Raw genomic sequence first — 57,671 nt, 5'->3', positions numbered from 1 at the left:
GCTATGCTTTGGGCCAAATTCAAGATGAAAATTTATTTCCTTTACCTGATTTAGTCTTATTAAATCCTCCACGCGCAGGTCTTGATCCTCTCACGATGAAACATTTACTTCGTCTCAATGCTCCCAAAATCCTCTATATTTCTGGCAATCCTCAGGCCCATGTAGCTAATATTGCTGAGCTATCGCAGAATGGTTATACAGTAAAATATATTCAACCTTATGACCAATTTCCTCAAACTATCCATGTCGACAGTTTGATTCTCCTAGAAAAAACTCCATCAAACATATAGGCTCTTCTTGAAATTTACGATTTGTAAGGCCGATACTTGCTCCCGTGCAAGAGTAGGGCGCATAGAGACTGCCCATGGGGCGATAGAAACGCCTGTTTTTATGCCTGTAGGTACTCGGGCAGCTGTTAAAACCTTGACTAATCAGCATCTGTTAGATATGAAAGCTCAAATTATCTTGGGTAATACTTATCATCTGATGCTTCGTCCAGGGGTAGAGATCTTGGCTAAAGCTGGTGGCTTGCATGCTTTTATGAATTGGCAAGGCCCTCTACTTACTGATTCAGGAGGATTTCAAGTTTTTTCTTTGTCTGCTCTTAACAAAGTCACCGATAAAGGAGTCCATTTTCAATCGCATATTGATGGCTCGCGTCACTTTTTGGGACCCGATGAGAGCATGTTCATTCAAAAAACTATAGGCTCTGACATTGTGATGGCGTTTGATGAATGTACACCTTATCCTTGTGAAAAAAAAACTGTGGAAAAAAGCTTAGAAAGAACCCATCGTTGGGCGGAGCGTTGTAGAAATTATGACTTGCAACCTCATCAAAATCTTTTCGGAATCGTACAAGGCGGAGTGCATGCTGATTTGCGTCAGCAGTCTGCTCAGTTTTTAGCTAATCTAGATTTTCAAGGATATGCTATCGGCGGCCTTTCTGTCGGCGAGCCTGCTTCGATTATGTATGAGGTACTCGATCACACCGTGCCCTTCATGCCGGTAGAAAAACCACGCTATTTGATGGGAGTAGGAACGCCGCGTAATCTAGTGGAGAGTGTAATGCGGGGAGTCGATATGTTCGATTGTGTGATGCCTACGCGAAATGCACGCAATGGCACGGCTTTTACTTGGGCCGGAAAAGTGCAGATAAAAGCTGCTCGTTATGCTGAAGATTTCTCGCCTCTCGATCCTTCTACCCCCTCCTATACTTCTCAGTTCTCTAAAGCTTACTTACGTCATCTCCTCAATGTGGATGAAATGACCGGCCTAACATTAGTTACGTTACAAAATCTAGCCTTTTATCTAGATTTTATGCAAAAATTAAGGGAAGCAATAAAAAATGATACTCTAGCCGATTTTTATCAAAAAGTTTGTGCGTTGTATCCGCATTAAAAGGATGAAATATGATTATGAAAATGACTTGCTTTTCTACACTTGGCTTTACTATGTTGAATAATACGATAGCTTTTGCGCAAGAAAACACTAATCTTGAAATTGTTCCTCGCGATCAAGGAATGACTCAAACTTTTGTAATGATTGCGATCGCTCTGATTTTCTTCTATTTGATCTTATGGAGGCCTGAACAAAAACGTCGTAAAGCCATAGAAGAGCAGCGTAATGCCTTAAAAAAAGGTGATCGAGTAACCGCTATGGGAATTGTCGGAACGATCGTGCGTATAGAAGACAATACTGTTATACTCAAAATGTATGATGGCTCAAAGATCGAGATGCTTAAAGCAGCTATTACTGATGTAGTAGCAGCCACAGAGGAAGAAGCTAAAAAAGCTGATAAAGAAGAGCGAAAAGTTGAGGAAAAAAGCTCTTAAGGAAGATAGTTATGCCACTTGATGATGATTATTCTCACAAAAGGCAAGAGATGGTAAGGACACAGCTTCTTGCCCGAGGAATTACTGATCCAGCTACCTTGGAAGCTATGCGGCATGTCCCTCGTCACTTATTTGTTCCTGCTTCTATGCAAGAAGATGCCTATGAAGATAGGCCTTTACCTATAGGGGAGGGGCAAACTATTAGCCAGCCTTTCATAGTGGCTTTAATGAATCAACTAGCTGAAATTACACCTGATTCAATTGTATTAGATATTGGCACTGGCTCAGGGTATGCAGCAGCTGTAGCTGCTTATACAGCGCAAGAAGTCTACACTGTTGAATTTTTGCCTAACTTAGCGCATGCGGCTCAAGAATGCTTTAAGCAGCTAGCCTATCTTTCTATCCATTGCAAGGTGGCAGATGGCTCCTTAGGCTGGCCTGAACATGCCCCTTATGATGCTATCATTGTGGCAGCAGGTGCTCCTGCTATTCCTCAAACTCTTATCAAACAACTAAAGATTGGCGGTCGCCTGATTATTCCTGTGGGCGATAGTTTTAGCCAACTTTTACTGCGCCTGCGTAAAACCTCTGAGGAAACATACGCTCAAGAGACCTTTGAACCTGTCCGTTTTGTTCCTTTAATAGGTAAAGAAGGGTGGGAAAGTTAGGAGAAAAATGGCCAGCAAACTAAGGCAAATAATGAAAGGTTATTTCATCTTACGCCATCAAGGGCGCGTTTGGCTAGCTTTGATAGGGAATTTTTTCTTGTTAGTTGTTGCCTTCCTATTCTCGATGCCACTTTCAGCAAAAGTTGTAGAAACGCATCGTTTTGCTGATATCCTGCAAGAGGTAGATCCACATTCTATAATTTTTTTTGACATTGATGATACTCTGATTAATACGACGAGTATATTGGGCAATACCCCATGGTGGAGTTATTTTGTATCTAAAATGTCTACTGCTAATTTGTCTAAGGAGGAAGCTCGTTTAGAAGTTAATAAAATCATTCAAAAGATTATGCTTCAAGTTCCGATGAGGCTGATAGATCCTTCTGCTGCTGAAATTATCAAAAAACTTCAGCAACAGGGAATTCTTACTTTTGCTTTAACAGCTCGTTGTTTAAATCCTGATTACATGCAAGAGGCTGACCTTTGTGCCTATAAACATCTAAAAAGTGTGGGCATTGATTTTTCTCTTAATCGACTGCCAAAATTGATTGATTCTAACTCCTACAAATGCTTTTCTCAAGGCATTATTTTTACCGATTATCAAGATAAAGGCCCCTTCTTAAAAAACTTTTTAAACCATCATTCTCTTCGCCCTAGTAAAGTTATATTTATCGACGATAGTCCCCGCCATATGAAGTCTGTAGAAAGTATGGTGGAAGCTATGGGTATACCATTTTGCGGTTTTAGATACAGCCAACTAGATCATTTCCATAAACAATTTGATCCTTTACTAGCAAACATTCAACTAGAAGCCTTTCTTCAAAATGATCGCCTACTATCAGATGAGGAAGCATTAAAAATAGCTCAAGCAGAACCTGACAAAAATCCAGACTATTTTATTAATGAGCTTATAAGGAAGTGGCAAAATTAAAACTTTTAACACGCTTACCTAATTTTTTATACAAGTTTTACATCTATCTTCTGCCCGGCAGCTTTTCACCACATCGGCTTCCTTGCCCTATTTTAGCGCATCGCTTTTGACCTTCTCTTTTGGATAGCCTTGACTTACCCATGCTTTTTCTACTGATTCCCAGCAATTATGCTCGAGGAGTTGCCTTAAGCCTTCCTTATCAGAGATAAGGCCTCCTAAGCTTTTTACAACCATGATAATCGGCTCGGTCTAAAGATCCACAAGGTAGGAGAAGATAAGATAAAAATTGAAAAAGGAATAAGACAAACTGCTCAAGCTTCTATAAAAGATAAGTGTCTCTCTTTTTTTCTTAAAATAAAAATTGCTTAATAAAGAAGAAAAAGATTAATTTTCTGGCAAAAAGGTAGGGACTAGTTCCTTAAAAAAGCAGGCTACATCTGCCCCATAAGGTAATAGCTTACCATACAATCTTAAGGAGCTTTTATATGATGCCGTCAGATTCTATCTCTAGCACCCCAATAACTTTTCGTACTACAGTTTCAGAGAATATAGAAGATCCCGTCTCAGGAGAGCTGATGACTCGGGCGGTTACTTTGTTTCCTTGTGGCCATACCTTTAACGAAGATACCGTCATCCAATGCTTAGCACGCAATAAACTTTGTCCTCTAGATAGAACGCTTATTGAAAGGCATGCACCTAACTACACGGTCAGGCACCTGGCCGAAACGGCTGAGTCTCATCCATTAGAAGAAATTAAACGTGAGCCTAGTGAGGAAGCTGTAGGATATTTCTTACGCGGCAAAGAACTTGTTGAAAAAGGAGAGCATGCCACTGCTATAGAAGCTTTACTACAAGCTTTGCAATTAACTCCTACGTATGAAAAAGCCCAAGCCTATCTTGAATTTTGCCTTAAACGCTCCTCAGAAGCTTCTTTATCTTTACAGTCCCTTCCTCTTGCTTTTTCTGATAAAGGTAAAGAAAAAAGCCTTCCTTCTGCAGATTCTTCTAAAGAGCTCTATACTGAGCTCTTATTCAATCTTTTAGAAGAACCTTCCATTCAAAAGCATTCAACCTTAAAGAAAATGCTAGAGAATCAATTGGAAGAGTTGATGAGCCAGGACAGCGAAGAACTGACCGAGAAAGATAAGCTAAGCTATAAATGGACGGAAAAATTATTAGGAGAAAATAAAAAGATTAGACAATTTGTCCTCAAAAAATTGCGCCAAATCCACCAAAGTTCTTCCTCCCTTGCCCCAACCGCTCCTCAATCTTCTATTTCTACTGCTTCTTCAACCTCCTCTAAAGAAATCCCACCTCTTTCTCCTCTATCCATCACACCTATTTCTATGACCTCGCTTTACAATGCAATCATTCAAGTTCATTTTCCTGAAGGGAATCGGGATTTTATAGAACAAGCGCGTATTTTGGATAAGATTTATGAAATTGAGCCTAATCTTAATCTTTCGGTTGAAGAAAAAGTGCCCTATATCTTTCAAAAGCTCTTTACCTTAGCCGTCTCTCTTTCTCCCTTAGAATTTGAAGAGAACTCAAGAGAAAGCAGGGTCTTTACTCTTTCTAATTACTCCTCCTATCTATTGAATATTAACCGCCTTTTAATCTGGCAGAAGCTACCAGGAGGAACCGAGTATTTAAACCAACCGCAGATTCAAGCTTTACCTTTAAAGAAAAAAGGAGAGCTGTTAATGCAGTGGATACAAGAGTATGGTAATGGTATCACTTTCCTGTGGCTTGATGGGTTAGACTTGACCTTTTTACCGCCAGAACTCTGGCAGCTGTCTGAGCTGCAGACGCTTGGCTTAAGCAGCAACCAGCTAGCCACTATTCCTGCCGAAATTGGGCAGCTGTCTGAGCTGCGATGGCTTGAATTAAACGGCAACCAGCTAACCACTATCCCTGCGGAAATTGGGCAGCTGTCTGAGCTGCAAATACTTTACTTAAGGAACAACCAGCTAACCTCTATTCCTGCGGAAATTGGGCAGCTTTCTCAGCTGCACGAGCTTACCTTAAGCAGCAACCAACTTACCGTTATTCCTGCGGAAATGGGGCAGCTTACTAAGCTGCAAGTTCTTAGCTTAAACAACAACCAGTTAACTGCTATCCCTGCCGAAATTGGGCAGCTTTCTAAGCTGAAAAGCCTTTGGTTAGATGGCAACCGGCTCACCAACCTTCCTGCGGAAATTGGGCAGCTCTCTCAGCTGCGGATGCTTTACTTAAGAGACAACCAGCTAGCCACTATTCCTGCCGAAATTGGGCAGCTTTCTCAGCTGCAAGAGCTTCTTTTAAGTGGCAACCAACTTATCGTTATTCCTGCAGAAATCGGGCAGCTTTCTCAGCTGCAAGAACTTCGTTTAAATGGCAACCAACTTATCGTTATTCCTGCGGAAATCGGGCAGCTTTCTCAGCTGCACACCCTTTTGTTAAGGAACAACCAGCTAACCACTATTCCTGCGAAAATCGGGCAGCTTTCTCAGCTGAAAACGCTTAACTTAAACCATAACCAGCTCAACAGTTTGCCTATGGAAATCGGACAATTGCCTGAACTGCAAAGTCTTGACTTAAGTTTCAACCAGCTAACCGCTCTTCCTGCAAAAATTGGGCAATTGTCTCAGATGCGAGTGCTTGACTTAAACAACAACCAGCTTACCTCCCTTCCTGCAGAAATTGGTCAACTGTCTCAGCTACAATGGCTTTACTTAAGCAACAACCAGTTAACTGCTATTCCTGCGGAAATTCGGCGGCTTCCTCAACTTATTGAGCTTAGGGTTGAGAAAATTCGCTTTATAGGATATAAATGCAGCCCCTGGTAGTTCATCATAATTTGATGGACGCGATTGGACCGACGATCGCTACAAATATGACATCATAGGTTTTCAAGTGGCTTAAGCTTTGGGACTATAAGGAGAGGAGGAATAGAGTATTAACTTTCATAGGGCTCCTAAGCTTTTTACAACCATGATAATCGGCTCGGTCTAAACTCACCAACGTATGAGAAGATAAGATAAAAATTGAAAAAGGAATAAGGCAAACTGCTCAAGCTTCTATAAAAGATAAGCGCCCCTTCCTTTTTTTCTTAAAATAAAAATTGCTTAATAAAGAAGAAAAAGAGTAGTTTTCTGGCAAAAGGTAAGGATTAGTTCTTTAAAAAGCAGGCTACAGCTGGCCTCATAAGGTAATAGCTTACCATAAAATCTTAAGGAGCTTTTATATGATGCCGTCAGATTCTACTTCTAGCATCCCAATAACTTTTCGTACTACAGTCTCAGAAAATATAGAAGATCCCGTCTCAGGAGAGCTGATGACTCGGGCGGTTACTTTGTTTCCCTGTGGCCATACCTTTAACGAAGATACCCTCATCCAATGCTTAGCACGCAATAAACTTTGCCCTCTAGATAGAACGCTTATTGAAAGGCATGCACCTAACTACACGGTCAGGCACCTGGCTGAAACAGCTGAATCCCATCCATTAGAAGAAATTAAGCATGAGCCTAGTGAGGAAGCTGTAAACCATTTCTTACGCGGTAAAGAGCTTGCTGAAAAAGGAGAGCATGCCACTGCCATAGAAGCTTTGCTACAAGCTCTGCAATTAACTCCTACGTATGAAAAAGCCCAAGCCTATCTTGAATTTTGCCTTAAACGCTCTTCCGAAGCTTCTTCATCTTTACAGTCCCTTCCTCTCGTTTTTTCTGATAAAGGTAAAGAAAAAAAACTTCCTTCTGCAGATTCTTATAAAGAGCGCTACACTGAGCTCTTATTCAATCTTTTAGAAGAACCTTCTATCCAAGAGCATTCAACCTTAAAGAAAATGCTAGAGAATCAATTGGAAGAGTTGATGAACCAGGACAGTGAAGAACTGACCGAGAAAGATAAGACCAGCTATAAATGGACGGAAAAATTATTAGGAGAGAATAAAAAGATTAGGCAATTTGCTCTCGAAAAATTGCACCAAATTCATCAAAGTTCTTCCTCTCTTGCCCCAACCGCTCCTCAGTCTTCTATTTCCACCTCTTCTTCAACCTCGTCTAAAGAAATTCAAACTCTTTCTCCTCTATCCATCACGCCTATTTCTATGGCCTCTCTTTACAACGCAATCCTCCAAGTTCATTTTCCTGAAGGAAATGGGGATTTTATAAAACAAGCGGGTATTTTAGATAAGATTTATGAAATTGAGCCTACTCTTCCTATTGAAGAAAAAGTTCCCTATATCTTTCAAAAGCTCTTTACCTTAGCCGTCTCTCTTTCTCCTACAGAATTTGAAGGAAATGCTAAAGAAAGCAAGGCCTTCACTCTTTCTAATTACTCCTCCTATCTGCTGAATATTAACCGCCTCTTACTTTGGCAAAATTTACCAGATGGAACAGAATATTTAGATCAACCACAGATTCAAGCTTTACCTTTAAAGAAAAAAGGACCGCTGTTAACACGATGGATAGAAGAGTACGGTAAAACTATTACTTACTTATATTTTTCAGGCTTATATTTTTCAGGGTTAACCTTTTTGCCGCCAGAAATCGGGCAGCTTACTAAGCTTGACACGCTTTGCTTAAGCAGCAACCAGCTAACTGCTCTTCCTGCAGAGATCGGGCAGCTTTCTCAGCTGACAACGCTTGACTTAAGTTGCAACCAGCTAACCGCTCTTCCTGTAGAAATCGGGCAGCTTACTAAGCTTGACACGCTTTGCTTAGGCGGCAACCAGCTAACTGCTCTACCTGCAGAGACCGGGCAGCTTGCTAAGCTGGAAATGCTTAACTTATGCCATAACCATCTCACCAGTTTGCCTCCAGAAATCGGACAATTGTCTGAACTGCAAACGCTTATCTTAAGTTACAACCAGCTAACCGCTCTACCTGCAGAAATCGGGCAATTGTCTCAGCTGAAATGGCTTGACTTAAGTTGCAACCGGCTAACCGCTCTTCCTGCAAAAATTGGGCAGCTTTCTCAGCTGGTAATGCTTGACTTAAGCAACAACCAGCTAGCTTACCTCCATGTGGAAATTGGGCAGCTTTCTCAGTTGGAAATACTTGACTTAAGGGGCAACCAGCTAACTGCTATTCCTGCGGAGATTCGGCGGCTTCCTCAACTTATTGAGCTTAGGGTTGAGGAAAATCGCTTTTTAGGAAATAAATGCTACCTCTGTTAGTTCATCATAATTTGATAGACGCGATTGGACTGAAAATGGCTGCGGATATGATAATCTATGCTTTTTAAGTAAGTTATGACTGTAAAGTGAGTAGGAAGAGAAAGTGAACCTTTGTAGGCCTCCTAAGCTTTTTACAACTATGATAATCGGCTCGGTCTAAACTCACCAACGTATGGGAAGATAAGCTAAAAATTGAGAAAGGAATAAGAGAGATCGCTAAAGCTTCTATAGAAGATAGATGACCCTTCCTTTTTTCTTAAAATAAAAATTGCTTAATAAAAAAGAAAAAGAGTAATTTTCTGGTAAAAAGGTAAGGGCTAGTTCCTTAAAAAGCAGGCTACATCTGTCCCATAAGGTAATAGCTTACCATAAAATCTTAAGGAGCTTTTATATGATGCCGTCCGATCCTACTTCTAGCACCCCAATAACTTTTCGTACTACAGTTTCAGAGAATATAGAAGATCCCGTCTCAGGAGAGCTGATGACTCGGGCGGTTACTTTGTTTCCTTGTGGCCATACCTTTAACGAAGATACCGTCATCCAATGCTTAGCACGCAATAAACTCTGTCCTCTAGATAGAACGCTTATTGAAAGGCATGCACCTAACTACACGGTCAGGCACCTGGCTGAAACGGCTGAATCTCATCCATTAGAAGAAATTAAGCATGAGCCTAGTGAGGAAGCTGTAGGACATTTCTTACGTGGTAAAGAGCTTGCTGAAAAAGGAGACCATGCAGCTGCTATAGAAGCTTTACTACAAGCTTTGCAATTAACTCCTACGTATGAAAAGGCCCAAGCCTATCTTGAATTTTGCCTTAAACGCTCCTCAGAGGCTTCTTCATCTTTACAGTCCCTTCCTCTCGCTTTTTCTGATAAAGAAAAAGGCAAAGAAAAAAGCCTTCCTTCTGCAGACTCTTATAAAGAGCGCTACACTGAGCTCTTATTCAATCTTTTAGAAGAACCTTCCATTCAAGAGCATTCAACCTTAAAGAAAATGCTAGAGAATCAATTGGAAGAGTTGATGAGCCAAGACAGTGAAGAACTGAACCAGAAAGATAAGCTAAGTTATAAATGGACGGAAAAATTATTAGGAGAAAATAAAAAGATTAGACAATTTGCCCTCAAAAAATTGCGCCAAATCCACCAAAGTTCTTCCTCCCTTGCCCCAACCGCTCCTCAATCTTCTATTTCTACTGCTTCTTCAACCTCCTCTAAAGAAATCCCACCTCTTTCTCCTCTATCTGTAACACCTCTTTCCATGGCCTCTCTTTACAACGCAATCATCCAAGTTCATTTTCCTAAAGGGAATGGGGATTTTATAAAACAAGCGCGCATTTTAGATAAGATTTATAAAATTAAGCCTAATCTTTCTATTGAAGAAAAAGTTCCCTACATCTTTCAAAAACTTTTTAACTTGGCCGCTTCTCTTTCTCCTTCAGAATTTGAAGGAAATGCTAAGGAAAGCAAGGCTTTTACCCTTTCTAATTATTCCTCCTATCTGCTAAATATTAATCGCCTCTTACTATGGCAAAAGTTACCAGGAGGAACAGAATATTTAAACCAACCCCAGATTCAAGCTTTACCTTTAAAGAAAAAAGGAGAGCTGCTAACGCAGTGGATAGAAGGGCATGGTAAAAATATCGTTACCCTGAACCTAAATGATTTAGGCTTGACCTTTTTACCGCCAGAACTCTGGCAGCTTACTAAGCTGGAAGAGCTTTGCTTAAACGGCAGCCAGCTAACTCACCTCCCTGCGAAAATTGGTCAGCTTTCTCAGCTGAAATTCCTTCACTTAAGGTGGAACCAGCTAACCGATATTCCTGCGGAAATCGGGCAGCTTTCTCAGCTACGATGGCTTTGCTTAAACGGCAACCAGCTAACCGATATTCCTGAGGAAATCGGGCAGCTTTCTCAGCTGCGATGGCTTTACTTAAGTCAAAACCAGCTTGCCAGCCTTCCTGCAGCCATCGGGCAGCTTTCTCAGCTCGAAACGCTTGACTTAAGTTACAACCAGCTAACCGCTATTCCTGCGGAAATCCGGCGGCTTCCTCAACTTATTGAGGTTAGGATTGAGGAAAATCGCTTTTTAGGAAATAAATGCTACCTCTGGTAGTTCACCATAAACTGATAGATGCGAGTAGACCGAATATAGCTGCCGATATCACCCTCTAGGTTTTCAAGTGGCTTAAGCGTTGGGATTATAAGGGGTAGGAAGAGAAAGTGAACCTTTGTAGGCCTCCTAAGCTTTTTACAACCATGATAATCAGCTCGGTCTAAACTCACCAACGTATGGGAAGATAAGATAAAATTGAAAAATGAATAAGACAAACTGCTCAAGCTTCTATAAAAGATAAGTGTCTCTCCTTTTTTTCTTAAAATAAAAATTGCTTAATAAAGAAGAAAAAGATTAATTTTCTGGCAAAAAGGTAGGGACTAGTTCCTTAAAAAAGCAGGCTACATCTGCCCCATAAGGTAATAGCTTACCATACAATCTTAAGGAGCTTTTATATGATGCCGTCAGATTCTATCTCTAGCACCCCAATAACTTTTCGTACTACAGTTTCAGAGAATATAGAAGATCCCGTCTCAGGAGAGCTGATGACTCGGGCGGTTACTTTGTTTCCTTGTGGCCATACCTTTAACGAAGATACCGTCATCCAATGCTTAGCACGCAATAAACTTTGTCCTCTAGATAGAACGCTTATTGAAAGGCATGCACCTAACTACACGGTCAGGCACCTGGCCGAAACGGCTGAGTCTCATCCATTAGAAGAAATTAAACGTGAGCCTAGTGAGGAAGCTGTAGGACATTTCTTACGTGGTAAAGAACTTGCTGAGAAAGGAGACCATGCAACTGCCATAGAAGCTTTACTACAAGCTTTGCAATTAACTCCTACGTATGAAAAAGCCCAAGCCTATCTTGAATTTTGCCTTAAACGCTCTTCAGAGGCTTCTTCATCTTTACAGTCCCTTCCTCTCGCTTTTTCTGATAAAGAAAAAGGCAAAGAAAAAAGCCTTCCTTCTGCAGACTCTTATAAAGAGCGCTACGCTGAGCTCTTATTCAATCTTTTAGAAGAACCTTCCATTCAAAAGCATTCAACCTTAAAGAAAATGCTAGAGAATCAATTGGAAGAGTTAATGAGCCAGGACAGCGAAGAACTGACCGAGAAAGATAAGCTAAGCTATAAATGGACGGAAAAATTATTAGGAGAAAATAAAAAGATTAGACAATTTGCCCTCAAAAAATTGCGCCAAATCCACCAAAGTTCTTCCTCCCTTGCCCCAACCGCTCCTCAATCTTCTATTTCTACTGCTTCTTCAACCTCCTCTAAAGAAATCCCACCTCTTTCTCCTCTATCCATCGCACCTATTTCTATGGCCTCTCTTTACAACGCAATCCTCCAAGTTCATTTTCCTGAAGGGAATCGGGATTTTATAGAACAAGCGCGTATTTTGGATAAGATTTATGAAATTGAGCCTAATCTTAATCTTTCGGTTGAAGAAAAAGTGCCCTATATCTTTCAAAAGCTCTTTACCTTAGCCGTCTCTCTTTCTCCTACAGAATTTGAAGGAAATGCTAAGGAAAGCAGGGTCTTTACCCTTTCTAATTACTCCTCCTATCTATTAAATATTAACCGCCTCTTACTCTGGCAAAAGCTACCAAGAGGAACAGAGTTCTTAAACCAACCACATATTAAAGCTCTACCTTTAAAGAAAAAAGGAGAGCTGTTAGCGCAGTGGATAGAAGAGCATGGTAAGGATATCGCTTTCCTGCATCTAAATAGGTTAGGCTTGACCTCTTTACCACCAGAACTCTGTCAGCTTACTAAGCTGCAAGTTCTTAGCTTAAACAACAACCAGCTAACCGCTCTTCCTGCGGAGATTGGGCAGCTTACTAAGCTGCAAATTCTTAGCTTAAGCTGCAACCAGCTAATCTCTATTCCTGATGAAATAAGACAGCTTACTAAGCTGGAAATGCTTGACTTAGGATACAACCATCTAACCTCTATTCCTGCGGAAATCGGTCAGCTTACTAAGCTGGAAATCCTTTTGTTAGCCGACAACCATCTAACCTCTATTCCTACGGAAATCGGGCAGCTTACTAAGATGGAAAACATTGACTTAAGTTGCAACCAGCTCACCGTTATTCCTGCGGAAATCCGGCAGCTTACTAAGCTGAGAAGCCTTGTCTTAAACAACAACCAGCTCACCGTTATTCCTGCGGAAATCCGGCAGCTTCCTCAACTTCGTAGGCTTACAACTTGGGGAAATCGCTTTTAAGGGGTGTCTCTTAAAGTGAATAAAGGTGTTTTCTTAAGAAAGAGCCGTGGCAAGCATAAGATAATTTTTAGGCTGGAAAATAAGCTGCTTATTAAAGATTATTTTCATGCTTACCCCTCTTTCTAGACAAACTTTTTTCTAAGAACTAAATGATACCTCTGGTAGTTCACTATAAACTGATAGAGGTGATTAGACCGAAAATGGCTGCGGATATGACACCCTAGGTTTTTTAAGTAAGTTAGGATTTGTAAGGTGATAGGAAGAGAAAGCGAGCCTTTGTAGGCCTCCTAAGCTTTCTACAACCATGATAATCAATTCGGTCTAAACTCACCAACGTATGAGAAGATAAGATAAAAATTGAAAAAGGAATAAGACAAACTGCTCAAGCTTTTATAAAACGTAGACGACTCTCCCTTTTTTATTAAAATAAAAATTGCTTAATAAAGAAGAAAAAGAGTAGTTTTCTGGCAAAAGGTAAGGATTAGTTCTTTAAAAAGCAGGCTACAGCTGGCCTCATAAGGTAATAGCTTACCATAAAATCTTAAGGAGCTTTTATATGATGCCGTCAGATTCTACTTCTAGCATCCCAATAACTTTTCGTACTACAGTCTCAGAAAATATAGAAGATCCCGTCTCAGGAGAGCTGATGACTCGGGCGGTTACTTTGTTTCCTTGTGGCCATATCTTTAACGAAGATACCGTCATCCAATGCTTAGCACGCAATAAACTCTGCCCTCTAGATAGAACGCTTATTGAAAGGCATGCACCTAACTACACAGTCAGGCACCTGGCTGAAACAGCTGAATCCCATCCATTAGAAGAAATTAAGCATGAGCCTAGTGAGGAAGCTGTAAACCATTTCTTACGTGGTAAAGAGCTTGCTGAAAAAGGAGAGCATGCCACTGCCATAGAAGCTTTACTACAAGCTTTGCAATTAACTCCTACGTATGAAAAAGCCCAGGCTTATCTTGAATTTTGCCTTAAACGCTCCTCAGAGGCTTCTTCATCTTTACAGTCCCTTCCTCTCGCTTTTTCTGATAAAGAAAAAGGCAAAGAAAAAAGCCTTCCTTCTGCAGACTCTTATAAAGAGCGCTACATTGAACTCTTATTCAGTCTTTTAGAAGAACCTTCCATTCAAAAGCATTCAACCTTAAAGAAAATGCTAGAGAATCAATTGGAAGAGTTGATGAACCAGGACAGTGAAGAACTGACCCAGAAAGATAAGCTAAGCTATAAATGGACGGAAAAATTACTAGGAGAGAATAAAAAGATTAGGCAATTTGCTGTCGAAAAATTGCGCCAAATCTACCAAAGTTCTTCCTCTCTCATTCCAACCGCTCCTCAATCTTCTATTTCCACCTCTTCTTCGTCTATAACCTCGATTAATGAAATTCCACCTCTTTCCATGACCTCGCTTTACAATGCAATCATCCAAGTTCATTTTCCTGAAGGGAATAGGGATTTTATAGAACAAGCCCGTATTTTGGATAAGATTTATGAAATTGAGCCTAATCTTAATCTTTCGGTTGAAGAAAAAATACCCTATATCTTTCAAAAGCTCTTTACCTTAGCCGCTTCCCTTTCTCCATTAGGATGTGAAAAGGACTCAAAAGAAAGCAAGGCTTTTACCCTTTCTAATTATTCCTCTTATCTGCTCAATATTAATCGCCTCTTACTATGGCAAAAGTTACCAGGTGGAACAGAATATTTAGATCAACCACAGATAAAAGCTTTACCTTTAAAGAAAAAAGGAGAGTTGTTAACACGGTGGATAGAAGAGAACGGCAAAACTATTACTTACTTAATTTTAAGTTCTTTAGGATTAAACTTTTTGCCGCCAGGACAGCTTACTAAGCTGGAAACGCTTGACTTAAGCTTCAACCAGTTAACTGCTATTCCAGAGGAGATCGGGCAGCTTTCTCAGTTGCAACAGCTTTACTTATTCCACAACCAGCTAACCGTTATTCCTGCGGAAATCTGGCAGCTTTCTCAGCTGAAAACACTTCACTTAAGCGACAACCAACTTACCGCTATTCCTGCAGGCATCGGACAACTTTCTCAGCTGAAAGCGCTTTACTTAAGCAACAACCAGCTAACCGCTATTCCTAAGGAGATGTGGCTGCTTACTAGGTTACAAGGGCTTAATTTAAGCCGCAACCAGCTCACCAGCCTTCCTGCAGAGATAGGGCAGCTGTCTAAGCTGCAGGTCCTTTCGTTGTTCGGTAACCAGCTAACCGCTATTCCTGCTGAAATTGGGCAGCTTACTAGGTTACAAGAGCTTAATTTAAGCCGCAACCAGCTAACCGCTATTCCTAAGGAGATGTGGCTGCTTACTAGGTTACAAAGGCTTAATTTAAGCAACAGCCATCTAACAGTTATTCCTGCGGCAATCTGGCAGCTTTCTCAGCTGAGGTGGCTTGACTTAAGCAGCAACCAGCTAACCGCTATTCCTGCGGCAATCGGGCAGCTTACTAAGCTGGAATGCCTTGACTTAAACAACAACCAGCTAACCGCTATTCCTGCGGAAATCGGGCAGCTTCCTCAACTTCGTGTTCTTAGAACTGAGAGAAATCGTTTTTAAAGGGTGTCTCTTAAAGTGAATAAAGGTGTTTTTTTAAAAAAGAGCCGTGGCAAGCATAAAATATTTTTAAACTGGAAAATAGGCTGCTTATTAAAAATTATTTTCATGCTTACCCCTCTTTTTAGGTAAACTTTTTTCTAAGAACTAAATGCGCCCTTTTGTAGTTTATCGATAGATGCAATTAGACCGAAAATGGCTGCGGATATGATACTCTAAGCTTTCAAGTGGCTTAAGCGTTGGGACGATAAGGAGAGGAGGAAGAGAAAGCGAGCCTTTGTAGACCTCCTAAGCTTTCTACAACCATGATAATCAGTTCGGTCTAAACTCACCAACGTATGAGAAGATAAGATAAAAATTGAAAAAGGAATAAGACAAACTGCTCAAGCTTCTATAAAACATAGACGGCTCTCCCTTTTTTATTAAAATAAAAATTGCTTAATAAAGAAGAAAAAGAGTAATTTTCTGACAAAAAGGTAAGGACTAGTTCTTTAAAAAGCAGGCTACATCTGCCCCATAAGGTAATAGCTTACCATAAAACTTTAAGGAGCTTTTATATGATGCCGTCAGATTCTACTTCTAGCACCCAGGTAACTTTTCGTACTACAGTTTCAGAGAATATAGAAGATCCCGTCTCAGGAGAGCTGATGACTCGAGCGGTTACTTTGTTTCCTTGTGGCCATACCTTTAACGAAGATACCGTCATCCAATGCTTAGCACGCAATAAACTTTGTCCCCTAGATAGAACGCTTATTGAAAGGCATGCACCTAACTACACGGTCAGGCACCTGGCTGAAACAGCTGAATCCCATCCATTAGAAGAAATTAGGCATGAGCCTAGTGAGGAAGCTGTAGGACATTTCTTACGTGGTAAAGAACTTGCTGAAAAAGGAGACCATGCCACTGCTATAGAAGCTTTACTGCAAGCTTTGCAATTAACTCCTACGTATGAAAAAGCCCAAGCCTATCTTGAATTTTGCCTTAAACGCTCTTCAGAGGCTTCTTCATCCTCACAGCCGCTTCCTCTCATTTTTTCTGATAAAGAAAAAGGCAAAGAAAAAAGCCTTCCTTCTGCAGATTCTTCTAAAGAGCGCTACACTGAGCTCTTATTCAATCTTTTAGAAGAACCTTCCATTCAAGAGCATTCAACCTTAAAGAAAATGCTAGAGAATCAATTGGAAGAGTTAATGAGCCAGGACAGCGAAGAACTGACCGAGAAAGATAAGACAAGCTATAAATGGACGGAAAAATTATTAGGAGAGAATAAAAGGATTAGGCAATTTGCCCTTGAAAAACTGCAGAATATCCACCAAAGTTCTTCCTCTCTTTCCCCAACCGCTCCTCAATCTTCTATTTCCACCTCTTCTTCAACCTCGTCTAGAGAAATTCAACCTCTCTCTCCTCTATCCGTCAGATCTATTTCCATGGCCTCGCTTTATAACGCAATCATCCAAGTTCATTTTCCTGAAGGGAATGGGGATTTTATAAAACAAGCCCCTATTTTGGATAAGATTTATGAAATTGAGCCTACTCTTCCTATTGAAGAAAAAGTTCCCTATATCTTTCAAAAGCTCTTTACCTTAGCCGTCTCTCTTTCTCCTTTAGAATTTGAAGAGGACTCAAAAGAAAGCAAGGCTTTTACCCTTTCTAATTACTCCTCCTATCTGCTAAATATTAACCGCCTCTTACTCTGGCAAAAGTTACCAGGAGGAACAGAATATTTAAACCAACCGCAGATGCAAGCTTTACCTTTAAAGAAAAAAGCAGAGCTGTTAGCGCAGTGGATAGAAGAGCATGGTAAGGAGATCACTTTCCTGCGCCTAGATGGGTTAGGCTTGACCTCTTTACCACCAGAAATAGGGCAGCTCTCTCAGCTGCAATGGCTTTACTTAAACGACAACCAGCTAACCACTATCCCTGCGGAAATTGGGCAGCTTTCTAAGATGAAATGGCTTTACTTAAACGGCAACCAGCTAACCACTATCCCTGCAGAAATAGGGCAGCTTACTCAGCTGGAAATGCTTAACTTATACAACAACCAGCTAACCGCTCTGCCTGCTGAGATAGGGCAGCTTACTCAGCTGGGAACGCTTGACTTATACAACAACCAGCTAACCGCTCTGCCTGCTGAGATAGGGCAGCTTACTCAGGTGGGAACGCTTAACTTATACAACAACCAGCTAACCGCTCTGCCTGCTGAGATAGGGCAGCTTTCTAAGATGAAATGGCTTTATTTATTCAACAACCAGCTAACCGCTCTGCCTGCTGAGATAGGGCAGCTTTCTCAGCTGCAATGGCTTTACTTAAACGACAACCAGCTAACCACTATCCCTGCGGAAATTGGGCAGCTTTCTCAGTTGGAAATGCTTGACTTAAGAAGCAACCGGCTAGCCGCTATTCCTGCGGAAATCCGGCAGCTTCCTCAACTTAGTGTTCTTAGAACTGATGGAAATCGCTTTTAATACTACAGTGGTAAATATAAACATAGCTTCCTTTACTTTTGATAATGGTAATAACAAGCACTCGCTTGATGCTTACGACGCCAATTAGACCATTCTAACCAATAGCTCCAGCATTGCTTGATAGAGGTGTCTACATATATCACGCTAGACGCCTAGCTTCTTGTAAGGTATATCTAATCAAATTAAATTCCGTACTTTTAGAAACTTCTTCATATGAAGCCGACGAGCTTTTTTTTTCTTCTCTAGTAGATTGAAAGCATCGCGCAAGCCCGAAAGGAAAGTTAAAGCTAATAAACAAAGCGTCATGTGTCGATACCAACCTGTATAGCTTCTCACCTCATAGTGGTCAAGTCCAATTTCTCCTTTAGAAGCTTCAAAGCATTCCTCGATCGTCCAACGGCTTCCTGCAGCTTTGACCATATCTTGTAAAGTAACATTATTGAGACAACAAGCTATATAATAAGCTACATCGCGAGGGTCTTTCATGTTACGTCTTAATAAAAGCCAACGTGTCCGCCCTTCAGGGCTATCTGAATTGACTTCTAGACGATACCAATGATAATAACGTTCGCCTTTCGCTCCTTTTCCTGCCGATAAACTCTGCCAATCTTTTGGCTTAATTTCTGCAAGAAAGTGGCTGACTGGACTTCGATCAAAATCTATGCTCACATAGTAAATAAGTTATTTTGCATTAACTGCTTGGATCGTTAAAGACTGAGATTAATAGGCAAAGAAAAAGAAACAGAGATTACCAAATAAGTTTTAAGCTTTCTTGATCTTTTTAAGCTTGCTTAAAATACAGAGAGTAAGGCAATATAGCGCTACATTCTGCACCGGTAGCTCAATCGGATAGAGTACCCGGCTACGAACCGGGCGGTTAGAGGTTCAAATCCTCTCCGGTGCAATGATTATCCATACAATTGTATCAGGTCCTTTTCAAACGAATGCTTATGTCATTAGCTGCCCTGCCACTTTGCAAGCAGCAATCATCGATCCTGCTCCAGGAAGCGCATCGGCAATTATAGATTATCTCACTAAAAATCACTTACTTACTTCCAAAATCCTTTTAACTCATTCACACTGGGATCATATTGCTGATGTGGCGCCCCTTAAAAATAAATATAAGATTCCTGTTTATGTCCATTTATTGGATGCAAAAAATGTAGAAAATCCTGGAAGTGATGGCTTGCCATGTTGGATTGATATAGAGGGGACTGAACCTGAGCATTATGTGAAAGCGGGTGAGAAGGTTGCTGTAGGGAATGTTACTTTTGAAGTCATCGAAACTCCTGGTCATACTCCTGGTGGTGTTTGTTTTTATAGTCAAGAAGAGCAGCTGTTATTCTCAGGGGATACTTTATTTAAAGGTACGATTGGCAATTTATCTTTTCCCACGGCACGACCTTCCCTTATGTGGGATTCCTTGTCAAAGCTTGCCAAGCTACCACCGGATACACGTGTATTTCCAGGCCATGGAGAGGCCACGACGATAGGTGCAGAAGAATGGCTAGAGAAGGCCGAAGAGTTTTTTGGAAATTAAGGATAAAGATAAAAAAAGGAGTTTACGATGGGTGTGTTAGTGGGTAAGCAAGCCCCCGAATTTAGGGCAAAAGCGGTTGTAGAAGGGCGAATTATCAACAATTTCTCATTGGTTGATTTTTTAGGTAAAAATGTCGTTTTTTTCTTCTATCCTTTAGACTTTACTTTTGTGTGTCCTACAGAATTACATGCCTTTCAAGAAAAAATAAAAGAGTTTGAAAAAAGGGATACTCAGTTGGTTGCTTGCTCGGTAGATAGTCCCTATTGCCATGCGGCTTGGCTAAATACTCCTAAATCAAAAGGAGGCATTCAGGGCCTAACTTATCCCATTGTGTCTGATATGAACCGTTGTATTGCCTGCGATTATGACGTACTTATTCAGCATGAAGGTATTGCTTATCGAGGGCTTTTTATTATAGATAAAAAAGGTATTGTACGTCATCAGGTTGTCAATGATTTGCCACTAGGCCGCAATGTCGAAGAAGTTCTGCGGATGCTAGATGCCTTAGTCTTTATTGAAGAGAATGGCGAAGTTTGTCCTGCTAATTGGCAAAAAGGTAGTAGGACAATGAAGCCTACTAGCGAAGGCCTCGAGCACTACTTTACCCCCCTTTAAAAATTACAGCGCGTGATACATGTTTAACTAGTAAGTGTAGCGCTGGGATTGATTTATAGTGTTTTAATTAAAGGCAATGATCTTGATCATTCCCTTGCTTAGTTATGAAGCTTAATAATTTGCTTGAGCTCCTAGTCAACAGATTTTTAGGTTTTCATTTAATATTTTTAAGGTTCATATCTAGCCATTTAACCTTTGTAAGCTCTTGATCTTTTATCTTTTGGGTTTTTTTCTTACGCAGGGGTGTTTTTTTTACCCTTTCCTTTAATGGATTACCAAACACTTTTTTTGAAAATTTTTCTGAGGATAAATAAAGTTTTTTAGATGTGCTTTCCTGCAAAATGCCTGTAAACATTTGTAAATAAATAGTGAATAATTAAAATTTATTTTATTCTTCTTTTCTCTAAGAAATCAATCAACGACAGCATGCAAAAATCCTTTCACCATATGTTCTTTTATGCAATATATAAGAAAAAAGAAGGGAAAATGCTAAAGACCTAGCAAAAATTAAGTAGGGGCCACGTTTAAAAGTTTGATTGCCAGCTAGCATGGTCGGGCATTGTGAGAGGATAGATCGAATGGCAGCATATACAATATACATTTAACTTAATTAACAAGTGTTTACAAAATATGAAAAAACTCATTCAAGAAATTGCGCATTTTAAAAAGAACCTTAGCGAGGAGGGGCGCGCTCTTTTTGCTCGGTTGGCCCTCGGGCAAAAGCCAGAAGCACTTTTTATTGCATGCTCTGATAGTCGCCTAATGCCCAGTCTTTTTGCTTCTACTCATCCGGGAAATATATTTGTGTTAAGAAATATTGGAAATTTAATACCCCCAGCTTCTTCCTCACTTTGCGATAGCAGTGCTTCGGCAGTATTAGAGTTTTCTACATTTTCTCTTAACGTTTCTGATATTATTGTTTGTGGTCATTCTGAATGTGGAGCTATGCAAGCTCTAGCCCGAGGAGTCGATGGCCATACTTGCCCCCATCTTGGTTCCTGGCTAAAGCATGGAGAAGAAGCTTTAAATAAAGTGAGAGAAGGAATTAGCCTTAACCCTTCTTTATCCGAGCATAACCAAATCTCTCAAATTAATGTGCTTCAACAAATGCAACATGTTATCAGCTATCCTTTCATTCAAGAACGCCTGGAAAAAAAGCAGCTTCGAGTGCATGGATGGTGGTTTGATATCGCACAAGCGGATGTCTACTATTATAAGCAAGATCTCCATCAATTTGTTTTGATCGATGAAGAAGAAGCTAATCTAATGGTAGATAATTTAAGATAATTCATAATTTATTGTTTTTTCTATAAAATTTTGCTTCAAATTTTTAAACCCTACCGATAAAAAATTATAAAGCTAGAATAGCTAACTTGTGGGCTAAAGATGGGTGGAGGATGAAAATATTAAGCAGGGGACAAGGAAAAATTTTGCTAAATTCTTTGATCTCTGACCTGTATTATGGATAAACCTACTGGCCCTAACGCTTCAATGTTGCTCTTTAATTCTCGAACGCTTGGTGGCATAAGTAGCTTTTAGTATTAATATCCATAGCAAGCATTGATTTATGCAAAAGCCTCTAGGTGCTCTTGCATGTTTTAAGAAAAGATACTTAACTAGCTTGTTTAGGAAATAATTTATCAAGGGGTTAATCCTTGTTTAACTTCAAGGCCCCTTTCTTAGGAAAATGAGGAAGAGGAAAAACCTGTCCCACATTTATAAAGGTTACTATCCCAATAGCGGCAGACACTTTTAAGACCATCTTCAATATTGAGTAAACGATTATATTTGGCGACCCGGTCTGTACGAGAAAGAGAGCCTGTTTTAATTTGCCCCGCATTTGTAGCCACGGCTATATCGGCAATTATGCTGTCTTCAGTTTCACCCGAACGATGAGAAATAATAGCAGCATAGCTATGGCTCTGCGCTAAGCGAATAGTTTCTAGCGTCTCAGTTAATGTGCCAATCTGGTTGGGTTTAATCAAAATGGAGTTAGCAACGTTTAAGTCAAAACCCCGCGACAGAAATTTAGGATTAGTCACAAAAATGTCATCCCCTACTAGCTGGACTTGATGTCCTAATTTTTTAGTAAGCTGCTGCCAACCAAGCCAATCATTTTCGGCCAGTCCATCTTCAATTGAATCGATAGGGAACTTCTTCACCAAATTTTCTAAATAATCTACGACTTCTTCGGCAGTTCGTTCCACAAAGGGTCTTTTTCTTTTTTGTTTCTTTTTCTCTTTATAAAGACCCGTAGATTCATCATAGAACTCAGAAGCTGCACAATCTAAGGCTAACGATACATCGATGCCAGGACGGTATCCTGCTTTTTCGATGGCTGAGACTATCAGTTCTAAAGCAATCTCATTAGACTCTAGATTAGGAGCAAAGCCTCCTTCATCACCTACCGCTGTAACATGGCCTTCTTCTTTAAGTATCCCTTTTAAAGTATGAAAAATTTCTGCTCCCCACCGTACAGCTTCATGAAAGGAAGGAGCTCCGGTAGGTCGAATCATAAATTCTTGAAAATCAAGCAGATTATCAGCATGAGCTCCGCCATTGAGAATGTTAATCATGGGGCAAGGAAGAATATGGGTATGAGCTCCACCGATGTAGCGATATAAGGGAAGTTTAGCATTAAGGGCTCCTGCTCGCGCTAAGGCTAAAGATGTTCCTAAAATTGCATTGGCTCCAAAACGGCTTTTATTCTCACAACCATCACTGGTGATCATCAGGCGATCTAGACGAGCCTGATCAAAGACATGTTCTCCTACTAGAATTTGAGCGAGAGGCCCATTAACATGCGTGATGGCTTTTTGCACACCTTTGCCTGCAAAACGTCTGTTATCCCCATCTCTAAGCTCTAAGGCTTCATGCTGACCTGTCGATGCTCCTGAAGGTACTGAAGCTTCGACGCTAATATCGCGATCGGTAGTAATCATGACTTTAAGGGTAGGATTACCGCGCGAATCTAAAATTTCTATAGCTTTTACTGAGCGAATATAGGACATGCTTTTACCTTCGAGTTAATTTTTTTTAAGATATAATCTAGGCGGTTTCTTATCAAGTAACTCTTCTTGAGGGATAAAATTTTAAAATTGCTTGCTCTCAAATGCCTAATTATACGCTGCTAAGCAGACTCTTCCTAAACCGTATCTATCAAAAAAAGGGCTTTTAAATCAAGAACAGCTAAGAGGCAGCTACGAAGGTCGGGGCAGAATTTCTTTACCATCGGCAAGAAGGCAGGGTGATGACCGTAAGAAAAGAAAGGCCTGCAATTACTGGTAAATCTTTTAGAATTTATTTGCATACGAAAACAAGGAAAAGCTAACGGCGCAAGTGCTCTTGCGATAGAGCTTCTAGCAAATACTGATAAGAAGCAAACCGCAAGGGGGAAAGCTTTTCGTTTTCTACGGCTGCAATTACAGCACATTCTTTTTCATGGGTATGAGAACAATTGGGGAACTTGCACTGTTGTCCAATTTCTTCAATTTCAGGAAAGTATTGCTCGACTTCTTCTTTATTAAGATCCCATAAACCAAAACTTTTAATTCCCGGAGTATCTATACACCAGCCACCAAATTCTAAGGAAATAAGCTTTGCCATAGTAGTAGTATGAGAACCTTTCTTAGTCTTTTCAACTACTTTTCCTACTTTAAAATTGAGGCCTGTAATGGCATTAATAAGAGAGGATTTACCTACTCCTGATTGCCCTGAAAAAACTGAGGCTTTATTTTTCATTATGCTTTTTAGTTGATCTAATCCTTGCTCGGTAACAATACTAACAGGTATGACATGAATCTGCGCGACTTTATAAGCATGCAGAAAATCTTTATAAAGCTCTTGTTCAGCCAAGGGTGTAGCTGGATGATCGAGTAAATCAATCTTGTTGACGACTATTATAGGTTCCATACCACCTTTACGTGCGGCTATAATGTAACGATCGACAAGAAAAGGCTTAAGAGGTGGATTGACAACGGAAACAGTAATTAATACCTGATCTATGTTAGCAGCGATTAATTGCTCTTGGCGCCTTGAAAGATTGTCAGCGCGTGATAGAACAGAATAACGTTCTTCAACATGCGCGATAAGGCCTTCTTGAGCATCTGTTTTTTGAAATAATACCAAGTCTCCTACGGTAACAAGATTTTTAAATTGTGTTTTTTCTTTTTTCAACAGTCCACGCATAGAACAGGCATAGATTGCATGCTCATGCTCTACCATAATTCCTTGGGGAGTAATAGATAGAACCCTACCCCGTAGTAAATCTTCTTTGGCAAGTTTGATATTTTGATGGAGTTCCTTATTTTTTTGCCATTTATCTCTATCTGTTTTTTTATATTTAGAGCGATCTTTTGCAGAGGCTAGCTTACGCTCTTTCCGTGAATTTTTCCGATCATCTTTATAATAATCGGCTTCAAGATCACAGCCCACCCATTTTTGAGGCATACGCGGTAGCTGATCTTTTTTAGGATGTTTCATAAAGGCTCCCTCTTTTGGCGCAAATTATAAAGTAAGAGCCCTGCTGCTACTGAAACATTAAGAGATTCCATTTCTCCAGACATAGGAATAGTGATCGATGAACCTATAGAAAAAGCTTCCTGAGAAGGTCCTTGAGCTTCATTGCTTAAAACTAAAAGGACTCCTGCCGAAGGCTTTACCTGCTCAAAAGGAACTCCATTAATATCGGCAACTAAACCTTGTAGGTTGTTTACTTTAATAATCTCTTGTAAGTCTTTCCAAGTACCTTGACGCATAGGAATTTTAAATACAGCTCCGCGAGAAGCACGCAGGGCTTTTTCATTAAAAGGATCGCAAGTTCCCTCAAGTAAAAAAATGCCTTCCCATCCTAAAGCTAGGGCCGAGCGAATAATGGTACCTAGATTGCCCGGATCATTGACACGATCCAAAGCCAAGAGGTATTTTTTTCCATAAAGATTAGAGAATTTAGGCATAGGAGCTTCAGCTAAAATGCCTTCAGAAGATTGAAGGCCTGATACTTTTTGAATAAGCGCAGGAGTCGCTAAAATAATTTTTTCGGCTTGCACATTTTTAGGTAAAAGATGGAGAGAAGAAGCTAAGATAGTTTTGAAAGTAAGCAAAGAATTGGCCTCAGCGATTAATTTGATCCCTTCAAGCACAAAGGCTTGATGATGCCAGCGATAATCATGATTTTGACGTAGCTTGACTAAATGTTTAACTAAAGGATGCTGAGGGCTAGAAAGCTCTTTCATAAAAATAAAGATTTATTACCTTGCGATAGCTAACTATAACTTTTTTTACTCCATCTTGCAATAGATGAATCGCGCCTCCTCTCCCTTCTCTTAAGTTCTTTATTTGGATTACCCTGCCTACTTTTGTTCGTTGCCTTAAGCAATCTTTTAATTTACACTCAATGATAAGAGCTAAAAATAGAGATTAAAGTTTCCAAGTTGTTTATTTTAAGGTTGCAGAAGCTTTTCCAAAGCGATAAATATCTTGTTTAAAAATCTTCTATTTCCATTGAAAGTTCTAAAGGATTTTAAAAGGAAGCTAAGGGATCAGAGGAGAGCTTCTGCTTTTAGCAAGATTGATAAGCTTCTTGTTTTTTTGAAGTTCATAACTGGCATACCGGAGTGCTTTACCATTTTGCTGAACAGCTGAAAGCACAATATGCTCAGCACTTTTAAAAATTTGGCTAGCATACTCAAGGGCCAAACCATTTTGCTTAAGAGCAACAAGCACAACATTCTCATTCTCCTTTAAAAGGGGGCCAATATACTCAAGGGCTAAGCCATTTTGCTCAAGGGCAGCAAGCACGACATCCTCATTGTTTTTAAGCTTTTCGCTAGCGTACTGTAGGGCCCAGCCATTCTGGCGCACAGCTTCAAGTACAATTTCTTTATTATCTTTAAGTTTTTCACTAGCATACTGCAGGGCCCAGCCGTTCTGCTGAACGGCGGCAATCACGATCTCCTTATTATTTTTAAACTCCTCGCTAACTTCTTGGAGCGTCGAGCCATGTTGCCGGACGGCAGCCAAGACCACTTGCTTATCATGTTGAAGCTCTTTGCTAGCATGCTCAAGTGCCCAGCCATCTTGCTGAACGGCGGCAAGCACCACGCTTTTATTGTTTTTGAGGTTTTCACTAGCATATTGAAGGGCCATGCCTTTTTGCTTGACAGCTGCGAGTACAATATCTTTATCATCTTTAAACTGTTTGTTGACATATTCGAGCGCCCAACCATTTTGCTTGACAATAGCAAGGAGCAGCTTTTTATTGTTCTTCGCCTTTTTATTGCTGCTTTGGGGAGCTGAACTCTTTCGTTCAACATTCGTTGTTATAGACTTTTTGTTACTGCTTCTAGAGCAAGTAAAATCCCAAATTCCTACGCTTATATTCCCTAGGATAGGGATCAATAAAATTATACATCGTTTAAAACTTTTAAGTCTGAGGTGAGCATGATAAGGGTTCTTAGGAAACTTTTGCTCTTGCTTAAAAGATAAAAGGATACATTTTTGGAAAATATCAACTAAATTAGTCACTGTGCTAACTAGAGGAATATAGTCTGCAACATTATCAATCGAACGGTAAGCTTGAGATAAATCATAGATTTTCATGGGAGCTTCCATATCAATTGGTTGTCTAACAAAGAAATTAATTTTAAATAAAAAATTATTTAAAACCTATAGAATTTATTTTATTTCCCTTTAAGGAAAGCTTGTGAAGCAAGGGAAAGTAGGCCTGCTTGTCCCCATGGTTTTAAGAGATTTTAGGCGGCCGAACTTTGATAAATATGCCTTTTTAAATAAGTACTAAAGGTGTTTATTTCCTAGTCAGCTTGGCTACTTTAATAAGCTCCTCGCTATTGCGCAACTTTGGGCTAGCATATTGAAGGGCCCAACCATTCTGTTGGACAGCAGCCTGCACAATATCTAGATTGTCTTTAAGTGCGGGACTAGCATATTGAAGGGCCCACCCATTCTGTTGGACAGCAGCCTGCACAATATCTAGATTGTCTTTAAGTGTGGGACTAGCATATTGAAGGGCCCAGCCATTTTGTTGGATAGCAGCAAGCACGACATCCTTATCATTTTGCAGTTGTGGGCTAGCAAATTCAAGAGCGTAGCCATCTTGCTTAACTGCGACAAGCACCACATCCTTATCATTTTTAAGCTTTTCGCTCGCATAGCGAAGCCTTAGGGGTCTTTTTTTAACAGCAGCCAGCACAATGTCTTTATCGTTCCTAAGCTCTTCGCTAGCCTCTTTAAGAGTCCAGCCCTCGTTCTGAATGGCAGCAATGATCATCTTTTTATTTTTTCTTAGCCTGGAGCTGGCGTATTGAAGGGCCCAGCCGTTTTCTTCAATAGCAGCAAGTACAATCTTGGGATCATCTTTAAGCTTGGAGCTGGCGTATTGAAGGGCTCCGCCATTTTGGCGAAGAGCCGTAAGTACGACATCCTTATCATTCTGCAGCCTAGGGCTAGCAAACTCAAGGGCCCAGCCATTTTGCTCGGCTGCAGCAAGTACAATGTTTTTATTGTCTTTCAGTTCGCGGCTAGCATATTGAAGTGCTTCGCCATTTTGCTTAACGGCTGCCAGCACGATATCTTTATCTTTTTGGAGTTCTAAGCGAGCGCTCTTAAGAGCAAGGCCATCTTTCTTAACAAGAGCAAATAAAGCTTCTTTATCTTTTTGAAGAGCTGTATGATTAGGAGAAAAATTCTTATCTTGTTGCTTTTTATTAGCATCATTTCGATGCAGGAAGTCGATGATACCAATGGTGAGATTACCCAAAACAGGAATCAGCAAGGTTATGCACCTTCCAAAGCTTTTACGGCTAAGGTGGCTATAGTAATGGCTTTTTATTAAGCTTTCTTTTGATATGAAGGTCGCAATAATACATTTCTGGAAGAGATCGACTAAATTAGTGACCGTGCTGACAACAGGGATATAGTCACTGATATTATCTATCCTACTGCATGCCTGAGATAAATTGCTTATTCCCATTTTGTATCTCCTTGATCTCATTTAGATGTGAACCAAATTTAATTTCAGTTTGATTTAAATCCAACAAAAAAAGTAATTTTTTTTGTTCTGCTTAATTGGAGGCTGTCTTTTATTACTGAGATTTGAGGTAAAAAATATTTTTAGATGCTCAGTTTTATCTCTTGAATAAAACCACCTTTATAGAATTTTTAGATAAGCTCATGAAGAAAAATTATTAACCCAAGTTAACATACATAGCGCTTGACAACTCCAGAAAGTTATAGCCATACGCTCAACAGAACTAGCTTTACTTCAAGCTCTAACTGGGCATCCTTCCAAGGCATCTAACCTTATATTACTTCGACAAGGCCAGCTTGTTATGTTGCTAAATAACTATCACAACTCTTAATTGATGGACTCTATACTTGAGAAATTTATGATTTAATTTTTCTAGCCCTACTGCTGAGGGCTTAATGGTTTAAGCCATTTCATGCCTTCTGCACAAGCAGTCTTTAGAAAAAGGTAGGCAGCACGGAGATAAAGCGTGAAAATTGAATCATTATAAGCTTAAACTACAGATAGGCGATCTAGGTTGAAATATTTTAGCAAAGCCAATGGATGGTTTTAAAAAATCAAAGAGGAATACGACTCTACCTTGGGTGTTTCACCAAATAAAGCAAAAGAAAAAGCCCCCTTTATACTGAATGCCGGTGGCTTGAAATGTTTATATTACCGATACTAACAATCAAACAAATTTCTGCTTGCTGCCAAGGGGGCTATGATCAAAATAAAAATGCTCCTTTGAGCTCTAAAAGTTGCTATATCTGGTATAAAACCCCGGTGAATCGACTCCTCTACCCTTTAATTTTCTTTATTTAGCTCTGCCAAAAAGAGTGAGGGCTCCTCCTCCTACAATCATAGCTATCCCGCCAATAATATACCACATTGTATTGTCTGTATAGCGGCCCGTAACATCTTCTACGACCTTCTCTGTGAAAGCTTGAGAAGAATTGATGCCAAATAATAGAAGAGCAATTCCAACTGCTAAGCTAACCAAACCTAATATACGCATAAATTCTCCTGAGGTAAATAATTTAAAAATTAGCTAATTTTGTATGACTGATAAAAAAGCTTTTTACATAATCCATTCTACTATTTCAAGCTGTAAAGTTATTATAGCTGACTCCTATATTTTGTATAGTTTTTTTCTGGCTTTAAAAGACCCTTGCAAAAGCCTTTAGTTCAAATTCGGCCAATGTTTGGACTGCTGCAGCATTTTTATGCTTTCCTCAGGGGCTTGCAGATTATGCAAAATAGCGTTCTTTTCTGCTTCTTGCAATAAAAGGCCCATGCTTTTACCAGGCAAAACTCCTAAAGATTTAAGCATACTGGAAGTCACTAAAGGCTGTTTTTTTCTCGCGCGTTCAATATGAGGTTTCAAGCGTTCCTTCTTCTGTTCATGCTCTTGATAAAAAGCTTCTTCACTATCTTCAGATAGGCGGGCTGCGAAGATCTCTAGACATACTTGAGAGTATGAATGAGCGTAAAAGTGGACCCATTCAGGATCAGGAAGCCTTTGAGCTACGGATAAAAGTTGCTTTCCAGTCTGCACAAAAATAGCAAGCTTAGTCTCTTCCTTGCTGAGGCGCAAGTAACTGCAAAGGTTTTGCAGCTGTTGCGTATCAAAAGAGGGGAATAGCTCAAGGATATATAAAATAGTAGGAGTATAGGTAGGAAACCTTGAAAAAGGACTAAGATATTGACTTAAATCTTTTAGATTTAAGAGAGCAAGTGAAGGAAAAATAACTCCTAATAGACCCAAGCGGTGCATTTCCATCAAAGCATTTGCAAAATGAGGGTAACCAGCCATTTTTACAAATTCTTTCCATACTCTTTCTATAGCAACAGCTGGAAAAAGAGTGCTAGCCTTTTCTTGAATAGCCTGTTGGGTGGCTTCATCTAACCGAAAATTAAAGCGGGCAGAAAAACGTATAGCTCTTAGCATACGTAAACGATCTTCGGAAAAACGCTCAAAAGGGTCTCCTACTGTGCGGATAAGACCTAATTCTAAATCTTTTCTTCCTTCCACGTAATCATAAATCTTTTCTTCCAAAGGGTCATAGAACATGCTATTGATAGTAAAGTCTCGACGTTTTACATCTTCTTCTTCATTGGATAGTTCAATGCTTTTTGGCTTTCTACCGTCGACATATTCTAAGTCTTTTCTGAAAGTAGACACTTCAAATTGATATCCCTCTAATATGACGATGACCACTCCAAAAGCTAAGCCTACTAAAAAGGTATGAGGGAAAAGTTTTAAAATCACCTCAGGGGGTGCATCTGTAGCAATATCTATATCAGCTGAAGGTTGGTTCATCAAATAGTCGCGTACCCAACCGCCGGCAAAATAAGCTTTGTACCCCGCTTGGTTTAACTTTTTTACAATATCTGTAGCTAATTTTTTAATCTGCATAGAATCATGTTACTAAAAAAAGCTATAAGGAGGCAAGAGATAGCAAGGCATTCTTGCAATCTATAAAACTAACGATCATCTTTATTTTGTTTTCTTTCTTCAAGCTACTTCAGGAATGCTTTTATCTTTTGATATCCTTCTCCTTGCTTGCTTATGAGTCATCCTTTATACTTGAGAAATTTAAGCGAGTAATAAGTATTATGCCTTCAAAAATTCGTGTTCTTGATGAACATACTATTAATAAGATCGCAGCAGGCGAAGTCATTGAAAGCCCAGCTTCTGTAGTAAAAGAATTAATGGAAAATTCTTTAGATGCAGGCGCTACAGAGATTTGCGTAGAGATTAAAGGAGGGGGACGCCAGCTTATCCGCGTAACTGACAATGGTGCAGGAATGCAGCAGGATGATGCCGTACTTTGCCTGGAACGCCATGCTACTTCTAAAATTAAAGAAGTAGAAGATATCCAGTCAATTTTCTCTATGGGATTTCGAGGAGAAGCTATTCCTTCAATTGCTTCTATTTCCAAATTCACTCTCTTGACTGCTCCACAAGAGGGAGGGGAAGGCACCCTTGTGATTGTGGAAGGAGGAAAGCCCATGCACTGTGGCACCGCTGCCCGTGCTCCTGGAACGACGATTGAAGTGAAGTCTCTTTTTTTTAATGTCCCGGTAAGAAGAAAATTTCAAAAATCTCCTGCCTATGAAGCTCAGGAAATTCACAAAATCATTACCCTACTTGCTCTTGGACATCCCCATGTTAAATTTCAATTGATCAACAATCAGATTAATGAAATCCAAACGGGAGGCTCTCCGGGCAAAGCTTTTTCCCATCAATTGAAGGAGAGAATTGCTGCATTAATGGGAGCCGAGTTTGTGACGAGCTGTTGTGAAGTAGAGATTACAAATGGTGATTATAGCTTGCATGGATATGTAGGAGCTCCTCATTATTCTCGTCAAAATCGTACCGGTCAATATCTTTTTATTAACAAGCGCGCTGTTTTTTCTCCCTTGATATCTGCAGTTGTGCGGGATGCCTATGGCACAAGTTTGCCGACTAATCGACATCCTATTTTTGTGTTACATTTGAATGTGCCCGGTGAGACCGTGGATGTAAATGTCCACCCGCAAAAAAAAGAGGTCCGACTTCGTCAAGAAAATATATTAAGAGAATTAGTCCTTAAAGGAATCCAGCAAGCTATTCATAAAGGTAATGCAAATTTTTGCCGAGATCATCAGCCTATTCATGAAGATTTTAGTTCTCCGCCATCTACCTCCACCTTTATAATGCCTGCCGTTAAACCGGCTTTTTCCTTGCATCCTGTACAAGAGAGAGATTTAGCTAAAGAGTATCAGCCGCTGCCCCCTATGGCTAAGGTTCCCTTTAAAGAGGAACCTCAGCCTTCTTTCCATGTTCCTCTTACCCAAGAAAAACGTTCTTTTCCTCGTGTTTTGGCAACGATACCAGGTTATATTATTTTGGATGCTTACTCATTAGAAGCGTGGAAACAGGTATCCTCTGATACACTTTGCTTAGTAGATCAGAAGGCAGCACATGCTCGAGTGATTTTTGAAAATTTGCTGCAGGCACGCACTGGAAGTGCAGCTGTTCAATCTTTATTAATTCCTCATCATATCAATTTGCCTCCCTCGGAAGCAGCTGCGCTATCTACGAACCTAGATGATTTTGCGCGGATGGGAGTGCATATCCATGAAAGTGGGCCTCATAGCTTTATGATAGATGCTATCCCAGCTACATTCGGAAATATAGATCTTTCCAAATGGGTAGTAGACCTGTTAGATATGATGCACAACTTTCCGGAAGGTAAAATGAGGGATAAAGAAATGGAAAAACGCTTATCCGTAGCAGCAAGCCATGCTGCCGTCCATTACCGCAAGCGCTTGCAAACAGAAGAAGCTCAATCGCTAGTCAATCAATTGTTTGCAACCTCTATGCCTTTTTTTTGCCCTCAAGGAAAGTCTACTCTTGCTTTTATAAGCACCGAAGAGATATTTAGAAATTTTAAAGGGTAGTCTATGAATTTCCAAAATCGTCTAGCAAAAGTTAAAAAAATTCTTCATGATTCTAACCTTGAAGCTTTTCTTGTCGAGGATCCTACCAACCTTTACTATTTGACAGGGTTAGTCTTATCTGCGGGAAAGCTGCTTATTAAAACTAAAAGCCATTCTGCTCTTTTTGTGGATAATCGTTACTATGAATATTGTAAAAATCAAGCACCTGTGCCTGTTTATTTAAGTGATAAAACTTCTTTAGAAAGCGTGCTAGAAGGAATTAGTACGCTAGCCTTTGATGGCGAGACGATCTCCTATCAAACCTATGTAAGCATGCAAGAGAAGTTTAAAAATCTTAAATTGGTTTCTTTAAGTCACTCCCTTCAAAAAATTCGTGCTCTAAAAGATGCACAGGAAATAGCTATTCTTCAAGAGGCCGCCCAACTGGGAATGCAAGGATATGAATATATTAAAAGCCTTCTAAAAGAGGGGGTAAGAGAAGACCAATTGGCTGCCGAATTAGAGATTTTTTGGAAAAAAAAGAGAGCTCAGGGAGTAGCTTTTGATCCTATTATCGCTTTCGGAGCTAATAGTGCTTTACCTCATTATCGCCCAGCAGAGACAAAGTTAAGGGAAGGCATGACGGTGCTGTTTGATGTAGGCGTGAAATGGAAAGGTTACCACTCGGATTTATCTCGTACACTTTTTTGGGGTGAGCCGCCTGCTATCATGCGGAAAGTTTATGCAATTGTAGAAAAAGCTCAGCAACGAGCTATGGCGCTTTGTAAGCCTGGAATAACTTTAGGAGAATTAGATCGGGCAGCTAGGGATTACATCTCAGCGTGCGGTTATGGAGAGCATTTTTTACATAGCTTAGGCCACGGGGTAGGATTAGAAATCCATGAGTGGCCTTCGATCCGTGATAAAGAACCTTATCAGCAGCTACCGCTGCAAGAAGGGATGGTCATCACTATAGAACCTGGCATCTATCTTCCTGGTGTAGGAGGTGTGCGTATTGAAGACACCCTCCTAATTACTTCTACCGGCTATCAAGTCCTAGGCTCGTGAGGAGGCACGGGGTTCGATTCTTAAAGATTGGGCATATATATCCTTCTCGAATTGGTTTTTATCTGTTGGGGGTTGAAAGTACCAATCGCTTTCCTTTACCCCTGCTGATTTATCTTTGCTTGAGGGATGAGAAGTCTGTAATTTTGTAAGGTCATTGATTAAAGAATCTAACTTTTTTTCGTCCGTTTTTACATTCTCTTCAGCAACTTTGCTGTTTCTATCATTTTTTAGCTTGAATTTCTCCAGCATTCCCTCTAAATCCAGGGAGGAATTTTTCGAGTAAATTTCTTTGGCCACATGATAAAGCCACTCTGCAATCTCAATTTCTTTTTCTAAATTTTCTTTACTAAATTGTTCTTCAGAAGCAATAGCTTGGCCTGATTTTTCAGCTTGCTGGATTCTTTCGTTTATATCTTGTAGTTGTTGGTTTAGATAAGCTTTATGAGTTTCATAAGAAATGCCTGCTTTTTGCAACTGAATGTAATCGCCAAATTTTTCTACTTTTAAAGCATAGGAAAGTTCTAAACTTGCGTCACTCTTTTTATAAGAAAGTTTTAAAGAAGAAACGTTATTCAATTTAGCCTCATTAATTTCTTTGCTGATGCTTTCTATCTGTTTGTTTAGATTATTAATTTCGGCGGTTAATCCTTCTGGCGCTTCTTTAAATGAAGAAATGTATTTATCAATTTGGCGTGTTTCATTTAAATCTGCTTTAGACTTCATATATTTCTCTCCATCTAAAACAATTCTTGATAAGACCGTATGGATCATGGGAACGATGGATAAACTAGGGTTTTCCTCAGCAAATTCCATAGTTTTATTTAAAGAAAAGTAATTAGGATTGGAGAAGCTTTTTTCCAAATTTGCATATATATTCTTTGTTTGCCGTGGAAGGGCGGCAAAAGTTTTATGCAGCCGCTGCACACTTCCTTGATTTAATCCTAAAAAAATTGCCTGGGCAGTGGCAAAATCGCCATTTTTAAAAGCTTGATCGGCAATGCGAACATACAAATCAACCGCTTTAACACGCTCCCCTAAATTGTCTGTGTTAACAATTTTTGAGGTTGTAGAATTGCTGATCATATTTGACAACTTCACCCACTGATTTATATGGGGGCAAATCTCTGCATATTCTGATTTTTCTCTTGCACTCTCATTCTTTAAAAGTTCTTCTTTCGTTATATTTTTAAAAATATCTGCAAACAATTCTTTAGTTTGTGCAGCCCTTTCCTCCACCATCATGCGATTGGCTTCAGTGCTTTTAAAGGGGGCAGAGATTGTATGGCGGATGTTTTTTAAGGTGGCACTATTATCAATCTTGGCTTGCAGGCTACTTTTTACTTCGCTTGCCTTGCTTTGCGCTTTTTTAAAATATTGCACATTTTTATCTTTTAAACGCTCAGAAGCTACCTTGAAATTTTTAGAAAATTCTTCTCTTCTTTCTGAGGAGGTTACCTCTCTAAACGAGGAGACAGTAGATTGCTTGACCTTAAGGGCTGTCGTTTTTATGGAGCGAACAGAAGTTTCTTTAAACGTTGTCACTTTGTGGTTTAGCAGCGATTTAATTTCGCCTAATTTTTCTGCTGATCTATCTTTGTAGTCTCTAGCTTTTTCTTTAGCTTTTTGGATACCTTCTCGCGCATTAAAAAAAGCTTCTTGTCTTTGTTCTTTGTTTGTTAATCTTTTACTTTCTTCAAAGGTTTTCTTAGCAATAGAACTTATCTTGATGTTTGCAGTTTGAACAAGGGAGCTAGCTTTATCTAAAGTAAAAGGAATAATTCGATGGGCTTTAAGCTCGGAAGGGGTTGCTTCTGTTGATTGAGAAAGAGTTTTTCCTAAGGGAATAGACTCTAAGGAATTTTTTTGGCTATATATATGTCCAGTAGGAGAAACTTTTGGTTGGCCAGGAATAGCTGGCAAAGGTTTATTAGGAGGTAAGGGTCTAGCTGCTGAGGGAGTTGTTGCGAAATCGGAAGGAGAAAAAGGCTTGTTGGCTATAGAAGACATTTGCATACCTCATAATTAAAATCCTACTAATAGTTATTATAATATAATTATTAATTATTATTTAATTATAAATGCAAATAAAGCTTGTAAGTGAAGTGTTAATTAACAATTGTAAGCTGCAAGTTCTTAACTTTAAGCTTATTTTTTTTATTCCCTTAAAAAATTAAAAATTTACATTTTATCTAAATCTTTAAAAGGGTAAATATATTTTACGGGCAGCTTAAGCTTGTTATAAGGGTGAAAAAGGGGCGAATTTTAAACCGGACTAGGCCTAAAATGAACAATTTAGCATCCAATGGCCTCTTCAAGAATTTTACGATAAAATATATCATCAATAAAAAGCTGTTCTTATATTAATCTTATCCTATTAAAAACAGGGTTTTTAAATTTTCATGCTAAGCTTTAGACAAAAGATATTTTTTTCCTATCTCGTTGTATTTCTAGCCTTTCTTGCGGGTTTATATCCTTTTGCTACCCGTACAGTTCAGAAGATTGCTACCCAAGCTATGTATGATAGCTCTCAAGCTTTAATTGAAAAAATTCAGACAGCTCCTAATGATGAAGCTTTAATACGCCGTTTAAAAGAGCAAAAAGCTTTATTTTTTTTTCGTATTAGTGTCGTCAATAATGAGCGCAAGGTCTTGTATGATTCTCATACCAAAAGAATTTTAGGCCTGCGCTTTAACCAAGAATATATTGTGGAACATCCTGAAGTTTTAGAGGCTTTTAGAATCGGGCGTGGATATCATGAGGATTATTCGGAGCTATTAGGGCAAAAATTTGCCTATCTAGCGATTACTTTTGATTTCCATGGTAAGCCATATGTCTTACGTACAGCTTTTCCTTATAAGTATGTGACGGAGCTAACGCATGATTTTGAAAGAGGCGTAATTGCTTTGGCTGCAGCCATTCTTATGCTTTTTAGCTTGATGACCTGGTTTATTATTAATCATTTAACCAGTCCTATTCACCAAATTATCAAAGCAATCAATCCTTACCAGCAGGGAGAAACCCATGTGGTGCCTTTAATTGAATTAAATAGCCTTAGCAAAACAGATGAGTTTATCAAGTTGGCCGGCACTTTAAACTCTCTTTCCATAAGGGTTCAAAGCCATATCGCTAATCTTATACAGGAGCGAAATGAAAAAGAGGCTATTCTTGAATCGTTAGGAGAGGGGGTGATAGCAGTCGATGTCCATAGGGTGATCACTTATGCAAATAATATGGCTTGTAAATTGTTAGAAAATAATCGCCTAGTAGGTAGGTCTTTTAGCGATCTTTCTGATGAAATTCAACATGCTCAAACATTCCAAGCTCTTTTGCTCAATTGCCAAGCTCAAAATAAAGTGCTCACAGATGCTGTGCAAATTAAGCATGCTTCCCAACGATTATATTTAGATCTAGTAGCTGCTCCTAAAAAGGAGAATAGTGGCGCTATTGTCGTACTTCAGGATATGACTGCCCACTACAAACTTTTAGATATGCGTAAAGACTTTATTGCTAACGCTTCTCATGAGTTAAAGACCCCTATTACCATTATTCGGGGTTTTGCTGAAACTTTACATGATAATCCCGGTTTGCCACCCGAAACTTTTAAAGAAGTCACCTCCAAGATTGTAAGCAACTGTTTAAGAATGAATAATCTTATTAAAGATCTTTTAACCTTGACAGATGTGGAAAATTTACCCGAATCGCGTCTCATTCAGTGTGATGTGCATGAAATTATTAAAAATTGCTGCGAATCGGTTAAAGAGGTGCATCGCCATGCTCAAATTATGATTGAAAGGCCTAGTGATCAAGAGATGACTCTTGAAGCAGATCCTCATCTATTAGAACATGCCTTTATTAATCTTATCGATAATGCTGCTAAATATTCGGTTGCCCCTCCCCAAATCACCATTTATCTTCAAGCCGAGGAAGACAAAATTATAGTAAAAGTTGCCGATAAGGGCATCGGGATTCCTGCTACCGATCTGGAACATATCTTTCAACGTTTTTATACAGTGGATAAGGCTCATTCTAGAAAAATGGGAGGCTCTGGCTTAGGGTTATCTATCGTAGAGACCATTGTAGAAAAGCATTTTGGCCATATTGCTGTTCAGTCAGAAATCGGCGTAGGAACGGTTTTTACCGTTAAGTTGCCTATTAATCGGCACCTACTATCCCCTTTAAAGCATGGGTAGTTAAAACAAACCTGTTGTGGTATTTTATTAAAGCGAATTTATATCTGTTAACGACCTTCTCTCTTTACCCTTTTTTTACAATCCCTTATATGTATTAACAACACTTTTAACAAAAGACAAACAATGCTGTTGACAGATATTTCAGCTTTAGCCGCTACTATAGGTAAAGCTAATGAAAAGTTTATGCTTGCCCGCCAAGAGATGGGCAAAGCTATCGTGGGGCAACACGAAATGGTTAACTACTTGCTGATAGCTCTTTTAGCTAATGGCCACGTGCTCTTAGAAGGCCTGCCTGGCTTAGCAAAGACTTTAGCTGTCACTACTTTAGCGAAAGTAGTTAATTGTGAATATAAACGCATACAATTTACCCCAGACCTTTTACCTGCCGATTTAGTGGGTACTTCAATCTACAACTTTAAGGAAGAATCTTTCTCCGTTAGCAAAGGCCCAGCTTTTACGCATATCTTATTGGCAGATGAGATTAACCGTGCGCCAGCAAAAGTGCAATCGGCTCTTTTAGAGGTGATGCAAGAGCGTCAAATCACTCTTAACGGTCAAACTTTTCATTTGCCAGAGCCTTATCTGGTGCTGGCTACAGAAAATCCTATTGAACAAGAAGGGACTTATCCTTTACCTGAAGCGCAAACGGATAGATTTATGTTAAAAGTTACCATGGATTATCCCTCCAAAGAAGAGGAAAAAGAAATTTTAAAACGCATGGCAAATTTAGGTTCTTCCATAAAAGTTAAGCCCATATTAACGATAGAAGAAATTCTTAACGCTCGTAAAATAATTAATGAAATTTATATGGATGATAAGATTACCAACTATATCTTAGATCTAATTTTTGCTACCCGCTACCCTAGCCAATATGGCCTTGATCTTCAATCTTTATTGCTCAACGGCGCTTCGCCACGGGCAAGTATTGCTCTTTGCGTTGCTTGCAAGGCTAATGCTTTCCTTGAAGGCCGCGCTTATGTGGTGCCTCAAGATATTAAAAAAATTGCCCCTGCAGTCTTAAGACACCGTTTACGCCGTTCTTATGAGGCAGAAGCCGAGGATGTGTCCACTGATGAAATGATTGAGCGCATTCTAAAAACTGTTCCTGTACCTTAAGCTTGTTAGTAGCCCATGGTTGAGTTTAACGTAGCTCTTTATAAGAAAATTTATCGTCTTCAAATCCAAACGACTCAGCTAGCTAATGATCTGCTGGCAGGAGCCTATCGCTCGGCTTTCAAAGGGCAAGGTATGGAATTTGAAGAAGTGCGCGAGTATCAGGCAGAGGATGATGTTCGTTCGATCGATTGGAATGTTACCGCCCGCATGAATCGTCCTTTTGTTAAAAGCTTTCGCGAAGAGCGAGAGCTGACTGTCATGCTCTTGGTGGATATATCGGCTTCTACGCGCTATGGTAGCACTTCTTCTTTTAAAAATGATTTAATCGCAGAAATTAGTGCTTTGCTAGCCTTCTCAGCTATTAAAAATAATGATAAAATAGGGCTTATTCTTTTCTCCAATCGAGTAGAGAGATATCTGCCTCCCGCTAAGGGAACGCGGCATGTTTTACGCCTAATCCGTGAAATTTTAGCTTTCAAACCTAAAGAGCATGGAACTGATTTGGCTGCTGCCCTGGCCTATTTAGGGAAGATTCAAAGGCGGCCAGCTGTCTGCTTTTTGCTCACCGACTTTATATGTCCTAAGCCTTATGCCCATGAGTTGGCTCTAGCAGCTAGGCGGCACGACTTAATTGCTCTAGCTCTAATAGATGCTTATGAAATTTCTTTCCCTTCTTTTGGATTAATCCACTTAACTGATTTAGAAACAGGCACTAGCTTTACAGTAGATAGCTCTAGTAAACTTTTCCAGAAACAATTTGCTTATCAGGCTAAGGCTCGAGTAGAATCTTATCGTACTCTATTAATAAAAAACGGGGTAGGTTTAGTAGAACTAGATACCGATCAACCTTATGCATCTCTTTTACGTAAATTTTTTAGAATGCGCGCGAGGAAAAGGCGATGAACGGCTGGTTTTTTTTGTGGGTGCTGCTAGGCTTTTTCTCTCCCTTTGTTCAAGGCAGAGCTGACGAAAGCGGATTTAAGGTAGTGATCACGCCTTCGGCTTCAACCCTTTCTATTAATGATTTTCTTACAGTCAATCTAGAATTAACTTTTCCGGCTGGATATCAGCTCGATTTAAAAAAACTGCAGCAGAATCTTCTTAGAAGCAGCAGCTTTTATGAGCATCCTTTTGCTCTCGTGGAGATGAAAACAGAAAATCCTCAAGAACATGCTAAAGGAATATTTTCTCAAGAAATTGTGTGTGTATTACGGCCGCTACGCTTGGGAGAGCTATTCCTTACTTTTTACGATATCGATTTTATAGCAGAAAAGAAGAAGGCTCCTTTAAAAAAGATTGTAAGCGAGCTTTATCTTATTAAGGTCACCGCCCCAGAAATAGCTTCCCAAAACCCCGAAGATTTTGCATCTTTGCTGACTTTTGAAAAGAAACTTCCTATGGAACTAAGTGAGGAAAATCAAAAGCTTTTATGGAATAATCCTTCCTTGCAAAAGCAAGAGGTCGAAAGGAATGTAAAGCAAATGCATGAGAAGCAGCTACCATGGATACAAATAGGATGCTTTGTCCTCATCAGCTTCTATCTTTGCTTTTTCCTAAAATCTTTTTCTGTTAAAAAGCCTTTAACATCTAAACAATTAGCAAAGATTGCAAAGAAATTAGCTTTAGCAGAACTTAGGCAGCTGCGAAGTAGACAATTACCCGCTAAAGGGCTTTTTGACAATTTTTATGTGCATTTAACTGATACTTTAAGAGCTTATATTCAAAAAAAATATCATATTCCCGCAGCCACGCGCACAACTCCCGAATTTTTAGCAGAGATGGCCCAAAGTCGGTCTTTTTCCAGCTCCTTTCGTCAGCAGCTGGCACTCTTTCTTCAGCAGGCTGATAGAGTCAAATTCGAGCGTTACCATCCTCACATCGAAGAATGTGAGATTGCCTATAAATTAGCTATCCAATTTATCCAAGATGATGCTCTTTAATTTTTTTTATTTAAAATCTCCTCCCCTAGGGCTATTTTTATAAATTATCCTATAAATAGCAAAAGAAAAAAGCATTCAAAGAAGCTTAAAATCAGAGAATGTTTGCAGAAAAGTCAAGGAATGTGTAATAATTTCGACTTGCGATTTATCATAAGGATAATCGTACCTGCAAATCGTTTTAGGAGAACCAATGGCTCGTTACACAGGTAATAAAAACCGCGTTGCCCGACGTTTCGGTGCAAATATTTTCGGCCGCACACGCAACCCTTTGCTGCATAAACCCAATCCCCCTGGTATGCACGGAGCGCGCCGCCGTAAAAAATCAGATTATGGCTTACAACTCGAAGAGAAGCAAAAACTTAAAGCTATCTACGGTATGCTTAGTGAAAAGCAGCTCGTTGCTTATTACAAGCATGCTTTTAACATGGCTGGTAACACTGCCCAGCACTTTGCAGAACTGCTAGAGTGTCGCTTGGATACGATTGTTTATCGCCTTAAACTTGCTTCCACTATTTTCGCTGCCCATCAGCTTGTTTCCCATGGTCATATTCTCGTGGATGGCAAAAAAGTTGACCGTCGCTCTTTCCAAGTACGACCTGGTATGGTGATTACTGTAAGAGAAAAGTCTCGGCCCATGAAAGCGATTCAACAGTCTTTAGATAATCCTTCTCGCTCTGTCCCTGATTATCTTTCTTTTGATAAAGAAAACTTTGGTGGACAGCTGCTAGCGATGCCTACACCCGAGCAGATGCCTTGGCCCATTGAAATCAAATTGCATGAAATCTGTGACTTTTTAGCGCATTCTACCTAAAAGAGTTGGAATATAAAGTAATAAGCCCTGGTTTAAGTTGTCTTAGGCTAGGGTTTTTTTATTATTTCTTTTTGTTCTAGCAAACCTTTTTGCTTCCAAGCTTCGGGATCTATTCTTTATTCTTAAGCTAAACTTTTTGATGCTCTTTTCAGCAAAAACATGTAACACGCCTTCCATTTAATCCCTCCCATTTTTTAGATAGCCTAAGCTAATGGGAAGGTAATAATTGCTTTCTTACAAACATGGTAGGTGCATTATTAAATTGATAAAAAAGCAACATTCTTTATTTATTGTTTATCTTTCAATCGGTTGCAATTCATGCTTTTTTTAAATATAAATTTGCCAAGTAATTATTATAAATGAGAATGCCTAGGATAATAAAAGAGAGCCGTGGTTAAAACGATTATAACTTGTCAAAATTTTTATGAAGCATGTGCTTCATCTGCCTATTGCGTACAAGAGAGGCGAAGAAAAGAAATTTAAGGGGCAGTCTGGAAAACTTCCACAGCCTATATTTTGGATCATTTAAAGCTATCTTAGTAGGAAGGGTTGTTAGTTGATTATCCTTTAAAGACATCCTTTTTATCTTATAGCTGTCTTATTTTTGCATAAAATGTAATCAAGAATTAAGAGGACTTTCGCTTCGATGGATCTTTAAAATATCGTCAACTTGCAAAAGGTAGCTTGCTCCCACTAGACTGAACAAGAAAGTGAGCGCTTGTAGAGCGAATAGACTAAGCTGCTGTAGCGAGCTTCTAGTTTGTAAGAATACACTTTCTTTTCCTAGCATCCATGAACTTTCAGCCAACCAATAATGAGAAAAAGTCAAACTTGCAAGCATGGCAAGTAAGCTTACGCAGCTGATTTTCCAAATACTTGTTTTTAGCTTAGGGGAGAAAACATAACCACTTTTTTCTTCTAGCTTGTATAGCAGCAGAAACATATTCATCCATGCACTAATGCTTGTTGCTAAAGCTACGCTAGCAGCACCCCTTTCAAAAACAAAAACAAGCAAAAGATTGAGTATCAAATTTAACAAAATAGAAGCTATAGAGATTTGCGTAGGGATTTTATAGCTATCCTGCGCATAGAAAGCAGGGACTAAAATAAGCACGAGCGACATAGGAAATAAGCCTAATCCATAAGCCCCTAAGCATAGAGCCGTATTAGCAACGGCTAGCTGATTAAAGCCTCCATGTCCATAGATGAGGGTAATGCTGCTAGTGCCTAAGGCAAAAATAGCTGTGCTAATGGGTAGCATTAACGCTACACTTTTGCGTAGGGAAAAGTCTAAGAATTTGTTAAACAGCTGTTTATCGCCATTTTTAATGGCTCGAGCAAGAGGAGGTAGGGTAGCTGCCGCGATAGCTAGGCTAAATAGAGCTAAAGGAAGCTGTTGAAGGCGCATAGCATACCATAGGTAAGCAGGTCCTGCAGCATCTGCATAGCGTGCAAAAACAGCATCTAAAGCATTATTGATTTGCGCAGCGCCTACACCAATGATTCCCAGACTTAAAGGACTTAATAAGGAAAGTATATCCTGGGAAAAAATATTTTTAAAGGGGCTTGCAAAATTTCTTCCTAGAGCTTTTAAGCAGTGCTTAGTCTGATGCAGCGTAACAGTCCATTGAGCTAGACAGGCTAGATTCACAAAGAGAGTTAACCAACGCATAGCTTCTTTAGAAGGTAGGTTTTTTAGACATAAAATCCCTACAATCCATAAAAGATTAAAAGCTACAGGCGCTACACCTGCCGTAAAAAAGCTTTTCTCACACTGTAACAAGGAAGCATTGATACCATACAGGCAAATGAAAATGAGACTTGGCATCATTAATAGGGTTAGCTGAGCAATTTCAGCATTTCCTTCCTCTAGGTTGGCCCACATAAGAACGCCCCAAAGCAGGGCCATGGTTAGAATCACAAGGATAGAGAGAAGGATACTTAAAGCTAACGTTAAACTGCGAAAAAAAGCAGCCGCTCTTTGAGGGTCTTGATGGCGTAGTTTTTCAAATTGGGGAATAAAAGCACTTTGCAAAGCTCCTTCGCCTAAAAGCCGACGCAGCAGATGAGATAAGCGGAAAGCGACTAAAAAAGCTGCTATGGATGGTTGCGTGCCAAAAGCAGAAGCCATAGTTATATCTCTTACCATACCCGCCATACGGCTTAGCATCGTTCCGCTAAAAAAACGCTTTGCTGAACGGATAATGCTATGGGTAGAATCTGTCATGGCCCTATTCGTTTGGGTTAAAGAAAAATATCATTGATAAATAAACAAAAGAAAGCAAGGGTAGATTGAGGGTTACGCATGCATAAAGAAGCGCGTTTCTTAATTAGAGCTCTTTTTCATAGGGTTAAAATAGCTCAAGCTATTTTAAACAGCAAGCTAGCTTTTCTTTAAATTTAGAACCTACAGTTGCTGCTACTTTTCTTGTCAACAACCAGCTGGGCTGTTATGATGGCGTGCTTATAAAATTGGAAAGAAGGGGAGAGTCGATGACAACAAAAGCTGAAAATCTTCTCATAGGAGCTCATACTTCGGCAGCTGGGGGAGTACAGAATGCTTTATATGAGGGACAAGAGATAGGAGCGACTACTATTCAGCTCTTTACCAGTAATCAAAGACAATGGAATGCAAAACCTTTAATGCCAGAGGTGATCGATGCTTGGTATGCGGCACTTAAAGAAACTCATTTGCAAAAAATTATGAGCCATGCTAGCTATATGATTAACCTGGGGGCACCGGATCCAGAAAATTTGAGAAAAAGTCGTGAAGCTTTTGGCCTTGAGATCGAGCGTTGTTTAAAGCTAAGTATTTCTTTTTTAAATTTTCATCCCGGTGCCGCGATTGATAGAGACCCTCAAGAATGCTTAGACAGAATTGTGGAAAGCTTGTTAACTTATGAGTCTCTTCTCCAAAGGGGGGATACTCGCTTACTTTTAGAAAATACTGCAGGGCAAGGGTCGGCAGTTGGCTGGCGTTTTGAGGAGCTAGCCTATATTATAGACAAAGTAGAAAATCGCCTGCCTATAGGTGTCTGCCTAGATACTTGCCACCTTTTTGCTGCCGGTTATGATTTGAGTTCGACTTTAGCTTGTGAGGAAACGTTTAAAAAATTTGATCAATTGGTGGGTTTTAAACATCTATATGCCTTTCACCTTAACGATTCACTTAAAGGTTTAGGCTCCCGTGTAGATCGGCATCAATATCTGGGTAAAGGACTGATTGGCATAGATTGCTTTAAATTTTTAATGAATCATCCTCCAACTCAAGCGATGCCTAAATACCTTGAGACTCCCAAAGACCCCCTTATATGGAAGACTGAAATTCAAATGCTACGAGACTTTGTAAAATCATGAGGCTATTATTATGCGCATAAAAATTAGACAACTCAAATACCCGGCTTCTGGAGTTCCTTCATTATTAGGACAAGAGGTGACGATTAAAGGTTGGGTGCGAACGGTTCGCAATCAAAAAACTTTTTCCTTCGTTGAAGTTAACGATGGATCCACCCTCTCAAACTTTCAAGTTATTTTGAATCCAGATTTACCTGACTATGAGAAGATTCTTGGCCATCTATCTACCGGTGTATCGGTGGCTGTAACTGGCAAGATTGTAGAAAATCCTGGTAAAGATCAAGCCTGGGAAATGCAAGCTAAGTCTTTAACTATCATTGGTGCATGCGATCCAGAAACCTACCCTTTACAAAAAAAACGCCATTCGTTTGAATTTTTGCGATCGATTGCTCATCTTCGTCCTCGCACGAATACTTTAGGTGCTATCACTCGCTTAAGAAATAGCTTAGCCTTTGCTACCCACCTTTTTTATCAGCAAAAAGGCTTTTTATATTTACATACACCCATCATTACCGCCTCTGATTGCGAGGGGGCGGGAAAAATGTTTCGGGTTACAACAATGGAGCCTAGTGCTCATCCGCGTCTTCCTAATGGGCAGATCGACTACTCCCAAGACTTTTTTGGTAAGCCTGCTTATCTCACTGTTTCTGGCCAGCTCAATGGCGAAATTTACGCCTGCGCTTTATCGGATGTTTATACCTTTGGACCCACTTTTCGCGCTGAAAATTCTAATACCTCCCGTCATTTAGCAGAGTTTTGGATGATTGAGCCAGAAATGGCTTTTGCCGACATTAATGACAACATGGATAATGCAGAAGAGTATCTTAAATTTGTTCTTAAGTATGCTTTAGATAATTGCGCAGAGGATATGGAGTTTTTTGACAAGCATGTTTCTACGGGATTAATTGAACGTATGCAGCATGTCATTAATACCCCTTTTGAACGGGCCACCTATTCCTATGCGGTACGCATTCTTGAGAAATCAGGCAAAAATTTTGAGTATCCTGTGAAATGGGGTCTAGATTTGCAATCCGAGCATGAGCGTTATTTGGCAGAAGAATTTTTCGCCAAGCCTGTTATACTCACGGATTATCCTAAGCAGATTAAAGCTTTCTATATGCGTGATAATAGCGATAATAAGACAGTGGCAGCTATGGATGTTCTTGTACCTAAAATAGGGGAAATCATAGGTGGTAGCCAAAGAGAAGAGCGTTTAGATGTGCTAGAACACAAGCTTAAAGCAGGTGGCTTATCACCCGATGATTATTGGTGGTATCTTGAGCTACGTAAATATGGTACTGTCCCCCATGCCGGGTATGGCGTAGGATTTGAGCGTCTCATTCAGTTTGTCTCTGGCATGGATAATATACGGGATGTTATTCCTTTTCCTCGTTACCCTGGTAAAGCTGAATTTTAAAGTTTTCTAAAGCTGTTTACAAACCTTTGAAATAAAAAAATTTGTAAACAGCTCTAACTTTAGAATAGTGGTGTATAAAGCTTTTAGCTTTTTCTTTTTTCAGAAAGGTTCTTATGTTTATCATTAATGATTATGCAATCAAAAAATAAAATGCTCTGCTCAATCTGACCCGGGTTGTGTTGTAAGTAATAGGAGAGTAGGCGATAAGAGGGTTCTTTCACATTTAAAAACTATAAAATTTAATCTACTTAAACAAAAATATGGGCAAGCTAGGGAAAAAAATTCACTTACCGCCTACGTAATTAGCCCGCTTATAACCAAGCTTTGGTGTTGAGAGAAAGCCTAGCTTTATGATTCTAAGGATAAAGCCATCAAAGGATGAAGGAAAACATGGGCAAGAAGGGGGGCTCAAGAATTTTCTCCGCTGAATCCATCCTAGGCGTGTTGATGATCAAAGCTATTTATCATTTGCCTTTAAGGGCTTTTCTAAGAATTTTTTTGTTGCTGATTGCTCTGCTAGCTTTCAAGGCTGCCTGTTGCTTGTGATACCCTGATCTGTAAGGAATGCTAAAGAGCTTTGACAAGAAATTAACGGAGAGAAATTTCTACCAGCACGGCATTTAATTTAATTGCATAGCCTTTACAAGAAGATAAATTTATGTACAAACGTTTAGTAAGCTTTGTTAGAACTAGTGCCCCAAGTGATCTTAGTGGTTGCTAAAGCATTAAGTCAGTGTCTTTTACCTTTATTCCTAAAGAGAGTAAAGGGTATGTATGCTATTGCCCCCTTGAGTAACTATTAAATTATATTAATTTATAGAACTACTTGATGATATCTCTACAAAAAGGTGTTATTGTTTTCTTTTTAAGAAGATTTTTGTATGATAGAGGTATTAAAAATTAACCAACAATAGAGGGTTCATGCTAATAAATTCTTTATCTAGAGCTTGCTTATCTATTGATCGAGGCGCTGACTACATACCTATCGTCAGCACGGTGACTAATTTAGTCGATATCTTTCAAAAAGTTGTTGTTTTACCTTTTAAGCAAAAAGAGAATATATCCAAAAACGTCTATTACACTCACCTTGATCAAAAAAGCTTTAGACGGTGCTTAATTTTGTTAGTTCCTGTGCTAGGAAATATACTTGTAGGCATTTATGATGTAGTACGCAATAAGGAAAAGAAAGCTTTGTTAGCTAATGTTCAAAAGAATGGCTTAGCTCTTAAGGATGGTAGTGACACGCTTAAAAGCGATAGAGATGTCGTTCTTGCCGCTGTTCAGGAAAACGGTTTGGCACTTAAGTATGCTAGCAAACAGCTTCAAAACGATAAGAAAGTCGTGCTTGCCGCTATTCAGGAAAACGGTACGGCGCTTAAGTATGCTAGCAAACAGCTTCGAAACGACAATGAAACCGTGCTTGCCGCTATTCAGGAAAACGGTTCGGCGCTTAAGTATGCTAGCAAACAGCTTCGAAACGACAAGGAAGTCGTGCTTGCCGCTGTCCAGCGTAGTCACTTGGCGCTTAAGTATGCTAGCAAACAGCTCCGCAACGCTAGGGAAGTCGTGCTTGCCGCTGATAATCGAAAATGGCTGGGTACTTATAGGCTTTACCAACAGGCTTAAAAAATGCTAAGGAATTACTTCGTGTCACTTTTCAGCAAAAAAGTGGGATGTTTGGTGATATTAGCGCAGTGCTTGACATCGTTCTACGTTTTTCAGCATTTGATAGGCTTATAGCTTTTTAGGCAAGCCGATGCACTAAGAAACAGCTTACAAATGGAAGCGTTGAAAGATAAAGAAGATGGTATACTAAACTATCGATGAGGCAGAATTCCTAAAGAGAGGATTTATTTAAGGAGGTATGCTTTGCAAGAAGCTAGACCTCTAATGATAGATGCACGAATATCTCCCTTAAGCCATTTTAGAAATGTTGGCAAAAATAGACCTTACTGGCGGTAAAAGCCTCAAGCGAAAGGCCGTTACTATTATTATCAAATACAAATACCCCTAAGCATATGCAGGCAGCCACCCCTGTAGAGTTAAGCTGAATTTAATGCATTTATAGCCAGCATGGTAGCTGTTTATGCAAAGCTGGGAAGATTTACGCCAAGATTTATGTTTCTCATTAATTTTGCTCTGGCGTTAAAATATTTTACTAATTAAATATTGTTTAGGAAACGCTGCATTTTTTATGCAGGGAATTTATGTTGCGGGAAAAAAAAGTTTAGACATAATCTAAGATATAATTTTTTTATGAAAAACTTATGAATTATATCTACCACAATGCACCCCTAATCAAGCATATTCTTGAATCTCAAGATAGTATGTTTTTTTTATCCACAGCGTTATCTCATTTAAGGAAAAATCCCCCTCCCTTAGAAACAAAAGCTTATAGCAAAGAAGTTAGCTCTCCATCTACAAGAAATGTTGAATTAATCGATCGTTTAAAAGCTCGCATTGCAATTCGTAAGAAAAAACTAGTCCCTGTAAGCAGCTTATCACCTACAGAGGTTTGCACGATTTGCAAAAAAGCTGTTGATATATTGCAACAGTATCAGAAAGAGCGTTTATGCCCTTTATGTTTAAATAGAACCATTAAGAAAATGAGAATAGAAGATATTCTTAATTAAGAAGCAAAAGGGTGTATTGAGCTTTTTAAGGCAGCAAAAGCTTAGCTTATCCAACGCTCTACAATAGGAAAACAGCGGCCTGTTAAGAAGGCCTTCTCAGAAACACGTAAGGCAGGAGGTGACTGACGACGCTTGTATTCATTTTGGTGAATTTTTCGGATAAGCTCTTCTATTAATTTCAAAGGATAATCAAAATTTTTAGCAATACTTTCAGAGGACTGGCCCTCTTCTACGTAAGCTTGTAAAATATGATCGATTGTTTCATAAGGAGGAAGGGAGTCTTGATCGATCTGGTTAGGCCTTAGCTCCGCAGAAGGGGGCTTATCAAGCGTGCTTTGCGGAATGATGATCTGGTGGCGATTAATCCAGTGAGCTAGAGCATACACATCCCTTTTTAAGACATCGCCAAGAACTGCTAAAGCTCCACACATATCCCCATAAAGAGTGGAATAGCCCATTGCCAGTTCACTTTTATTTCCTGTGTTCAAAACCATAAACCCAAGTTTATTGGAAAGAGCCATGAGAAGCATCCCCCGTATCCGTGCTTGTAAATTTTCTTCCGTATGATCGATCGGTAGTGCTCTAAATTGGGGCTCTAATAATTCCAAATAGCTTTGAAAAGGTTTTTCAATGCAGATTTGCCGATAAGTGATGCCTAAGTTCTGTGCTAATGCTTGGGCATCATCTATGCTGCCAGGAGAGGAATAACGGGAGGGCATGCTGACTCCCATCACATTTTTAGCGCCCAATGCCTTTGCAGCAATACAAGCCACTACAGCCGAATCAATACCACCGGATAGTCCTAGGCATGCTTTCTGAAAGCCTGATTTGTGAAAATAATCTTTTAATCCTAGGATAAGAGCTCTATAAAGCTCTTCAGTAGCTACTTTGTTAGGATAAACAGGGGGAGATGAAGCGTTTAGATCTATTAGCAGCCAATCTTCTTCAAACCCTTTGGCGAGATGTACGAGTTCTCCCTTAGCATTTAGGTGTTGGCTGTAGCCATCAAAAATTAAGCTATCATTGGCTCCTACTTGATTACAGAAAATAAGGGGGCAACGTAATGCTTTAGCCGCTTCAGAACAGACTTTCATGCGATTAGCAAATTTGGAGAGGCTAAAAGGGGAGGCAGAGAGATTGAGCAAAAATTCCGGCTTTAAAGGAAGGAGCTCTTCAATAGGATTCCTATGATAAGAAGTTTCTGCAACAAGAGCGCTATGCTGCCAAATATCTTCGCACACAGTAATGCCAACCCTTTTACCCTTTAAATTCCATATTTTTATGCTTGTTGCAGGTTCAAAATAGCGTCTTTCATCAAAAACATCGTAGGTGGGTAGAAGAAATTTATCTTGAAATCCGACAATTTCCTGATTTTGAATAATTGCTGCGCTATTAAACAAGCGCTTTTCTCTACGATCAGGATTAGGTCGGGGAAGACCTACGATGGCGATAATGTCTATACAAGCTTTACGGATTTTGTCCAGCTGCAACAAAACTTGTTCCATGAAATGTGGGAGTAAAAGCAAATCTTGAGGTGGATAACCAGTTAGCGTCAATTCAGGGAATAAGATAAGATCTGCCGCTATCCTTTTACCATGGGCTATAGCCTGCAAAATTTTGTCAGTATTTTCTTTTAAAGCACCGATGGTAGGATTGATTTGCGCAGCAAGTATTTTCATTTTAATAGAATAGGGTGTTAGCTTCCAAAATCATCGAGAACAATGCTTTCACGAGGAACGCCATAATCCTCTAAAAGCTTAAGAACACTTTTATTATGCAAAGGAGGGCCACAGACATAGAACAAACATTCTTCGGGCGCTTCCATAAACTTTAACTGGCCTATTTCAAAAGCTTTAAAGAGGTAATTTGTTTTTACAGGATCATTAGCGGGCCAACCAGCTTCAAGATCACTAGGAAGAGGTTCAGAAAGAACTAAATGATAGTGAAAGTTGGAAAATTCTTTTTCTAGCTGTTCATAGGCAGCTTGATAAATATTTTCTTTTAAAGAGCGCGCTCCATACCATAGGGTTACCTTACGGTGCGTCTGTTCTGTCTTGAATAAATGCATGATGTGACTACGTCCAAATGATGAGCCAGCACCCCCGATAAGAAATATAAGTTCACGGTTATCTTGGATCATAAAGGATTCGCCATAAGGTCCTGAAAGCTTGATTTTATCCCCTGCTTTTAAATTAAACGTATAGCTAGAGCAGATTCCCCAAGGAGTTTTTTCTGCTAGCTTTCCAGCGATAAAAGGGGGAGTGGCAATGCGAATATTAAATCGTAAAGTTCGGCCTTCTGCCGGGTAGGAGGCCATAGAATAGGCGCGAATAACCTCTTCAGAACCTGTAGGTAGATAGCTAAAGTCAAGATAATGTCCTAATAACCCAAATTTTTCCCAGTCTTCATGGTATTGAGGATGCATGGTGTTTTTCCAGCTCTCTGTGTTCGCTTTGAAAGGAGGCACATGAAATTGCAAATATCCTCCTGAGCGATAAGGTACTTCTTCTCCTTCAGGAAGCTCTACGATTAATTCTTTAATAAAAGTGGCCACATTTTGATTGCTTATCACCGTGGCAGACCATTCTTTGACGCCAAGTGCATCAGCCTCAACATGCAGATGCAGATCGTTTTTGACTTTAGCTTGGCATGATAAGCGCCAACCCTCTTTCAATTGCTTCTTAGTAAAAGTGCCTTTGTCAGTCTCTAAAGGTTCATTAGCGCCTTCTAAAATTTGCACCCGGCATTGCTTGCAGGTTGCTTTGCCTCCGCAAGGAGAGGGAATCGGAATACCATTGGAGCTTAAAGCTAATAAAAGTGTACTTCCTCCGGCTACTGTTTTAGTGAGAGAAGGATCTTCGTTAACTTTAATGGTGCAAGCTTCACTGCTAACAAATTTAGCACGGGTAAATAAAATGATCCCCGCAAGACCGGTGCCGATTATGACAAAAGCTAGAATGGCATAGGTCACAAGAAAAATGTCGATGCCTCCTAGGGAAGCTATCGTGAAGTTAAATAATGAATCCATAAGGCTTACTCGCTTGGCTATTTTTAGGTATAGCTTGCATACTCATTTAACAGCAACTAATAAAACATCTCTCTTCAAGCAGAATAAAGAACTACTCTTCCCCTAAAAAAGGAAATTCTTTATGCTTTTCTTTTTTAAATCATACAATTTCATAGGGATTTAGACATGATCAAAAAGAATCTTGAAATTCATAGCGAAAATATTTTACCTATCATCAAAAAATGGCTCTACTCTGATAAAGATATTTTTGTTCGCGAGCTTGTTTCTAATGCTTGCGATGCTATTCGAAAAGTTAAAGTTTTACGTGAACAAGAACAGATACAAGCTAACGATGAAGACTTTAAAGTAGAAATTCAAATTGATAAGGATAGTAAGACTATAAAATTTATCGATAATGGCATTGGAATGGATGCCGAAGAGGTGCAAAAGTATATCGCACAGATTGCTTTTTCAGGAGCAGAAGAATTTGTCCATAAATATAAAACCAATGAAGAAAAAGATCAATTTATTGGCCATTTTGGATTAGGATTTTACTCAGCTTATATGGTAGCAAGTAAAGTAGAGATCAATACTCTTTCTTATAAAGAAGGCGCAGAGCCCGTTTTTTGGTCATGTGATGGCTCTTCTGAGTATACAATAGAAAAAGGCAGTCGCGCTACCCGAGGTACAGAGATTACGCTTTTCGTGGATAAAGATAATGAAGAGTATTTGGACGACTATCGCCTTAAGCAAGTGATGCTTCACTACTGTTCATTTTTACCTTATCCCGTCTATTTAGGCACCACCCATATTAATACCCAAGAACCTTTATGGATCAAAAATCCCGCTGATTGCACGCAGAAAGATTACCTAGATTTTTATCATCATCTTTACCCTATGGAAGAAGATCCTCTTTTTTGGGTGCATCTTAATGCCGATTATCCCTTTCACCTTAAAGGAATCCTTTACTTTCCCAAAGTGCGTAGAGATTACGACAATGAAAAAAATACGGTCAAATTATACTGTAGCCGGGTTTTTGTATCAGACAATTGCAAAGATGTAATTCCTAACTATCTGATGGCCTTGCGAGGAATCATTGATAGCCCTGACATTCCTTTAAACGTTTCACGTAGCTACTTGCAGGTTGATCGTACAGTCCGCCAGCTCTCAGGACATATTGCCAAAAAAGTATTTGATAGCCTGGCCACGCTTTATCGCAATGAAAGAGAGCGCTTTGTAGCAAGCTGGGAAGATATTTCTATTGTAGTCAAGCTAGGGATATTAGAAGACGATAAGCTATATGAGCGCGTAAAAGATTTTCTTATCTGGAAAACTGTTGAGGGCGAGTGGATTACCGCCCAGGAATATTTAGATCGCTATCGCGAAAAAACAGCAGAAAAGATCTATTATACAAAAGATGAACAGCATATGAGCTCCCTACAGGCTTTGTATAAAAATCAGGGAATAGGAATTCTATGTGCCAATCATCCGGTGGATGTTTATGTAATGCAACATTTAGAAAGGCAGCTAACTCCCGTTGTTTTCCAACGGGTAGATGCTGCTTTGGCTGAGCATATTGTTGATAAAGAGCGTGAAAAAACCATTCTAGATGCTAGCGGAAAAACTGAGGCCGCTAAGCTTGCCGATTTTATTCGTGCCAAATTAAAGGATGACAAAATCGAAGTAGAAGCTAAAAGCTTAGCTAGCAATGCCTTACCAGGTTTTATTCTGCAGGATGAAAATCAACGTCGTATGCGTGATTATATGGTAGCTATGAATCCTAAAGAAGGAGCCTCCCAGTTTGCGCATTTAGGTAAGAAAACCTTCGTAGTAAACACCAACAATGTTTTAATAAATGCCATTTACAAGCTAGAACCTAAAAATTCTGAGCTTGCGTCTGCATTAGTTAAAGAAGCTTATGAGTTGGCGCTTTTGTCTCAGCGCGAGATGGATCCTTCTTTACTAGAGGACTTTATTTCAAGGACAGTACATATTTTAGAAAAATTAGCGCAGGAAGTGACTCAGGAAGTGGGTCAGGAATAGCTATATGCAAACGTTCCTATTGGTCTTGAGCTGTTGCTTTATTTTTCTATTTCCATGTTCAATGTGGGCAGATGAGGAGATTTTGAGTATTTATTTAACTTGGCAACATCATCCCCAGTCGACCATGAATGTTTGCTGGATAACTCCTCAAGCGCAGACTCAGGATTTCATTGAATACCAGAGGGAAGGAGAAGAGGTATGGCATAGGGAGAAGAGCCAACATAGACCTATGCCCGCTCAGCTGCCTCATTTGATTCATCGTGTGGAGCTAGTAGATCTAATGCCATCTACTAGCTATCATTTTCGCCTAGGTGCAGATAAACACATTTACAAGTTTCGTACGATGCCAGCAGAATCCAATCTTCCTATCCGCTTTGTAGTAGGGGGGGATATGTATAATGGCTCTATGGAGATGATGGAGAAAACCAATCGAGCAGCCGCCGCTACCAATCCACTGTTTGTAGTGATTGGAGGAGATATAGCCTATAGTGCTGTGGGTGATCGTTCTATTCCTGAAAATCCGCAAAAATGGATAGATTGGTTACGCATTTGGAAGCAAACCATGGTAACTTCTGAAGGCTATCTTATTCCTATTGTTCCCTGCATTGGTAACCATGAAGTGCGAGGAGGCAACGGTAAGACACCGCAGGAGGCAGAATTCTTTTTTGCTCTTTTTCCTACTCTCAACCTTAAAAGCTACAAAGTCTTGGATTTCAGCTCTTACATGAGCTTGATCATCCTTGATTCTGGCCATGCGTATCCTGTCCGTGGAGCTCAGACTCTATGGCTCAAGCAAGTTCTAAGGCAACGCCGGCAGGTTCCCCATAAATTTGCAGTTTATCATATTCCTGCCTATCCCTCTTATCGATCCTACTATAATAAAACTAGCCGAGCAGTTCGCCGGCAGTGGGTCCCTTTATTCGAGCAGTATGGCCTTCATGTAGCTTTTGAAAATAATGATCATGCCTATAAGCGCACTCATCCTATCTGCAAAGGACGACCTCAAAAGCAAGGAGTTTTATATATAGGAGATGGTGCCTGGTCGGTAGCCAATATAAGAACCCCCAAAACACCGCGGCAAGCCTGGTATATTGCTAAATCATCTGCTACCCAGTTTTTTATTCTGGTGACAATAGATGGCAGCCATCGTCGTATACAAGCTTTCACACCAGCTGGCATGATAGTGGATGATGTGGTGCAAGAAGGCGTTAATAAATAGCTTGCTTGTTTTTGCTCGCTTTTTACGAAAATAAGCGTAATTGGAAAAAGAAAAGAACCCAAGATTTTCAATTGCAACGGGGTTTTAGAGATTAAAGAGCCTCTATATCGTTAAATTCACTTTATAGGTCACATAAGTAGTGCAGCGATGTAGATTTTCTTATTAAAAAAAACTGTAAAAATATTTATGAAAGTGTAGGAAAAGGAGAAAAGTTATTAGAGTTGCGGCCTATCAAAATCAAGAATAAAACCTGCTTCAATTGACGAATGTTCTCATAAAAGCACAATTAATATACAAGGGTAGAGGCGTGAGAAATTCTTTCTTTTTAGGGTGGCGTAAAGCTTTAAAAAACTTTAATCAAAGCGATAAAGGCATGGATTTTAAGATAGATAAATTCTTTATTATAAAAAAAATTTACCGAAAGAAGTTAAGAGCAGTGTTATCCTTCTTATGCTTTTATCTAGGATGGGCCAGCTTATTTAATTTGCATGGGACAGAACCGATAGCCGTTAAAAAAGGGACATTAATTGTTGATTATAAAACCGATCTGGAAGGGGATCGACTGGACCGCATTCGGTTTTGGTTAAAAGATGGCAACCATTCTCAAAAAATGTATCCTAAAGGCAATGCTTTTGTAGAAGATCGTAAGAATAGATCGCGGATAGTGGTCTTAGAAGACGTTACTCCAGGAGAATATACTTTAGAGTTTTTGATCCCCAATAAGGATGCTTTTTTTGAGGAGTCTTCTTTAAGGCATATCCATCTACAAGCTGGCGAGGTGGTAAAAGTGGACAAAACCTTTAAAAGGCGGCAAGTCAATTACTACAGTGCTAAACAGTTGCATGAGTGGAAGATCTGGTGGTCATTTCTCTCCAATTTAAGCCTCAAACCTATAACTTCTATGCATCATGCTTACAATCCAAGCCAGCAAGCAGGAGGCAAAGGAAGTTTATTGAATACGCATGCTGCTTTAAAAGGAAAAAATAGCTTCTATGCAAAGAAAGCAAGAGCGCTGCTTGTTTCTGGTTTCATTTCAGCCCCTATGCTTCCTGAGAAAACTAAATGAGCAGCAGAGCTAATGCATAAGCACTACAGTAGGATTTAGATCATACCTTTAAAGAAACTACATCTGCATAGCCAAAAAAGGAATTAACCTTTTTTCCAAGCTGGCTTCCACCATAAAAACAAGCTTTTTATTAAGTATATGATTACATAAATAGTTGTTCAAAAGTTTATTATTGAGACTTTTGAAATGCCGATGAGCATGAAATCAAGCTGCGGACCTTTAAAGAAAAAATTGGCAAAGCAGGTTGCAGTCTTTTGAGAAGAGGACTCCATAAGCTGAATACAGTATTAGCTGTGATGTACGACTTGCAAGTGCCTTTTGTTCATAGCTAGGTCAGATAAGATCTAAAGAGGGCGAAAAAGCCAAACAGGAAAATCTCTAAATGCTCTTAAGTTCACTTTGAATGAGAGTTTATTACTTGTCGAATACTTGTGCTATATCCCACATTCCGCAGGTTAATTTCCATTGGCCTATAATTTCTGAAATGAGGGTGGAGTCAACACATAAGTTTCTACTCATTAAATAGTTCGACCTGAATTAACCTTAAAAATTTCTTCATTGCATCCATTTTAGAAAGAAAAATTATGAATTTTCATTTAGCCCTAAGTTAAAAAACTGAAAATCCAAGTATTTTTGTTGATGAATATGAAAATTGGCTAAAAATTAAGGTTTTTAGAGCAGGAGGTAGCCTTCAAGATAGAGCGTTAAAGCAATTTAAAGAAGAAAATGAGTTTTTTTAGCCTGAATAAAGACGTTTGGGAGAATTTTGAGCGACTAGCCAATTGTAAATTAAACGCATGTTATGGCCAATTCCACATAAAATGGCGTTAAAACAATCTCCTAAACGGCCTTTAAGGTAATTACGTCCCAGTTTGCCATCATTCTTCATATGGCCTATATGAGGTTCTATGGCTTGGCGCCTTTTAAGTTGGGACTTAATCCAATGTGTAAGGCCTTTTCTTTGCCCAGAAATAAATATGGTTTTACCTTCTACTGTATGACCTCGATAGCCTTTATCTACAAATGCTACTTCAATATTCTTACCGCTGTTGTTTTGAGCATTTTTAATAGCTTCTTCAAGAGTGTGCCCATCGTACGGATTGCCATGAATGGCTCTAACATCCAAAGCTAACCCTTCTTGATGAGTGATGACTAGCGAAGTTTTGCAGCCAAATTCATATCTTTTTTCTACTTTACCTTTAGCAATACATTCCACATGGGGCTCATGCAAGCTATACACCTTAGGCGAATCGTTTCTTTTTTGGTTAAAAATACGTTTAATAGTGTCTAA

At 39.5% G+C, this 57,671-nt stretch carries 42 protein-coding genes and 1 tRNA gene (1 of these 43 running past the window's edge); 29 read left to right on the top strand and 14 right to left on the bottom strand.

The features are described from left to right. The 5 genes in view from rlmD to NEOC84_RS08220 are tightly spaced (at most 11 nt apart) and all read left to right on the top strand, a layout consistent with a single transcriptional unit that may run on beyond the window. Window positions 1-290, top strand: partial view of a 23S rRNA (uracil(1939)-C(5))-methyltransferase RlmD gene (rlmD, locus tag NEOC84_RS08240; protein WP_166157920.1) — the 3' end only. 1,168 nt of this gene lie to the left of the window's left edge; only the last 290 of its 1,458 coding nucleotides appear in the window; its start codon lies beyond the left edge, outside the window; it ends in the stop codon at window positions 288-290. 7 nt (window positions 291-297) lie between these two features. Further along, complete coding sequence (tgt, locus tag NEOC84_RS08235) at window positions 298-1,398, top strand: tRNA guanosine(34) transglycosylase Tgt (RefSeq protein WP_166157917.1); 1,101 nt, start codon at window positions 298-300, stop codon at window positions 1,396-1,398. A gap of 11 nt (window positions 1,399-1,409) precedes the next feature. Beyond that, on the top strand, window positions 1,410-1,832 hold the full coding sequence (gene yajC / locus NEOC84_RS08230; RefSeq protein ID WP_242678240.1) for a preprotein translocase subunit YajC: 423 nt from the start codon (window positions 1,410-1,412) through the stop codon (window positions 1,830-1,832). Window positions 1,833-1,843: 11 nt separating this feature from the next. Beyond that, window positions 1,844-2,500 carry a protein-L-isoaspartate(D-aspartate) O-methyltransferase gene (locus tag NEOC84_RS08225; protein WP_166157914.1) on the top strand — a complete coding sequence of 219 codons (657 nt, stop codon included), beginning with the start codon at window positions 1,844-1,846 and terminating at the stop codon, window positions 2,498-2,500. A gap of 7 nt (window positions 2,501-2,507) precedes the next feature. Beyond that, window positions 2,508-3,431 carry a DUF2608 domain-containing protein gene (locus NEOC84_RS08220; protein WP_166157911.1) on the top strand — a complete coding sequence of 308 codons (924 nt, stop codon included), beginning with the start codon at window positions 2,508-2,510 and terminating at the stop codon, window positions 3,429-3,431. Between the two features lie 87 nt (window positions 3,432-3,518). On the opposite strand, the gene NEOC84_RS08215 is transcribed toward NEOC84_RS08220, so the two are convergent. Then, window positions 3,519-3,665 (bottom strand): hypothetical protein, encoded by a 147-nt coding sequence (locus tag NEOC84_RS08215; protein WP_166157908.1) that lies wholly within the window; start codon window positions 3,663-3,665, stop codon window positions 3,519-3,521. 251 nt (window positions 3,666-3,916) lie between these two features. Between NEOC84_RS08215 and NEOC84_RS08210 the strand changes: the two genes are divergently transcribed. The 6 genes from NEOC84_RS08210 (at window position 3,917) to NEOC84_RS09795 (ending at window position 17,910) form a co-directional block, all read left to right on the top strand. Next, a complete protein-coding gene (locus NEOC84_RS08210) occupies window positions 3,917-6,259 on the top strand; it encodes a leucine-rich repeat domain-containing protein (RefSeq protein WP_166157905.1) in 2,343 nt (780 codons plus the stop codon). 398 nt (window positions 6,260-6,657) lie between these two features. Further along, the gene (locus NEOC84_RS09800; protein ID WP_207391840.1) at window positions 6,658-8,589 is read left to right on the top strand and encodes a leucine-rich repeat domain-containing protein; all 1,932 of its coding nucleotides are present in this window, start codon (window positions 6,658-6,660) and stop codon (window positions 8,587-8,589) included. A 391-nt stretch (window positions 8,590-8,980) separates the two neighbouring features. Next, on the top strand, window positions 8,981-10,702 hold the full coding sequence (locus NEOC84_RS08200; protein WP_166157902.1) for a leucine-rich repeat domain-containing protein: 1,722 nt from the start codon (window positions 8,981-8,983) through the stop codon (window positions 10,700-10,702). A gap of 395 nt (window positions 10,703-11,097) precedes the next feature. Beyond that, on the top strand, window positions 11,098-12,870 hold the full coding sequence (locus tag NEOC84_RS08195; protein WP_166157899.1) for a leucine-rich repeat domain-containing protein: 1,773 nt from the start codon (window positions 11,098-11,100) through the stop codon (window positions 12,868-12,870). Between the two features lie 556 nt (window positions 12,871-13,426). After that, window positions 13,427-15,451, top strand: coding sequence for a leucine-rich repeat domain-containing protein (locus tag NEOC84_RS08190; protein WP_166157896.1), 2,025 nt, complete (start codon window positions 13,427-13,429; stop codon window positions 15,449-15,451). Between the two features lie 554 nt (window positions 15,452-16,005). After that, a complete protein-coding gene (locus NEOC84_RS09795) occupies window positions 16,006-17,910 on the top strand; it encodes a leucine-rich repeat domain-containing protein (protein ID WP_207391839.1) in 1,905 nt (634 codons plus the stop codon). 177 nt (window positions 17,911-18,087) lie between these two features. On the opposite strand, the gene NEOC84_RS08180 is transcribed toward NEOC84_RS09795, so the two are convergent. After that, complete coding sequence (locus NEOC84_RS08180; protein WP_166157891.1) at window positions 18,088-18,579, bottom strand: hypothetical protein; 492 nt, start codon at window positions 18,577-18,579, stop codon at window positions 18,088-18,090. Window positions 18,580-18,740: 161 nt separating this feature from the next. Here NEOC84_RS08180 and NEOC84_RS08175 point away from each other — a divergent pair. The 4 genes from NEOC84_RS08175 to NEOC84_RS08160 all read left to right on the top strand — a co-directional run bounded on the left by NEOC84_RS08175 (window position 18,741) and on the right by NEOC84_RS08160 (window position 21,352). Continuing rightward, window positions 18,741-18,814: transfer RNA gene (locus tag NEOC84_RS08175), tRNA-Arg, on the top strand. Then, on the top strand, window positions 18,815-19,450 hold the full coding sequence (locus NEOC84_RS08170; protein WP_166157888.1) for an MBL fold metallo-hydrolase: 636 nt from the start codon (window positions 18,815-18,817) through the stop codon (window positions 19,448-19,450). 27 nt (window positions 19,451-19,477) lie between these two features. Next, window positions 19,478-20,065 (top strand): peroxiredoxin, encoded by a 588-nt coding sequence (locus NEOC84_RS08165; RefSeq protein ID WP_166157885.1) that lies wholly within the window; start codon window positions 19,478-19,480, stop codon window positions 20,063-20,065. Between the two features lie 630 nt (window positions 20,066-20,695). Then, window positions 20,696-21,352, top strand: a complete 657-nt coding sequence (locus NEOC84_RS08160) for a carbonic anhydrase (protein ID WP_166157882.1) — start codon at window positions 20,696-20,698, stop codon at window positions 21,350-21,352. Window positions 21,353-21,744: 392 nt separating this feature from the next. Here NEOC84_RS08160 and eno read toward each other — a convergent pair whose 3' ends face one another. From eno to NEOC84_RS08125, 7 genes are all read right to left on the bottom strand, one after another. Further along, window positions 21,745-23,076: a phosphopyruvate hydratase gene (eno, locus tag NEOC84_RS08155; protein WP_166157879.1), complete on the bottom strand. Its 1,332-nt coding sequence runs from the start codon at window positions 23,074-23,076 to the stop codon at window positions 21,745-21,747. A 316-nt stretch (window positions 23,077-23,392) separates the two neighbouring features. After that, window positions 23,393-24,547 carry a ribosome small subunit-dependent GTPase A gene (rsgA, locus tag NEOC84_RS08150; protein ID WP_242678239.1) on the bottom strand — a complete coding sequence of 385 codons (1,155 nt, stop codon included), beginning with the start codon at window positions 24,545-24,547 and terminating at the stop codon, window positions 23,393-23,395. Beyond that, window positions 24,544-25,299 (bottom strand): RNA methyltransferase, encoded by a 756-nt coding sequence (locus NEOC84_RS08145; RefSeq protein WP_166157876.1) that lies wholly within the window; start codon window positions 25,297-25,299, stop codon window positions 24,544-24,546. The genes rsgA and NEOC84_RS08145 overlap by 4 nt, the downstream gene beginning before the upstream one ends. Window positions 25,300-25,597: 298 nt before the next feature. Then, window positions 25,598-26,665, bottom strand: coding sequence for a DUF4116 domain-containing protein (locus NEOC84_RS08140; RefSeq protein WP_166157873.1), 1,068 nt, complete (start codon window positions 26,663-26,665; stop codon window positions 25,598-25,600). 205 nt (window positions 26,666-26,870) lie between these two features. After that, a complete protein-coding gene (locus tag NEOC84_RS08135) occupies window positions 26,871-28,055 on the bottom strand; it encodes a DUF4116 domain-containing protein (protein WP_166157870.1) in 1,185 nt (394 codons plus the stop codon). A gap of 850 nt (window positions 28,056-28,905) precedes the next feature. Continuing rightward, window positions 28,906-29,106 carry a DUF3185 family protein gene (locus NEOC84_RS08130; protein ID WP_039383053.1) on the bottom strand — a complete coding sequence of 67 codons (201 nt, stop codon included), beginning with the start codon at window positions 29,104-29,106 and terminating at the stop codon, window positions 28,906-28,908. Between the two features lie 165 nt (window positions 29,107-29,271). After that, the gene (locus NEOC84_RS08125) at window positions 29,272-30,507 is read right to left on the bottom strand and encodes a CCA tRNA nucleotidyltransferase (protein WP_166157867.1); all 1,236 of its coding nucleotides are present in this window, start codon (window positions 30,505-30,507) and stop codon (window positions 29,272-29,274) included. Between the two features lie 200 nt (window positions 30,508-30,707). Here NEOC84_RS08125 and mutL point away from each other — a divergent pair, with 200 nt between their 5' ends. Together mutL and NEOC84_RS08115 are read left to right on the top strand one after the other, a co-directional pair. Beyond that, window positions 30,708-32,537 (top strand): DNA mismatch repair endonuclease MutL, encoded by a 1,830-nt coding sequence (gene mutL, locus NEOC84_RS08120; protein ID WP_166157864.1) that lies wholly within the window; start codon window positions 30,708-30,710, stop codon window positions 32,535-32,537. A 3-nt stretch (window positions 32,538-32,540) separates the two neighbouring features. After that, the gene (locus NEOC84_RS08115; RefSeq protein WP_166157861.1) at window positions 32,541-33,584 is read left to right on the top strand and encodes a Xaa-Pro peptidase family protein; all 1,044 of its coding nucleotides are present in this window, start codon (window positions 32,541-32,543) and stop codon (window positions 33,582-33,584) included. Here NEOC84_RS08115 and NEOC84_RS08110 read toward each other — a convergent pair. Continuing rightward, complete coding sequence (locus tag NEOC84_RS08110; protein ID WP_166157858.1) at window positions 33,573-35,597, bottom strand: RasGEF domain-containing protein; 2,025 nt, start codon at window positions 35,595-35,597, stop codon at window positions 33,573-33,575. The genes NEOC84_RS08115 and NEOC84_RS08110 overlap by 12 nt on opposite strands. A 386-nt stretch (window positions 35,598-35,983) precedes the next feature. Here NEOC84_RS08110 and NEOC84_RS08105 point away from each other — a divergent pair, with 386 nt between their 5' ends. From NEOC84_RS08105 to rpsD, 5 genes are all read left to right on the top strand, one after another. Further along, window positions 35,984-37,774: an ATP-binding protein gene (locus NEOC84_RS08105; RefSeq protein WP_166157855.1), complete on the top strand. Its 1,791-nt coding sequence runs from the start codon at window positions 35,984-35,986 to the stop codon at window positions 37,772-37,774. A gap of 123 nt (window positions 37,775-37,897) precedes the next feature. Then, window positions 37,898-38,890 (top strand): MoxR family ATPase, encoded by a 993-nt coding sequence (locus NEOC84_RS08100; protein WP_207391838.1) that lies wholly within the window; start codon window positions 37,898-37,900, stop codon window positions 38,888-38,890. A 15-nt stretch (window positions 38,891-38,905) separates the two neighbouring features. After that, window positions 38,906-39,793, top strand: a complete 888-nt coding sequence (locus tag NEOC84_RS08095; protein WP_166157852.1) for a DUF58 domain-containing protein — start codon at window positions 38,906-38,908, stop codon at window positions 39,791-39,793. Continuing rightward, window positions 39,790-40,830: a hypothetical protein gene (locus NEOC84_RS08090; protein WP_166157849.1), complete on the top strand. Its 1,041-nt coding sequence runs from the start codon at window positions 39,790-39,792 to the stop codon at window positions 40,828-40,830. The genes NEOC84_RS08095 and NEOC84_RS08090 overlap by 4 nt, the downstream gene beginning before the upstream one ends. Window positions 40,831-41,020: 190 nt before the next feature. Further along, the gene (gene rpsD / locus NEOC84_RS08085; protein WP_166157846.1) at window positions 41,021-41,641 is read left to right on the top strand and encodes a 30S ribosomal protein S4; all 621 of its coding nucleotides are present in this window, start codon (window positions 41,021-41,023) and stop codon (window positions 41,639-41,641) included. A gap of 619 nt (window positions 41,642-42,260) precedes the next feature. On the opposite strand, the gene murJ is transcribed toward rpsD, so the two are convergent. After that, window positions 42,261-43,868, bottom strand: coding sequence for a murein biosynthesis integral membrane protein MurJ (gene murJ, locus NEOC84_RS08080; protein WP_166157843.1), 1,608 nt, complete (start codon window positions 43,866-43,868; stop codon window positions 42,261-42,263). 266 nt (window positions 43,869-44,134) lie between these two features. On the opposite strand from murJ, the gene NEOC84_RS08075 reads away from it, so the two are divergent. From NEOC84_RS08075 to NEOC84_RS08055, 4 genes are all read left to right on the top strand, one after another. Then, window positions 44,135-44,998: a deoxyribonuclease IV gene (locus tag NEOC84_RS08075; protein WP_166157840.1), complete on the top strand. Its 864-nt coding sequence runs from the start codon at window positions 44,135-44,137 to the stop codon at window positions 44,996-44,998. A 10-nt stretch (window positions 44,999-45,008) separates the two neighbouring features. Continuing rightward, a complete protein-coding gene (gene asnS / locus NEOC84_RS08070) occupies window positions 45,009-46,412 on the top strand; it encodes an asparagine--tRNA ligase (protein ID WP_166157837.1) in 1,404 nt (467 codons plus the stop codon). A gap of 921 nt (window positions 46,413-47,333) precedes the next feature. Next, the gene (locus NEOC84_RS08060) at window positions 47,334-48,038 is read left to right on the top strand and encodes a DUF4116 domain-containing protein (protein ID WP_166157831.1); all 705 of its coding nucleotides are present in this window, start codon (window positions 47,334-47,336) and stop codon (window positions 48,036-48,038) included. A gap of 641 nt (window positions 48,039-48,679) precedes the next feature. Beyond that, window positions 48,680-49,045, top strand: a complete 366-nt coding sequence (locus NEOC84_RS08055) for a hypothetical protein (RefSeq protein WP_166157828.1) — start codon at window positions 48,680-48,682, stop codon at window positions 49,043-49,045. A gap of 41 nt (window positions 49,046-49,086) precedes the next feature. Here the strand turns inward: NEOC84_RS08055 and NEOC84_RS08050 are convergent, their stop codons facing one another. Both NEOC84_RS08050 and nqrF read right to left on the bottom strand, forming a co-directional pair. Then, window positions 49,087-50,724 (bottom strand): NAD+ synthase, encoded by a 1,638-nt coding sequence (locus NEOC84_RS08050; RefSeq protein ID WP_166157826.1) that lies wholly within the window; start codon window positions 50,722-50,724, stop codon window positions 49,087-49,089. A gap of 17 nt (window positions 50,725-50,741) precedes the next feature. Further along, window positions 50,742-52,073: an NADH:ubiquinone reductase (Na(+)-transporting) subunit F gene (nqrF, locus tag NEOC84_RS08045; RefSeq protein ID WP_166157823.1), complete on the bottom strand. Its 1,332-nt coding sequence runs from the start codon at window positions 52,071-52,073 to the stop codon at window positions 50,742-50,744. A gap of 165 nt (window positions 52,074-52,238) precedes the next feature. On the opposite strand from nqrF, the gene htpG reads away from it, so the two are divergent. The 3 genes from htpG (at window position 52,239) to NEOC84_RS08030 (ending at window position 56,380) form a co-directional block, all read left to right on the top strand. Continuing rightward, window positions 52,239-54,095, top strand: coding sequence for a molecular chaperone HtpG (gene htpG / locus NEOC84_RS08040; protein WP_166157820.1), 1,857 nt, complete (start codon window positions 52,239-52,241; stop codon window positions 54,093-54,095). Between the two features lie 82 nt (window positions 54,096-54,177). Next, window positions 54,178-55,314 (top strand): metallophosphoesterase family protein, encoded by a 1,137-nt coding sequence (locus NEOC84_RS08035; protein ID WP_166157814.1) that lies wholly within the window; start codon window positions 54,178-54,180, stop codon window positions 55,312-55,314. Between the two features lie 436 nt (window positions 55,315-55,750). Further along, window positions 55,751-56,380 (top strand): hypothetical protein, encoded by a 630-nt coding sequence (locus NEOC84_RS08030; protein ID WP_166157809.1) that lies wholly within the window; start codon window positions 55,751-55,753, stop codon window positions 56,378-56,380. 736 nt (window positions 56,381-57,116) lie between these two features. Here NEOC84_RS08030 and NEOC84_RS08025 read toward each other — a convergent pair. Continuing rightward, window positions 57,117-57,671: transposase (locus NEOC84_RS08025; RefSeq protein WP_207391836.1), on the bottom strand; the 555-nt coding region annotated here is incomplete at its 5' end.

Source organism: Neochlamydia sp. AcF84 (assembly GCF_011087585.1).
In the GTDB taxonomy this organism is placed as follows: Bacteria; Chlamydiota; Chlamydiia; order Chlamydiales; family Parachlamydiaceae; genus Neochlamydia.
Note: the sequence above shows the minus strand (reverse complement) of the source record. Positions and strands in the feature narration are given on the sequence as shown.

What these genes read in the sequence shown, in the direction of transcription:
- yajC (WP_242678240.1), top strand. Translation starts at nt 1,410, where the DNA reads ATGATTATGAAAATGACTTGCTTTTCTACACTTGGCTTTACTATGTTG.
- NEOC84_RS08225 (WP_166157914.1), top strand. Translation starts at nt 1,844, where the DNA reads ATGCCACTTGATGATGATTATTCTCACAAAAGGCAAGAGATGGTAAGG.
- NEOC84_RS08220 (WP_166157911.1), top strand. Translation starts at nt 2,508, where the DNA reads ATGGCCAGCAAACTAAGGCAAATAATGAAAGGTTATTTCATCTTACGC.
- NEOC84_RS08215 (WP_166157908.1), bottom strand. Translation starts at nt 3,665, where the DNA reads ATGGTTGTAAAAAGCTTAGGAGGCCTTATCTCTGATAAGGAAGGCTTA.
- NEOC84_RS08210 (WP_166157905.1), top strand. Translation starts at nt 3,917, where the DNA reads ATGATGCCGTCAGATTCTATCTCTAGCACCCCAATAACTTTTCGTACT.
- NEOC84_RS09800 (WP_207391840.1), top strand. Translation starts at nt 6,658, where the DNA reads ATGATGCCGTCAGATTCTACTTCTAGCATCCCAATAACTTTTCGTACT.
- NEOC84_RS08200 (WP_166157902.1), top strand. Translation starts at nt 8,981, where the DNA reads ATGATGCCGTCCGATCCTACTTCTAGCACCCCAATAACTTTTCGTACT.
- NEOC84_RS08195 (WP_166157899.1), top strand. Translation starts at nt 11,098, where the DNA reads ATGATGCCGTCAGATTCTATCTCTAGCACCCCAATAACTTTTCGTACT.
- NEOC84_RS08190 (WP_166157896.1), top strand. Translation starts at nt 13,427, where the DNA reads ATGATGCCGTCAGATTCTACTTCTAGCATCCCAATAACTTTTCGTACT.
- NEOC84_RS09795 (WP_207391839.1), top strand. Translation starts at nt 16,006, where the DNA reads ATGATGCCGTCAGATTCTACTTCTAGCACCCAGGTAACTTTTCGTACT.
- NEOC84_RS08170 (WP_166157888.1), top strand. Translation starts at nt 18,815, where the DNA reads ATGATTATCCATACAATTGTATCAGGTCCTTTTCAAACGAATGCTTAT.
- NEOC84_RS08165 (WP_166157885.1), top strand. Translation starts at nt 19,478, where the DNA reads ATGGGTGTGTTAGTGGGTAAGCAAGCCCCCGAATTTAGGGCAAAAGCG.
- NEOC84_RS08160 (WP_166157882.1), top strand. Translation starts at nt 20,696, where the DNA reads ATGAAAAAACTCATTCAAGAAATTGCGCATTTTAAAAAGAACCTTAGC.
- eno (WP_166157879.1), bottom strand. Translation starts at nt 23,076, where the DNA reads ATGTCCTATATTCGCTCAGTAAAAGCTATAGAAATTTTAGATTCGCGC.
- rsgA (WP_242678239.1), bottom strand. Translation starts at nt 24,547, where the DNA reads ATGAAACATCCTAAAAAAGATCAGCTACCGCGTATGCCTCAAAAATGG.
- NEOC84_RS08145 (WP_166157876.1), bottom strand. Translation starts at nt 25,299, where the DNA reads ATGAAAGAGCTTTCTAGCCCTCAGCATCCTTTAGTTAAACATTTAGTC.
- NEOC84_RS08140 (WP_166157873.1), bottom strand. Translation starts at nt 26,665, where the DNA reads ATGAAAATCTATGATTTATCTCAAGCTTACCGTTCGATTGATAATGTT.
- NEOC84_RS08135 (WP_166157870.1), bottom strand. Translation starts at nt 28,055, where the DNA reads ATGGGAATAAGCAATTTATCTCAGGCATGCAGTAGGATAGATAATATC.
- NEOC84_RS08130 (WP_039383053.1), bottom strand. Translation starts at nt 29,106, where the DNA reads ATGCGTATATTAGGTTTGGTTAGCTTAGCAGTTGGAATTGCTCTTCTA.
- NEOC84_RS08125 (WP_166157867.1), bottom strand. Translation starts at nt 30,507, where the DNA reads ATGCAGATTAAAAAATTAGCTACAGATATTGTAAAAAAGTTAAACCAA.
- mutL (WP_166157864.1), top strand. Translation starts at nt 30,708, where the DNA reads ATGCCTTCAAAAATTCGTGTTCTTGATGAACATACTATTAATAAGATC.
- NEOC84_RS08115 (WP_166157861.1), top strand. Translation starts at nt 32,541, where the DNA reads ATGAATTTCCAAAATCGTCTAGCAAAAGTTAAAAAAATTCTTCATGAT.
- NEOC84_RS08110 (WP_166157858.1), bottom strand. Translation starts at nt 35,597, where the DNA reads ATGCAAATGTCTTCTATAGCCAACAAGCCTTTTTCTCCTTCCGATTTC.
- NEOC84_RS08105 (WP_166157855.1), top strand. Translation starts at nt 35,984, where the DNA reads ATGCTAAGCTTTAGACAAAAGATATTTTTTTCCTATCTCGTTGTATTT.
- NEOC84_RS08100 (WP_207391838.1), top strand. Translation starts at nt 37,898, where the DNA reads ATGCTGTTGACAGATATTTCAGCTTTAGCCGCTACTATAGGTAAAGCT.
- NEOC84_RS08095 (WP_166157852.1), top strand. Translation starts at nt 38,906, where the DNA reads ATGGTTGAGTTTAACGTAGCTCTTTATAAGAAAATTTATCGTCTTCAA.
- NEOC84_RS08090 (WP_166157849.1), top strand. Translation starts at nt 39,790, where the DNA reads ATGAACGGCTGGTTTTTTTTGTGGGTGCTGCTAGGCTTTTTCTCTCCC.
- rpsD (WP_166157846.1), top strand. Translation starts at nt 41,021, where the DNA reads ATGGCTCGTTACACAGGTAATAAAAACCGCGTTGCCCGACGTTTCGGT.
- murJ (WP_166157843.1), bottom strand. Translation starts at nt 43,868, where the DNA reads ATGACAGATTCTACCCATAGCATTATCCGTTCAGCAAAGCGTTTTTTT.
- NEOC84_RS08075 (WP_166157840.1), top strand. Translation starts at nt 44,135, where the DNA reads ATGACAACAAAAGCTGAAAATCTTCTCATAGGAGCTCATACTTCGGCA.
- asnS (WP_166157837.1), top strand. Translation starts at nt 45,009, where the DNA reads ATGCGCATAAAAATTAGACAACTCAAATACCCGGCTTCTGGAGTTCCT.
- NEOC84_RS08060 (WP_166157831.1), top strand. Translation starts at nt 47,334, where the DNA reads ATGCTAATAAATTCTTTATCTAGAGCTTGCTTATCTATTGATCGAGGC.
- NEOC84_RS08055 (WP_166157828.1), top strand. Translation starts at nt 48,680, where the DNA reads ATGAATTATATCTACCACAATGCACCCCTAATCAAGCATATTCTTGAA.
- NEOC84_RS08050 (WP_166157826.1), bottom strand. Translation starts at nt 50,724, where the DNA reads ATGAAAATACTTGCTGCGCAAATCAATCCTACCATCGGTGCTTTAAAA.
- nqrF (WP_166157823.1), bottom strand. Translation starts at nt 52,073, where the DNA reads ATGGATTCATTATTTAACTTCACGATAGCTTCCCTAGGAGGCATCGAC.
- htpG (WP_166157820.1), top strand. Translation starts at nt 52,239, where the DNA reads ATGATCAAAAAGAATCTTGAAATTCATAGCGAAAATATTTTACCTATC.